Raw genomic sequence first — 57,662 nt, 5'->3', positions numbered from 1 at the left:
GATTTCCCAGTATGTAAGACCCCTTGAAGACGACGAGGTTGATAGGTTCGAGGTGGAAGCGCAGCAATGCGTGGAGCTGACGAATACTAATCGGTCGAGGGCTTATCCTAATAAAAGTTAACCAGCTAATCTTTGCGAATGCATGAATTCATATTCGGTTTTTGAGTTGTTATCTTCAGCTTAGGTTGAAGACATGCCCACTTCGCAGTGGGTTTTTTAATGGCCGTAAGCCTTGCTTGCAAGTTACAGCCATGATTTATTCCCTGATAGCTCAGTTGGTAGAGCACTCGACTGTTAATCGAGTTGTCACAGGTTCGAGTCCTGTTCGGGGAGCCATTATGGAGAGCTGTCCGAGTGGTCGAAGGAGCACGATTGGAAATCGTGTATACGCTAACCGCGTATCGAGGGTTCGAATCCCTCGCTCTCCGCCATATTCGCATCTAAGCGTGAAGCGGCGATTAAGTGGTCATTCCGAATCCAGTTCGGGAGACCGTTGATTATAAAGGCCCGTTGGTCAAGTGGTTAAGACACCTCCCTTTCACGGAGGTAACAGGGGTTCGAGTCCCCTACGGGTCACCAATTTATTCTCTAAATGAAGTACCGCTCTGAAGGTTAATCCGAAGCCATTTCGGGAACCCTGGAGTAAATCATCATGGAGGCTTAGCTCAGCTGGGAGAGCATCTGCCTTACAAGCAGAGGGTCGGCGGTTCGATCCCGTCAGCCTCCACCATCTATATATGAATTAATGACGCGGGGTGGAGCAGCCCGGTAGCTCGTCGGGCTCATAACCCGAAGGCCGCAGGTTCAAATCCTGCCCCCGCAACCAAATTTTCTCGGCGTCTTACCGAGAACGAATTGCATAGCTGGTTTTTTAATGACGCGGGGTGGAGCAGCCCGGTAGCTCGTCGGGCTCATAACCCGAAGGCCGCAGGTTCAAATCCTGCCCCCGCAACCAATTTTCTCGGCATTTACCGAGAATGAATAGTGTGGAGCCGTGGTGTAGTGGCCTAACATGCCTGCCTGTCACGCAGGAGACCGCGGGTTCGAATCCCGTCGGCTCCGCCATTAATTTACTTGCTCAAGCGGCTTGCCAGTTTAGTCTGCAGAGCAATCATTTTTGTTGGGGATTAGCCAAGCGGTAAGGCAACGGACTTTGACTCCGTCATTCCCTAGGTTCGAATCCTAGATCCCCAGCCATTTTGTTCGAGCCATTAGCTCAGTTGGTAGAGCACCTGACTTTTAATCAGGGTGTCGTAGGTTCGAGTCCTACATGGCTCACTTTTCATTATTCTTATGCGGTCATGGCGGAATTGGCAGACGCGCTAGATTCAGGTTCTAGTGTCAGCAATGACGTGGAGGTTCGAGTCCTCTTGACCGCACCATAAGCCAACCATCCTTCTCACGCGACGCGCTGCATGCGCACGCCGGAGAAGGTTTTTTTTGTTTATATCGGAATCGGTGATAAGTTACGTATCTGGTAGATGATGGAAAAGGCCGTCCTTGAAGCTGCTCGTATCAGCTTCAAGGACGGCCTTATTGTTTGTTGCGGGGTTTTTGCAGAAGGCGTTATTCTTACGTCAGCGTCGGCAGGTTAGGACTTGCTGTCCGTAACTTCTTCCTTGTTGTCGGAGACAAGCTCTTTGGCCGAAGCTTTGAACTCATGCAGCGTACGACCGACTGCGCGGCCAAGCTCTGGCAGCTTGGAAGGACCGAAAATAATAAGCACGACGACCATAATCATCATCAGACCGGGAAAGCCAATGTTTTGCAACATACGATCATCTCCATTCGATTGGGTGTGGATCGGCATTTGGCCGTGGCCGCCCTAAGGGCGGCAGTGTTTGGCGTGCGTGAAGGACATTAATCTTGATCGTGATTGCTCGGATAGGCGGCAACGGCTTCGATTTCGATCAACCAGTCGGCGCTGACGAGGCCGGAGACACCGACGGTGGAACGGGCAGTCTTAGTCGGGTTATCTTTCGTATTGAAGTATTTCGCATACGCTTTGAACCAGCCATCGAAGTCGAACTTGCCGCCCTTCTCGGCATCGGGAGCAACGTAAACGCGCAGGTACGTGACGTCTTTCAAGGACAGGCCTTGTTCTTTAAGCTGTTTCTCTATGTTTTTCAAAACGCTAAGCCCTTGTGTTTCTGTATCGCCGTAGCGTTCGTAAACGGTTTTGCCGTCTTTGTTGATGACGGACGGCGTCGTGCCGCTCGTCTCGAACGTGGCGATGTTGCCCGGCATGGCGACGGCGCTGGCAATGGAGGAAGAGGGACTTCCGTAAAACTCCGCCTCGTGAATCGGGGCGAGCGGATATTTGTTTGGCGTAATTGCGGCGTAGACGCTCGCGGTGGCTGCCAGGCTGGAAACAACGACGACGCCAAGGGCGATTTTTAATTTACGATTCAGATGCATAGTTCTTCCCCTCCTGAATGGTCTGTTCACGTTCGGCAGGCGCTTGGAGGCGCGGCCGTGAAAAATATGGCGCAAACGCGGGCGAATACCGCCGAATGCTGCTGCTTGCGGGTGGATTTCGGCGATTGCCGACAAATGTCGGCAATTGCCAAGACTTAAGGCTGATTAGCGTAAGATAAGAGCTCGTTGCCGGCGGTTGCCGTCGAATCATATTCCCTGCGAAAAACTAGGACTTCATGACGCGCTCGTGAATGTCGGTGACGACGGACCGTGCGGATTCGATGGCTCCCGCCATCCAAGCGGTAATGTAGCTGATATGCTCGCCGGCGAGGTAGACGCGGCGGTCGGGACGGCACAGCACCGGATAGTTGGTCTTACGGTCTTCTCCGGAGTAGGACACCCAGCTGCCCATGTTGTATTTGATGTTTTTCCAGTTGACGGAGAACGAGGACTCGAACTCGCGGTAATATTGCGGATGAATCTTGGCGCCTTGGGCCAGAGCCATCGCTTCGCGTTCCTGGAAGGAGAGTGCGCCTAATTTATCCGCTTTGGCGCCGAATGCATAGTAGCCGAGCAGCACGCCTTTCTTGGCGAAGTAGTTCGTCGGCGGGTAGTAGATGGAGGAGATGTCCATGTTCGTCAGCGTGTTCCCGCCGAAGATGAGATCGTCTTCCTCCCAGAAGCGGCGTTTGAACTGCAGGCCGATCTTCCCGGCATTCGCGTAATTGGTATTATTGATCGCGGTGGTCATCTCCGGCGATAGATCATGTTTGATCGTCTTCAGCACGGACAGCGGGATCGTACAGATGCAGAAGTCGCCTTCGATTTGCTTGGCTTCGCCGCTGAGCAGGTCTTTGTACGAGACCTGCACCTTCTCGCCGACATGCTTGATCTCCGTAACTTCCATATTGTGCTTGATCCGGTTGCCGAGCCGCTTCTCGAACGCCTTCGGAATGGCGTCGATACCGCCGACGGGGTGGAACATCATCATTTGCTGATCGTATTCGTACTCGCTGCTGATGTAGTTCGCAAAGCCGGAATTGATGATGGCTTTCATATCGAAAGGGTCGCGGATAACGCCGGCATCGAGCCTTGAGCCGGGTTCGTCTTTGTAGCCGCCGCGCGATGATCCCTTATAGAACAAGTCGGCATCGAGGTTGCCTTCGGAGCGAAGGTAGGCGACGACCTTGGCTTTCTCCTCCGGCGTAATCGGCAGGTCAAGCCCTGGCTGATTGACGGCTTTGGCCAGAAGTTCGTTAATATAGCCCTTGGCATCGGCCTTAGCGGCACGTTTTCGTACGGGGGTGTCGGACAGGGCGCCGCCGACATTCTCGTTGTAGTAGTACGCGCTCTCGTTCACGTTGTTGAACGGTTCCATCTGGATGCCGAATTCCCGGCAGTATTCCATGGTCACGTGGAATTGCGGGATGCGCATGCAGCCGGCGTTCAAATAGTGGCCGTCATCGAAACGGGCGACTTGCTTCTGGCCCCCGACCTCCGTCACGGTCGTGCCGCGGCGGACCGACCAGTTACGGCCGCCAGAGCGGGCACGGGCTTCGAGGATGGTGCAGTCGTACCCGGCTTTGCCGAGCTCGTAGGCGGACGTCAGACCGGCGAGACCCGCACCCAGGATGATGATGCGTTTGCCGGAGCGGTTCGTGCCTTTCAAATCCCAGCTGGAAGGAGGCTCGTACTCGGCCGCCTTCATCGTTTCTGGCGAAAACAAGCCCATCGTGCCCATGACGCTGAATACGGCAGCGGCACCGCCGATCTTTCCGACGGTCGTCAGAAATTGTCTGCGCGACCATTCGTTTGGCGTTTCTTTTGTTTCCATGCGCTTCAGCTCCTTTAGTGGATCATCTGTCCGACTCTGGAGCAAATGTAGCATGGATATTTTGAATGGGGCCAATATTTTGTTAGTTTATCTGACATAAATGAAATTAATATAGGTGATAAATAAAATGATTCAACTAACGTTCATTAGGGTGAAACCCCTATAAAATAGGCGTTTATCCCAATAATATGATGTGGTACTAAAGCTTTATGGGATAAAGACCGTGCTATCAGGCCCATTGAATAATACAGAAAGTGCTGTTATTATCCATCTCAAGAGATCAATGTTAAGTTTCATCACATCAATTCATTAGAAATCCGAGTGATCGACGACTACACCTACGTAGGGAGGCCGTTAGACGATGAAGGACAAAGTGATGAGCATCGGGATCGTTTGCGACTTGACTGGTTTGACGGAAAGGCAGATCCGGTACTATGAGGAGAGGCAGTTGGTTTTCCCGGTCAGATCGAAAGGCGGCGCACGCAAGTACTCGTTCGAGGATGTGGAGAGGCTGAAAGAAATTAACGACAAGCTGAGGGACGGATTCCATACGTTCGAGCTGAGGAAACCCGGAAGGTTGTGCTGCGAATGAGGGTAAGCGAGGAAACGATGACATTCTTGTCGCATCTGAGCGAGCTGCGAACCCGGATTTGGCGAATCCTTGCCGTCTTCCTCGTGTCGATGGGCGGCGGGCTGTATTTGTCGCCAAAGGTGCTGCGGTATTTAAAAAGCGTTCCGCCGGGATCGGAGATGACATGGAACGTATTCTCGCCTTGGGACGGCATTCGCATGTACATGACGATTGCGGTCGTGATCTCGCTTACCGTATCGCTGCCGTTTATTTTGTATCAATTATGGGGTTTCGTGAAGATGGGACTTCATCCCGACGAACGCTCGGCGGCGCTGCGGTACGTGCCGTACAGCGTCATCTGCTTCCTGACCGGACTCGCATTTGGTTATTTCGTCGTCTTTCCGATGAGCTTCGCTTTTACTTCTAAAATCACGCATAGCATGCATCTGGTCGAGACCTATGGCGTAGCCCAGTATTTCGGCTTCATGTGCAATATCGTCATTCCGCTCGCGGCGGCCTTCGAGCTGCCGGTCGTCGTGATGTTTCTGACCAAGATCGGCGTACTGACCCCGAGGGGTCTGCGCAAGATGCGGCGGTACGCCTACTTGGTGCTCGTCGTTGTCGCAAGCCTTATCTCGCCGCCCGAGCTGATCTCGCATATGATGGTCTTCATCCCGCTCGTGCTGCTGTATGAAATCAGCGTCCTGCTGTCCCGCGCCGTCTACGGGCGGAAAAAGAGCGCCGCGCTGGCCGATGCCTCTGGCGCTTAGGATGACGCTTATATGAAAAGCGTTGAAGAAGAGGTGCTTTATTAGAAGCATTATTATTGAAGGAATAGAACTGCTTCAGGAGCAGGATTGAAAAGAAAAAGCCTGTGAGTTGGCGTGTTCCGCATAGCGCGGACCGACTCACAGGCCTTTTGGTGTGTTTGCCAATATCTTCCTGAAGATGCTAATCGCGGCTTTCCGCGCGCGCTTTGACCGAGCGGGCGTATTCCGAAGGGGACATGCCGGTAGAGCGTTTGAAGTCGCGCGAGAAATAGTGAATGCTCCCATAACCGAGCTTGGCCGCGATTTCCGTAAGGTTGTACTGCTGCTCGCGGATGAGCGATTTGGCTTCCGTGATTTTGAGCTGTTTGAAGTATTCCATCGCTCCCGTTCCGATGCGGGTTTGGAAGATTTCCTTCAGCCGGGTTTTCCCCAGGTGAACGGCACGGCACAATTGGTCAAGCGTGAGGTTGTCCGCCAAATGCGCCTGCATGTAAGCGATGATTCGCTCCTCCGCGAGCATCTCGGCATTGTCTTGATGCATCGAGGTCAGCTTCGGCGATTCGGGAACGGCGACAGGCCCTTCGCCGCGCAGCAGGAAGATGAGCAGCAGCTCCAGATAGGATCGCATGACCTGCTGGCCGGCGTAAGGAGCTTCGGGATGCGGCGATAGCTGGTGAAATCGCGGATCATCGAACGAAGGGCTGAACGTGCGGAACCCTTCTTGAAGAATAAGCGCCAGCAGCTCCCGTTCCCGTTTGCCTAAGGCGATCACTTTGTCTTCGAACCGGACCATGTCCGTCGAGCGGCATTCGAAGGAGATCACGATCAGGTTCGGCGGCTTGTGCTCCTGCGCGACCCGAACGGTGTGAAACTCCCCGGGCTTATGAAATATCATTTCCCCCTGCGAAAGCTTGATCGTCCGATCATCCGCGCGGACTTCGACCTCGCCCTTGTCCACGTATAGAAACTCCCAGAAATCATGCTCCTCGCCCTCGAAGACGAAGCCTTTGGCATATTCGAAATAATGAAAGGAATAGAGCTTCGGTATCGAGATGGATTCGCCTAGCGCAAGCGGCGTGAATTCCATGGCGGCGGTCATCCTTTCGTTCGCATTGGAAGGTGGCAGATACACGATTGTCGTCTGTCCGACACCTTCCATCTTAGCATAGACGCAGTGCAAAAACTCCGGCTGAATTGCTAAATCCCGCTCGCCTTCCGGCTTCTATAATAGAACCATGAACAGGAGGCTGAATGGGATGAAAAAAGGGATCAATATTTGGTCGTTTCCGGAGCAGACGAGCATCGCGGAAGCGATCGCGATTGCCAAGGACGCAGGCTTCGAGGGCATCGAGCTCTCCTTGAACGAAACCGGACCGTTAAGCCTGGAAAGCAGCGCGCGGGAAATCGAGGACATTCGCAAGCAAGCGGAGGACGCTGGCATTGCGCTGACGAGCCTCGCCAGCGGGCTGTACTGGAGCTATTCCATGACCAGCGCGAACGCGGATAACCGTCAGAAGGCGCAGGATATCGTCAAGAAGCAGCTGGAAACCGCAGCTATTCTAGGCGTGGATACGATTCTCGTCATCCCTGGAGCGGTCGGCGTCGATTTCATTCCAGGCAGCGAAGTGGTGCCTTATGACCGCGCATACGATTATGCGTTGGAAGCGATTACGAAGCTAGCCGGAGCGGCAGAGGCCGCGAAGGTCTCCATCGGTATCGAGAATGTATGGAACAAATTCCTGCTGTCTCCGCTTGAGATGCGCCAGTTCATCGATGCAGCGGGTTCCGAATACGTCGGCGCTTATTTCGATGTCGGCAATGTCGTGTATGCGGGCTATCCGGAGCATTGGGTTCGGATCTTGAATACGCGCATCAAGAAGGTCCACTTCAAGGATTACCGCCGCGAGAGCGGAGGCTTGTCCGGGTTCGTCGACCTGTTGGCCGGGGACGTGAACTATCCGGAGGTCGTTAAGGCGCTGGAGGAGATCGGCTACGACGACTTCGTGATCGGGGAAATGATTCCGCCGTATACCCACCATGGCAAACAGATCATCTATAATACATCCGCTTCGATGAGCGCGATTCTAGGGAGGAAGTAAGGCCATGCTGAAAATTGGATTGATCGGACTTGGATTCATGGGCAGGACGCATATGGAAAACTATCTCCGCTTGGAGAAGGAAGGCTTGCCGATTCAATTGGTAGCCGTCTGCGATATCGATCCCGAGAAGCTGGAAGGCCGTGCAGCGGGAGGCAATATCGAGACGACCTCCGAGGATGCCGTCGATTTCGGACGGTTCCGGAAATACGCTTCCGTCGAGGAACTGCTGAAGCAGGAAGAGCTGGACGCCATCGATATCGCGCTGCCGACGTATTTGCACAAAGAAGTAACGGTACGCTGCCTGCAGGCAGGTCTCCACGTGCTGTGCGAGAAGCCGATGGCGATGAACGCGGAAGAATGCGAAGAGATGATCGGCGCGGCCGAAGCGAACGGCAAGCAGCTGTTGATCGGGCAATGCCTCCGTTTCTGGCCGGCCTACGTGTACTTGAAGGAGCTTGTCGAGAAGAAAACTTACGGCGAGGTCACCAGCGCTTCGTTCTTCCGCGGCGGCGGAACGCCTACTTGGGGTCCATGGCTGCTGGATGGCAAGAAGAGCGGCGGCGCCCTCTTGGATATGCACGTGCATGACACCGACGTCATCAACTGGCTGTTCGGAAAACCGCAGGCGGTTTCCTGCCAAGCGAGCATCCTTCTTCCCGGCTCGGGCTACGACGTCGTATCGACGAACTTCCGATATGCGGACGGCAAAGTCGTCAATGCGCAGGTCGACTGGACGCTGCAGGGCGACTTCGGCTTCGAGATGACGTACCGCGTGAACTTCGAGCAGGGGAATGTGCTGTTCCGCGGCGGAGACGTGAAGGTGAACCCGAACGGCGCGGCTGGATTTGCGCCCGAGCTTTCGCCGGAACAAGGCTATTATTTGGAAATCAAATATTTCGTGGAAACGCTGCTGGCTAATGAGCCGCTTACGGCCGCAACGCCAAGAAGCACGCAGGAAACGATTCGAATCATCGAGGCTGAGATCGCATCTGCTGGACTCGCAGGAGACTGGGTAGCGGTGAACGGCTAAATCCGGAGCAGGAGCGGCGCGCATCGCTCCCGGTCGCTGCGGATGCGCGGTGCGCGAATCCGCGACCTTCTCCTCGGCACGTTTCAAAATCGGTCAGGGCACCAGGTGCCCTGACTTTGCGATTTCTAATCGTCATCATCCATAGCTAAGGGAGGAACATGAAATCATGGGGAATGAGCAAGTGAAGCTCGAGCTGCGATGCATCAGCTCGCTGGCGAAAGTATTCGCAGACGAAGAACTAACCGAGAGACCTTACCGCCAGGCGAGCGCGCTGGCGAACGAGACGGTCTCCTTCCAGGTGGCGTACCGTTCGAACCGGTTAATGAAAGGATTGCGGGTCAGCGGCGACTCCGATATCGATGCGGCGATTACGCTGCGCTCGGTGGGACTTGTGCCTTCCGAGATGCCGGTGTACGCCGATCATGACGAGCATGTTCTGCGTACGTCGCCGGGACTGTATCCGGATCCGCTCTTGGAGCCTTCCGCCGTGGAAGGATGGACGGCGCTTCCGGGGCAATGGCGCTCCGTCTGGGTGACGGTGGAGCCGGGAGAGGCCGTCAAAGCGGGGCGATTCGAGATTCGGATCCGTTTCGAGACGGCGACCGGCGAGGATCTGGGGGAAGAAAGCTTCGAGCTCGACCTTCTTCCGTTGTCGCTGCCGGAGCAGCAGCTGATTCATACGGAATGGTTCCATACGGATTGCTTGGCGACGCATTACAAGGTCGACGTGTTCAGCGAAGCGCATTGGAGCCTCATCGAGAGCTACGCTCGGACGGCTGCCAAGCACGGCATCAACATGCTGCTGACGCCGCTCTTCACGCCGCCGCTGGATACGCAGGTCGGCGGGGAACGCCCGACCGTCCAGCTGGTGGACGTGCATCGCATCGGCGACGGCACGTACCGGTTCGGTTTCGAGCGGCTGCACAGATGGGTGACGCTCTGTCAGCGGCAGGGAATCGCATACTTCGAATTCTCGCATCTCTTTACCCAATGGGGCGCGAAGCACGCACCCAAAATCGTGGCCATGGATGAAGATGGCGAGACAAGGCGGATCTTCGGCTGGGAGACGGATGCAGGCGGCGAGGAATACCGCGCGTTCATCGGCCAGTTCCTGCCTGCGCTGACGGATTGGATCAAGGCAAACGGCTTGGAACGAAGCAGTTACTTCCATGTCTCCGACGAGCCCTCGATCGATCATTTGGACTCCTACTCCAGCGCAAGCAAGATGGTGGAAGAATTGCTGGAAGGTTTCCCGATCATCGACGCGCTCTCGGATTTTGCCTTCTACGAGAAGGGGCTCGTCAAGAATCCGATTCCGGGAAGCGACCATATCGAGCCGTTTCTGGCGCATGGCGTCGAGCCGCTGTGGACCTATTATTGCTGCGGCCAATACAAGCAGGTCGCCAACCGATTCTTCAGCATGCCTTCGGCGCGCAACAGGATCCTGGGCATCCAATTGTACAAGTTCAATCTGACCGGCTTCCTGCACTGGGGCTTTAACTTCTGGTACTCCCAGTATTCCCGCAGCGAAATCGACCCTTATCGGGTGACGGACGCGGTGCATGCCTTTCCTTCCGGCGATGCCTTCCTCGTCTACCCGGGGGAAGACGGCAAGCCCGTCGAGTCGATCCGGCTGGAGGTGTTCCGCGAAGCGCTGCAGGATTTGCGGGCGCTCCGATTGTTGGAGCAACGGTACGGCAGGGACTACGTGCTCGCAGGTTTGGAGGAAGGGCTGGATCAGCCGATCAGCATGAGCGTCTATCCGCGGGACGCGGAATGGCTGCTGGCCAAGCGCGAATGGGTGAACGCGAAGCTGCTGGAGCAGGGTTAGCACGCGGAAGAAGCGGAGGCGCGAATTGCGCTTCCGCTTCTTCGTTTATCCCATTGCAGGGAGCGAATCTGCGGGACCGGCTGTCGTGCGGCGGTTGTTTGCCGGACGACGGCATTCAGCAGCGGGTCGTGACAATCTTTTACAGGTTTAACCATTACTTTCGGCGAAGAGATATGGTATCTTTTGGGGAAGGCACATCTACTGCGGGGGGTCCCAATGGTTACCAAGCACCTCAGATTCCAAAGCGGCTATGCGAAAGTCTATGCATCGATCGCCGTCGTCATCATATCGATCGGTCTCATCCTATCCACTGCGCTTTATTTCAACTTCAACAGCACGGCCTCCAGAATCATTCAATCCTATACCAAAGACCAGCTCTCCCTGATCAAATACAGCACCAATCTCATGTTCGATAACGCCCGGTTCGTGCTGATGCAGTACAACACGAATCCCGCGGCCCTTAAGCTGATGAATTACGACAACATGGATCAGATCGAGATCAGCGAGCTGCAGCGCCAGCTGCAATCGGTCAACATCAATATGCCGTACGAGAACAATATCTACATCTATAATCGTAAAGCGAATGCGTTCTACTACAATAGACTCCTATACCGGCCGGAGGATTTTCCCGATCAGGATATCGTCGAGCGTCTGAAAGGCAAGGTCAGCAAGCTTGCTCCGATCCCTAGAAGCATTCCGAGTTACTATAACTTCCAGAAAGACTCCGCGCAGTTGGACGACGTGTATACGTTCGTCTTCTACGAGGGCAATCCGGACGTCATCCCGAACGCCATTATCCTGAACCTGTCGAACACGTGGCTGGAGGATACGATCCAATCGATGGATTCCGCCATCAGCAAAGAAATCATCGTCACGGACGCGAAGGGGGAGGTCATCCTCGGGAACGGGAAGTATCGGTATACGGATCGAATCGACAGCAACCCGGCCTTCGGCGCCATCTTTAGTATCCAAGACCATGCAAGCGGTTACCGGATCGGCAAGTTGGACGGCCAGAAGGTGCTGATCTCCTATGCGACATCGGACATCCTGGATTGGAAGTATATCCGGATTACGCCATACGATCAGATCACGGACAAAATCAAGAGCGACCTGCTGGCTACCTCGCTGATCGTCATCGGCGTCACCTTGCTCTTCCTGCTGATCGCTTATCTGATCGCGAACAACCTGTTCGGCGCGTTCCGAAAATACGTGGTCGAGCTGGAGAGACGGTTCACGACCGACAAGAACAAGAAATACGAGGGCAAGCAAGCCTTTCTGCGCAGGTTGACCGAATCGGGCGGACGCGGCGGGCCGCAGCAGGCGCAGTTCGACGGGCACGGGATCCCTTTCCGAATGGAGGACAGCTTCGAGCTGGTGTTATTCCATATCGACCGGTTCAGAGCGGATGGAACGGATTATTCATCGAGGGACAAGGAGCTGTTCGTATACGGCCTCATTAACTTGATGAACGAGCTTGCTTCGGACACCAGGTTCAAGGCGGAAGCGTTCGCGCTTGGGGATCGGCATGTCGCCATGCTCCTGAACGGGGAGTTCAACGACTTCGAATTGTCCTCGACCGCCGCGGCCGAGCTGATCAAGAATATCGTGGATCGCGCGGATCAGGTGCTGCAGCTGAAGCTGTCGGCTGCCGCGGGCGATATCCTCGAAGAAGTGTCGGAAATTCCTTACAGCTTGGCCGAATGCTACGATGCCATGAATTACATGATCTTCGGCGGACCTGGATCCGTCATGTATATCTCGAGGCTGCGGGAGCTGAACAAAGAGACCTTCAAAGTGCCGGAGGCCGAGGTCGATCATCTGACCAGCCTGCTGCTGCTGGGCAAGCGGGACGAAGCGGTGCAGCGAATTCGAGAGCTGCTGGACGAAGCGCGCTTGTACCCGTTCGCTTACCTGCAACTGACGATTCTGCAAATCGCGATATCCCTGAAAGCTGCGCTGGATCGAAAGAACGGCAATTCGTCGCTCGTCAAGATCGATCATTTCTTCGACATTGCCCAGCATCTATCGCGCTTCGAGAGCCTGGACACGCTGGCGGACGAAATCATCGGGCTGGGCGACGCGCTCATGGCGGAGATCCATCTCATGCAGGACAAGAAAAGCGACCGGACGAGCCAGCGCTTGAACGAGATCATCGCGCTCGTGGAGCAGGAGTATGCCAAGCCGGGCCTCAATCCGGATGACATCGCGCAGCGCTTCGATATCAGCGCGGAATATTTGCGCAAGCTGTTCAAGAGCGCGACGGGCGAATCGCTCAGCGAGCACATCAATAAGATCCGGCTGGACAAGGCCAAGGAATTGCTGGCGAATACGGATGAATCGATCCAGGAAATCGCGCTCAAGACGGGATTCAGCAACACGAATTATTTCTATAGCTTGTTCAAGAAGCACAGCGGCATCACGCCTAGCGAATACCGCAATTTGAATAAATGATCGGGTCATCGTCTGCGCATAGCAATCCTATAGACTTCAAAATCGGGATATCGGCCAACGATAGCCCGATTTTTCGTTATTTGCTTGGAATTGGAGAGCTTTTGCAGGATTTCGAAGTTTCCGCGGCAGGATCCGGACGATACACTTGCTGTGAGCGTCATGATGCCAAGGGGGATTTGCGATGGAGGACAACTTGAAATGGCCGGACAGCGTATGGTCGCGTCCGGAAGTGCAGGCCGATCCGGAGATGGATGCCGGAACGGTGAAGGGGATTTTCTATGCAGGCTTGGAGGATCGTAACCGTCCAACGAAAGTATTCGCCTATTTGGGTTATCCGGAGGGAGCGGCGCCGGATCGGAAGGTGCCGGCGGTCATCCTGCTCCACGGCGGCGGGGGAACGGCCTTCTCCGATTGGGTGAAGGTCTGGAACGACAGAGGGTATGCGGCCATTGCGATGGATTTGGAAGGGAATCGCCCGGTCTCGCCCGGAGCGGACGCCTCGGCCCATCATCCGGACGGCGGCACGCCGCGCATGGGCTTCTTCGATGATATCGGCGAGCCCGTGCCCGATCAATGGATTTATCAAGCGTTGGGCAACGCCATGCTGGCGCATTCCCTGCTTCGGGAAGATCCGCTGGTGGATGCCTCGCGCATCGGCGTGACCGGCATATCGTGGGGAGGCTTTCTATCGAGTATTCTGATCGGTATCGATAATCGGTTGGCCTTCGCGATTCCCGTGTACGGAAGCGGGTACATGGAGGGCAGGAAGAGCTGCCTGAGCCAGGAGTTCGATCGCAAGCCGGCCGCTTTGCGATGGGAGCCTTCCCAGTGGAGTGCCCGAGCGGATCTGCCGCTCCTGTGGCTGAACGGAGATGCCGATCCTTTCTTCTGCGCGGTCTCTACATCCGATTCATTCGCGAACAGCCGCGATGCGAGCCTTTCGCTCGTGCACGGGTACGTGCATGGCCACGCAGAGGGCTGGTCCCGCGAGGAAGTCTTTGCGTTCGCGGACAGCCGGACGGGGTGGGGGGCGCCGTTGGTCCGCTTGATTTCCACTGATGAGGATGGCTGCTGGAAGAACATGCGAGTCATTGTTCCGGACGGCGTGACCGTGAAGCAAGTCGACCTCTACTATTCCGTGCAGGGGATTACTTATACGGAAGACGGTACGGCATGCATCACGGAGTGGGTTCGCGAACCGCTTGAGCTGACGAACGATCTCGTTCGGGTCGAGGTTCCGGCTGCCGCATCGGTCTACTATACGGCCATTACCGATTCCAGGGGCTTGATCGTGAGCTCGCCATGCGTGGAAGTCGGCTAAACGCCGGCAAGCAGCATCGTTCCGCATTATACCGCGTCATGCCATGCGGGAATTCCGCACCTTGCTGTACTATACTGAACAATGCTGTTCTATGCCGCACCGTTCCGCACCGTTCCGCACCATATCGCGCCTTCGCTGCGCACTTCAAAATCGGGATATCGCACTTTGATATCCCGATTTTTCCGTTTATTTCGGCGATATTGGAGTGGTTTTGCGGGAAATTGAAGTATACGGCCCGGCTTGAACGGGACTATGCTTGCGTTGTGGCTCGGGGGGAACGACGACCGGCGCCATGAGCTCATAGAAACGAGGGATTACGCAATGGCATCCAGAAGCGGGAGATTAAAACACCTGAAACAAAACAGCGAGATGCTGCTGATGACACTTCCGGCTTTGCTGAAAATTTTTATTTTCTCTTATATTCCGATTATCGGCGTCATCCTTGCGTTCAAGCGCTTCGTGCCGTCGAAGGGGATATGGCACAGCCCGTGGAACGGATTGGAAAACTTCGAATTCTTCTTTAAATCCCAGACGGCATGGCTCGTCCTGCGCAATACGATCGGATTGAACCTGCTGATGATCCTTGTCGGCACGGTCGTCAACGTGGCGCTCGCTTTTCTGCTCTATGAAGTCGTCAGCCGGACGAGGCTGAAGCTGTATCAGACGGTCCTGTTCATCCCCTACTTCTTCTCCTGGGTATTGGTAGGTTTGATGCTGACCTCGCTGTTCAGTCCGACTTCGGGACTGCTGACCGACCTGTTCGACCGCGTCCTCGGCATCAATATGAACTTCTACGCGACTCCTAACGCCTGGATATGGATACTGACGATCGTATCGATATGGAAGGGCGCCGGCTTCGGCAGCTTGATCTTCTATTCGGTGCTCATGAACATCGACAAGGAATTGTTCGAGGCGGCCGAGATCGACGGCGCAAGCCGGCTGCAGACGATATGGCGGATCATGCTGCCGTTTCTCATCCCGATGATATCCGTGCTGACCATTCTGTCGCTCGGCAATATCATCCGCGCGGACTTCGGACTCTTCTATTTCGTCCCGCAAAATCAAAGCCAGCTCTATCCCGTCACCGACGTCATCGATACGTACGTCTACCGGGCACTGGCGAAGAACGGCGATTTCTCGATGAGCGCGGCCATCGGCCTCTTCCAATCCGTCGTCGGCCTGATTCTGATTCTGTGCACGAACAAAGTCGCCAAGAGCGTCAACAAAGACTACAGCTTGTTCTAAGCAAGCCGCATCAGAGAGGAGCGTTCGCATGACCACGAACAAATCGTACAACTTTATCATCAATGCCATCTTGATCATCATTTGTTTTTTCTCGCTCTTCCCGCTCGTGATGACGATCATGATTTCCATTACGGACAGCCGGGCCCTTGCAACCTTCGGATATTCCTTGATTCCTCACCGGTTTTCCTTGGATGCTTACGTCTACTTGTTCAAGGTGCCGAAGGACATCATTAACGGCTATCGGAATTCCTTGCTCATCACGATCATCGGTACAGTGGCCAACTTGTTCATCACGGCGCTCGTCGCTTTTCCGCTGTCGCGAAGGGATTTTCGCTACAGGGGCATCGTATCCGGCTTTATCTTCCTGACGATGATCTTCAACGGCGGCCTGGTTCCGCTCTACATTCTGATCGTCAAATATCTGGAATGGAAGAACACGCTGACGGCGATCATCGTGCCTGCGCTTGCGATGCCGTTCAATATCTTCCTCCTGCGGGTGCTGTTCCAGGATATCCCGCCGGCACTTACCGAGGCGGCCAAGATCGACGGTTCGTCGGATTGGGGAACGTTCTTCCGGATCATTCTCCCTCTGTCCAAGCCGGCCATGGCGACGCTGGCGCTAATCTCGGCGCTCGGTTATTGGAATGAGGCATTCAGCCCGATTCTCTTTATCGACGATACGAACAAGTATCCCATCCAACTGGTGCTGAACAACATCGTCTCCGCGGTTAATTTCATCAAGAGCGGCAACGTGATGCCGGGAAGCGCGCAGACGATCGATCCTGCTTCCGTGCCTTCGGATTCCATCATGTTCGCGATGATGGTCATCGCAACGCTTCCGATGGTGTTCCTGTTCACTTATTTGCAGAAATACTTCATCAAAGGACTGACCGTCGGCGCCGTCAAAGGCTAAGTAATCCCCAAGTCAGGCCGCAAGCCATGGTATAATGGAGCGATTTAGCGATGAGCTGGGCTCCTTATATATATAGCGTACACACTTATAAAAAGGGAGAGTTCAAGCAATGAAAAACGCAAAACGGGTGGTACTGCCGGTTCTTCTGGCAGCGATGTCATCGATGCTTCTCAGCGCATGCGGCAACAACGGCAACACGAACAACGAAGGCACGAACAATGCCGCAGCAGGCAATGCAGGCACCGGTACGAACAATACGCAAGCCGCAACCAACAATGCGGGTGAAGCGAATGCCGACGCTGCCGCGGATCTGGAGCCTGTCACGCTGAAGTATTATTTCCCTGGCTCCCCTCAGCCGGATCTTCAAGTCGTGCAGGACGCGATGAACAAGATTCTGAAAGAGAAGATCAACACGGAGATCCAACTCTACCCGATCTCCTTCGATAATTACGAGCAAAAGCTGAAAGTGATGATCAATACGCAAGAGGAGTTCGATCTTGTCTTCACGGCTCCATGGATGTTGAACTACGTCGCCAACGCGACGAACGGCGCGTATGCCGATCTGACGGAATTGCTGCCGAAATTCGCTCCGAACCTGTATGCTTCCATGAAGCCGGAGATTTGGGATGCCGCGAAAGTCGGAGGCAAGCTGTACGCATCGATCAACCAGCAAATTTTCGCCAGACAGTCCGGCTTCTGGTACAACAAGGAATTCACGGACAAATACAACACGGATATCACGCAAATCAATTCGTTCAAGGATTTCGCCGAATACCTGAAGAAAGTCAAAGCCGAAGAGCCGAAGGACCGGACGGATCGCATGACCTGGAAAGCGGACTGGATCTCGCCGCTTAAGGAAATGAAGGGCTGGGAGAGCGTAGGCGGTTCGGACATCCCGGGCTCGATCGTATCCACGGACGCCAATCCGAAAGTATTCAACGAATTCGATACGCCGGAATACAAAGAAGTCGTCGATTTGGGCAAAGACCTGCAGCAAGCCGGCGTCATCCCGAAAGACGTGCTGACCGCATCGAATTGGGATCGCACGAGAATGTACGGCGCCGTGGCGAACATCGCGCCGGGCGGCGAACAAGCGGAAGCGCAAGCGGACAATCTCAAGGAAGTCGTGATGCACGGCGTAGGCAACCCGCTGCTGACGACCAATAACGTGACGGCGACATTGACGGCCGTATCCGCGACATCCAAAAATCCCGAGCGGGCGGTTATGTTCCTCGAGCTGATCAACACGGACAAAGAGCTGTACAACCTGATCAGCCACGGTATCGAAGGCACGCACTACAAGAAGATCGGCGACAACAAATACGAAGCGGTAGCAGATTCCAAATACATGCCTAATTCGGACTGGATGTTCGGCAATCAGTTCAACGGCTTGATTCCGGCCGCAAGCGCCGACGATGTATGGGAGCAAACGAAACAGCTTAACGACAGCGCGACGACTTCCGTTCTCATGGGCTTCGTGTACGACGATTCCAAGATCAAGACCGAAGCGGCGAACTGCGCAGCCGTCATCGCGCAATACAAAGACGTCTTCGCGGCAGGTCTGTACGGCGCCGACACGGACAAGAAGTACACGCAATTCCTGGCGGACCTGAAGAAAGCCGGCTTGGACAAAATCATCGCCGACAAGCAAGCGCAAGTCGATGCTTTTATCGCGAGCAAAGCGTAAGCAAGAGCATGAGGCAAGAACGTAAGGCAAGAAAGTAAGGCAAGAAAGTAAGGCAAGAAAGTAAGGCAAGAGCACAAGCGTAACACAAGAGCACAAGCGTAAGGCAAGGGCTTAAGAAAGTGGGCTTAGGGCAAGAGGCAGGCGTTCCCGGAGGGGGAAAGTAGCCTGCCTTTTCCTATGTCCGCATCCATAGGGGAGAGATGAAGATGAGGTACGCTGCGCCGATCATGCTGCTGCTCGATACGGATGCGGTGCTGGATCACGGGAGAATCCGCAGGTCCGTCGCCGACATTCATGATAAGGGCTTCGATACGGTTTGCATTGAGTTCAGAAACTGTTTATACGATGCGTTCGATCCACGTGGCTATGCGGCATTCGAAGCGGCCGCGCGGGAGGCGGATGCGCTTGGGATGAAGGTCGTCCAGATCGTCCCGGGTCCGGGACAGCAGCTGGCGAAGCAGCATCCGGCGGACCGCCAGCGCTGGCTTGTCGAGCATGGCGCAATCGTGTCCGGCGGCCGCTTCGAGGCGGCGATCGAGGAGCCGGCGTTCGGCGGCGGGACAACGAGACCGAGATTGATCGGTATACGCAGCGCGTTTCGGATCGAGCGGAGCGGCGCGGACGGAAGGCTCGTCCGTTATGCAGATGTTACCAGCGAGCTGAGCTATCGGCTCGAGATGGATGCCGTTCCCCGCGTCGTCGGCGAATGCGGGCCGGGCCGGGAGGACGGAGAAGAAATGGAAATGCTGCTCTACGCCGAGTACAGCGTGGACGTCCTAGATTTCGCCGCGCCTGGTACGTTCGCGGACGTGGACAAGCATGCGGAAATCTTCGCGGAGCTGCCGATCTCCGGACTCGCGATCGACGAGTTCGGCACGGGAACGCGGATGAAGGATGTCTACCATGCGGGGCCGTATTTTCTCGCTGCCTTTCGCGAGCGGTACGGCTATGAGCTGCTGGACAAGCTGCCCTTGCTCAACCACGAGGACGAGCGGGGCGGCGCTGGCAAAGTCAGATTCGATTATTACAACTTAACGATGGAACAGACGTATGCGCTGCAGAAGCATGCCCGGACAGCGTTCGAGCGTCTGCACGGCGCCGGCCTCTTCGCCGGTTTCCACCATACGTGGTGGGGCGAGGGCAATTCGGGCGATTTGTGGGCGGGCAACCTCGACTATTTCCGTCTGGCGGACAATCTAAGCGGCGGCTTCGTCGACGCCCAGTACGACGCGGAGCGCACGATGACGTCCATGACGCTGCTCGCCGAATCGATCGCCAAATACTCGGCGACGGGCATTCCGTACAATATGTGCTGGGACCGCTATCCGACGCCGGAGAAAATGGATGCTTACCATCGTCTGCTCGCCGTTCGCGGCGTCCGCTGGATCGCGCATGCGTACGGGAGAACCGGCGAGTTCGGCCCAGGCTACCCCGAGCATCGGACTTGGCCGCAGACGGCGGCATGCACCCGGCTGGAGAAGGAATTCCAACGTTTCATCGGCGGCGCGGTCAGCAGGCCGAAGGTCGCCATGCTGTATCTGTGGGAATCCGTTGCGGGCATGAACGACGAGAACATGCATTATCATCGGATGAGCATGAAGGCGCTGCTCGACAAGCTGCTGTTGCGGCATATCGAAGTCGATGTAATTCCTTCGTTCGAGACGGCCTATGGCAAGTACGAAACGCTGCTCGTCCCTTGGCCGGTCATGCTGCCGGAAGCGGCATGGAACGCGCTGCAGTCCTATGCCGCCGAGGGAGGCAAGGTGATCTTCATGGGGCCGCCGGCGAATTGCACGACGGAGGGCCGGGATATCCGCGAAGAATTCGAGCAATTGACGGGGGCGCGGGCTGTTCCGTACACAGCCGACATTCATTACGAGGGCGAGCATGAATACGTGGCTTGGGATATGTGGTTTACGGACAAGCGGATCCCGATGCGCTGCTACCCGCTAACGCTGCAAGGCGGCGAGCCGGTCGTGGACGTCGGCGGGCAAGTATTGGGCGTTCGGAAGGGGAATGTCGAATATTTCGCATTCGAGCTGCCGTTGACTGCTGCATTCGATGAAGTGCTGGACCGCTTGGCCGTATATCGAGAGCTGGATTTGCCGGGAGGGATTTACTGCAAGACGGCATATGAAGGGGAAGAGACAGCGGTCGTGACGCTGGCGGGGCGATGGGATGCGAAGATCAACGCGGCGTTTCGGTTTCGGGGGAATGAGATCGACATTCGGGATGGGATCATCGCGGGCATCAAGTTTCGCGGGGACCGAGTCATCGAGATGATTGGCGAAATGGGCAGGCCTGTGTATGTGAATGGCCGGCCGTTCGAGGGCGAGACGGACTGATTTTGGCGAGTCGGCGGTAGCGTGCTTGGGGGCAGAATGTTCATATGCGGACGGCATGCCGTTTCGGATGCGATAAGTTAGGCGGGGGCGGCCGGCGGCTTGCGTGCTCCGGTCCCCTGCTCTATAATGTGCTTACACAAATTGCACATGATGAGGTGATCGGACATGAGCACGGCAAATCGCGGCGTGAACATCGGTCCGCCCCGTTTCAAAATCGCGGTCCACTCCCTCGTATGGCTGGCCAAGAGCGAAGGCATTCTATCGAGCGCCATGATCGCGAGCCAAGTCGATTCGCATGCCACGTTCATGCGCAGGGTCATGCAGGCTTTGGCGGCAGCGGGGATCGTCGAGTCGAAGGGCGGGCGGGAAGGCGGATACAGCCTGTGCAGATCGGCTTGCGAAGTGACGCTGGGCGAGATCTATGCGGCCGTTAATACGGTCACGACAGATACCGAGGTTGACGTGGATTGCGGGGAAGCGGGTGACCTGCTGGACGCGGAGCTGGAGGGCATACTGCTGGAGGCCGAACGGCGGACGATCGAATATTTAACGCGGTTTACGATCGCGGACGTGATGAACCGGATCGAGTTTTTCAAGGTGTAGCCAGGCTTATGGATAACTGACTCCTATTGGGGCTGGTCAAAAGCCTGCTTTGCCAGTATAATGTGCTTATTGAAGTTGCAGTTAACGCTGCGCTTTTCTTTTGCTCTATACTGTGCTTTTAATAAGCACAGTATAGGCGACATAGGTATGAATACAAAGCTGTAAAGGAGCGGGTCGAGGATGAACGTGCTATCGATTATTTTGCAATCCTTGCTGGCGTTAATGTTTCTGATGGCCGCGGTCGGCAAGTTGTCGGGTTCGAAAATGCATGTGGAAGGGTTCAAGCATTATCGGCTGCCGCAATGGTTCCGGGTTGTGACCGGCCTGGTCGAAGCCATCGGCGTCGCGGCGCTGATCGTCGGCTATTGGGACGATTCTTGGACGGCGGCCGGCGCGCTGCTGCTCGCGGTCACGTCCATCGGCGGCATTTTGACGCATGTCCGGATCAGGGACCCCTTCAAGCAAACGTTCATGATCGTTCTGCTGGCAATCATCGGCATCGTCTTGTTTCTGCTGCACGCATCGGACTTGGCGGACTTTCCGGGGTTTAAAGGGTAATGCCTCACTTCTAACCACATGAAGCATCAGGATCTTTGCAAGGGCTGCCGGACTCCGGCGGCCTTTTTTGCCGCCCGATCATTTAACGCACGAAGGATTTACCCATGCTGAAGTCGAATTCATACGGGGGGCTGGCAAGTATTCCGCCCGGAGTTATAATGTAGACACGGACGCAATGACAATACAGCAAGGATGTGACGCAAGCAATGCTGAACGAGAAAATACGCAACCGGGAGACCGGTATTATAACTTACGGCATGACGCCGCCGAAGGAATCCCATCCGCCCGAGAAGATGGCCGAGATCGCGCAGCGGCAATGCGAGCGGCTGGAAGGACTGCCGATCGACGGCTTGATATTGTACGACGTGCAGGAGGAAAGCGAGCGCGTCGATCAGGACAGGCCCTTCCCTTACCTCCGGACGGTCGAGCCGATGGCTTACAGCAACGAATATTTAAGCCGATTAAACGTGCCGAAGATTATCTACCGCTGCGTGGGCAACCGTTCGGAGACGGAACTGTCGGAGTGGCTGCAGGCAGACTCCGGGCAGGATCGTTTCTCCGTCTTCGTCGGGGCTTCTTCCAGCAAGCAGGCGGTCAGCCTCGATCTGCCGTCGGCCTATGAGCTGAGCAGCCGCATCAATCCGAAGCTGGCCTTCGGCGGCGTGGTCATTCCCGAGCGGCATGCGAAGAAGCATGACGAGCATATCCGCATCGCGGACAAAATCAGGCGCGGCTGCCGGTTCTTCATCTCGCAGGCGGCGTACAACGTCGAGGCGGCGAAGGATTTTCTGTCCGACTACTATTATTACTGCCGGGATCACGAGATCGACATGGTGCCGATCTTGATCAATCTTGCGCCCTGCGGCTCCGCGAAGACGCTCGACTTCATGAAGTGGCTTGGCATCAGCATTCCGAAGTGGCTGGAGAACGATCTGAAGTATTCCAACGACGTATTGGACAAGTCCATTACGCTGTCGCACAAGATTTTCGAGGAAATCTTCGAGTTCGGGCTGGAGAAGGGCATTCCGCTTGGCTGCAGCGTGGAGAGCGTATCGACGCGGAAGGTCGAAATCGAAGCATCCGTCCAGCTCGTGCGCGACATCAAGTCGACGATCGAGAAACGGATGCGGCCGGCAATCGTGATTTAACCAATTTCGACTTTTAATTGATCACCGACTCGCTGTATCTCGATCTGGCGCTGGTTACCGGCTGCTCGCTGATGATCTTCCTCGCTGTTGCGTTCATTAAGAGACGAACCGCAGCGGCCCGACAAAAAAAGGAGGCATGACGGATGAAACGAATGCCCTTCAAGCGTCCCACGGAGCATTACGACGAGCGGATCTACCCGATCGACGAGCGGATTTGCGCACTGTTGGGGCAGCGAAAGGATATCGCGCACGATGATCCGGGCTATCCGCCGTTCGCTTACATCGCGAAATGGGCCGAAGAGCGCGGCCTCTACGAGGATTATCTGAAAGCGGTATTCGGCGTGCTCGGAACGGAGCAGCATTTCAAGCCGCAGGTGGTGCCGACGGGCTTCCGCAAGCATATTTCCGTCCTTCGTTCGGCTGAGCATGGCGGTTCGTTCTATACCGTCAATGCCGTCCGGCAGTATGCCAATGCCAGCGTCGTGACGCTTCATATCGAATGGGACGGGCTCGAAGAGAGCCTGCCTTCGCCCGAACGGCTGCGTCACTTCGAACTCCACGTCGGCGAGGGCTACGACTGCCGTTTCGATAGCGGAGGAAGCCGCGCCGGGAGTTCCTCGTCCAGCTTCGTGGTGTCGCCGCCATTTCCGGACGACTTGACGGGCATCGTCTTCGCATTTCGCGAACGTGCCGGAGCGTACAGACCCGAGCCGCATGGCGCGGAGATCGTCATCCGCATGGCGGAGTAGCAAGTGCCGGCTCGGCGGTTTGACGAGAAATCCCGCGAAACGCTGGGGGAGTCCGTAAGAGTCCAGAAGATTTACTGAACGTTTGCAGAAGGCTGCCGGCCATGAAATCCGGCGGCCTTTTTTGCGTTGTCCACCCGGCGGCATCGCTGCCGTAGAACGGTTGAAACCCCCTTCTCATGGAAATGATGGTAAAAAGTAAACGTACGGGGTGGTAGCCTTGCAGCAGACCGATGAGACACAGGCTACACGCGAGTTGAAAGCCGAGCTTGAGGATACGCTGCGCATCGTGAGGTCCAAGCTGGGCAACAGCTCGGATCTCGTCATTCGCAGCTTCACGATTATAACGAATCGGCAGCCGCATCCCGCCGCCATTATCTATATCGACGGATTGGCCAACGCGAAGGATTTGCTGGAATCGCTGCTTGCCGACAGCGGCGAAACGCAGGCATTGCTCGAGCTCGCCGACGAAAGGGAGCCCTTGCAGCTAATCTGGTCGTACATGCTCAAGATCGGCGACCTCAAGCGAGTGCTTGATTTCGAATCGCTTTGCCATGCCATCTTATCCGGCGATACCGCGGTTTTGCTGGATGGCTGTCAAGAAGCCATCGCGGCCAGCACGGGCGATTGGAAGGACAGGGGCGTTACGGAGCCGACGTCCCAATCGGTCGTAAGGGGGCCAAGGGAAGGGTTTTCCGAAGCCCTGCGCACGAATACCGCCTTGATTCGGCGCAAAATCAAGGATCCCCGCCTATGGCTGGAAACGAGACAGATCGGTTCCGTCACGCGTACGGACGTAGCCATCATGTACATCGACGGGATCGTGGACGACAAGGTCGTGGACGAAGTCCGCCTCCGTCTGGATCGGATCGACATTGATGCGATTCTGGAGAGCGGCTATATCGAGGAATTGATCCAAGACGAGACATATACGCCATTCCCGACGGTCTACAATACGGAGCGTCCCGATACGGTCGCCGGCGGTCTCTTGGAGGGGCGCGTGGCCATTATCGTGGACGGGACGCCTTTCGTGCTGCTCGTGCCGGCCTTATTTACGCACTTCCTGCAAACGGCGGAGGATTATTATCAACGCGCGGACATCGGAACGCTGCTGCGGATGCTTCGTTACGTCTGCACGTTCATCGCCCTGTTCGGTCCTGCCGCGTACATCGCGATTACGACGTTTCACCAGGAGATGATTCCCACCTCCCTCCTGATCAACATCGTAGCGCAGCGGGAGGGAATTCCGTTCCCCGCGTTCATCGAAGCCGTGCTGATGGAGATCACGTTCGAAATTCTCAGGGAAGCCGGGGTTCGCATGCCGCGGACGGTCGGGCAGGCGGTCTCGATCGTCGGGGCGCTCGTCATCGGGCAAGCGGCAGTCGATGCCGGGCTGGTCGGACCGGCGATGGTCATCGTCGTTTCCATTACGGCGATCTCCAATTTCGTCATTCCTTCGTACAACATGGGCATATCCATTCGCATGATTCGCTTCCTGTTCATGATGCTTGCCGCTACCTTCGGGCTTTACGGCATTCTGGTCGGCACGATCATCCTGGTGCTGCATCTATGCAGCCTGCGATCGTTCGGCGTTCCGTATATGGCGCCGTTCGCGCCGTTCATCCTGCAGGATCAGAAGGACAATATATTCCGCTTGCCCCTCTGGACGTTCAGGACGCGCCAGCATATGATCAGTCCGAATGACCGGATACGGCAAAAGAAGCGCTCTCCGCGCAAGCCCGCACCATAGAAGTCGTTCACAGATTCGGAAAGGCGATGATCCTGTCATGCTGCTGCGCAGAATGCTGCTGTCGGCGCTTCTGATCCTGACGGCAGCGGCGTTGACCGGCTGTTGGAACCGGAAGGAGCTTAACGAGCTCTCCATTGCGACGGCCTTCGGCTTTGATAAGAATAACGAGCAGTACAACATATCGGCCCAGTTGATCAACGCGACGGAGATTTCCGCTGCGAACGGCGGCGGCGGACGGGTTCCCGTCGTTACGGTTCAGATGTCGAAAGGGCGCACGATATTCGAATCGATTCGGGCCATGACCACCACGACGCCGCGAAAGATTTACTCGTCCCATTTGCGCATCCTCGTCATCGGAGAGGATCTGGCCCGGGAAGGCATCGGGAAGCTGCTGGATTCCCTCTCGCGCGACCATGAATTGCGAGCGGACTTCTACATCATCGTGGCCAAGGGCGGCACCGCAAGCGACGTACTGAAGATCCTGACGCCGCTCGAGAAACTCCCGGCGGACAAAATGTTCTCCTCGCTCGTGGCTTCCCAGCGAAGCTGGGGCGTGACGTCCAAAGTCGACCTGCACCAGCTGATTTATGATTTGGTCGACCAAGGCAAGGATCCCGTGCTCGCAGGCATTCGCATCATCGGAGACGTCAAACAGGGAGAGACCAGGGGCAATTTGAACAGCGTGAGTCCGCAGACGGTGCTGAGATACGAGAATCTCGCGGTGTTCCGCAAAGATAAGCTCGTCGGATGGCTGAGCGCCAGACAAAGCAAAGGCTACAACTATATCCGGGGGAATATCCACAGCACGATCATCCGCCTTCCGTGTCCGAAGGGCGATAACTTGGCCATTGAATTAATTCATGCGAGCCATAAGATGAAGGGGAAGATCGTGAACGGAAAGCCGGAAATTCAGGTGACCGTCAGAGCGGAAGGGAATGTCGGGGAGGTGGAGTGCGCCATGGATTTGGGCACGAACGAGGCGATGGCGCAGCTGGAGAAAGAGATGAGCGACGAAATCAAGTCGACCATGGAGTCGGCCGTAACGCGGGCCAAGTTTTACAAAGCGGATATTTTCGGATTCGGAGACGCGATTCATCGGGCCGACGTCAAGACGTGGCATCGATTGGAGGACCACTGGAGGGACGAGTTCGTCCGGCTTCCCGTGCATATTACCGTAAAAGCCAAAATCCGCCGCACCGGTTCGGTCGTCCAGTCCTTCCTGGATCGAATGGAAGAGGAGGAATAAGGTGGCATGGATCGTGATGCTTATCTCCGCCGGCGCCGTCGTGTACGAATATCCGCGGCTCAGACGGGCCAAGCAGTTCAGAGAGCTATGGCTGTTCATGGTTCTGCTGGCAATCGGCACCCTGCTTAGCGTTGCCGAAGAGCTGCACATGCCGATCCCAAACCCTTTGGACTGGCTTACCGCGCTGTATAAGCCGATGAGCAGAATCATCCTGTCCGCCCTTGAATAACCCCGTGAAAGAAGGACCTGTCGACTATGTTCGAGATCGAGAAAGTCAAAATCAACCCGCGGCAATTTTCGATCCTGACGCTGCTGTTCAGTTTGGGGAGCACGATCTTGATCGTGCCGTCCGCGCTGACTTCCGTCGCCAAGCAGGACGGCTGGATCGCCGCCATTGCCGGGGTTGCCGGCGGCATGCTGCTCCTGCTTCTCTATCATGCGCTCGGCTCGAGATACCCGGATCAATCGTTGATCCAGTATTCGGAAACCATCCTCGGACGCTGGCTGGGCAAGCTCGCGGCCATGCTCTTCTTGCTGTATTTCTTTCTGTTATCGGCATTGGTGCTGCGGAACGTGGGCGACTTCATTACGACGATCGTCATGCCGGAGACGCCGATCCAAGTCGTTCATACCTTGTTCCTGCTCGCTATCGTCATGGGCGTGAGTCTGGGTTTGGAAGTCATCGCGCGTTCGTCGGAGATTTTCCTGCCGTGGGTCGTGCTGCTGATCGTCCTGTTGATTTTGTTCCTGATTCCGCAGATTCAATTCGATCGCATCCAGCCCCTGTTCGAAACCGGCGCCAGAGGCATTATCCATGGCAGCCTGTCGGTACTCAGCATTCCTTACTTGGAGCTCGTCGTCTTCCTCATGGTCTTCCCGTGCGTTAATCGCCCGAAGAAAATTCGTTCGGCCTTCATGAAGGGCGCTCTTCTCGCCGGACTGGTCATCATCGTCGTGACGATGTTCTGCGTGTTTGTCCTCGGATGGGATTTCACGGCCCGTCATACGTTTCCCAGCTACACGCTGGCCAAAAAGATTCAAGTCGGCGAGTTTCTGCAGCGTATCGAGGTTTTCGTGGCGGTCATTTGGTTTCTGACGATTTTCTACAAGCTGGCCATCTGCTTCTACGCCTCGATGCTGGGCATGGCGCAGCTGTTCCGCTTGCGCACGTACCGGCCGTTTCTCGTGCCGTGCGGCATCATACTCGGCGTGCTCTCGATCGTGGTCTATCCCAATATCGTGTACTTCAGGGTGTTCGCGGCCGAGATTTGGCCGTTCTACGCACTGACGATGGGGTTGCTTCTGCCCGGTCTGCTGCTGACGGTGTCCGTGTTGAAGTCGGCATTCAAGTCGTGAGGCAAGACCGATCAATCGCTGTCGATTAAGGCCGAGTCAGAACCATCAAGACGAATGCATAAGACCTGTTACCGAGATGCGACAACCATTAACCCCAATAAAAATCAGCCATGCTAAGTGCCGGCCGTCCAATGACTTGGACGGTTTTTTTGGCGTTTTGCCTTGTTCGTGGCGGTTGGCATGGAAGAGAAAAGGAAAAGCAGGGAGCGCGGACCTGCATTTACAAATCCTCCAAGCCAAGCTGACACTCCGTTGAAGATGCCTGTTTATAGTGGACTTATAAATGAGCAGAAACAAACAATACCGCGCAAGCGAATGTTCATTTGAACTCAACTACGAACGAGGGTGCGGCAATGTCCACTAAGAAAATCAGCGCGGAGGGATTCATCGTCGATTTGGACGGTACGGTTTATCGCGGAAGCGAGGCCATCCCCGGCGCCGCGGATGCGATCGCGCATTTGCGCGCGACAGGCAAACGAATCGTATTTCTGAGCAACCGCGGCAACATCTCCCGGGAAACGTGCCGGCTTAAGTTGGCGGGGATGGGCGTAGTGGCGGAGATGAACGAGATCGTGCTGACATCCGCCGTTGCCGCTTCCTATCTGAAGCGCCATCATGAATTCGCGGCGGTATGGACGCTTGGCGACGAAGGGCTTCGCGACGAGCTCCGGCTTGCGGACGTCAGGCTCGCCCTTGCCCCGGAAGAAGCCGATTGGCTACTGATTACGCTGTGCGAAACGTTAACCTATAAGGATTTGAACGATGCTTTCCGGGCGGTGCGCCACGGCGCCAGAATCATGGCGACGAACGCGGACAAGACATGCCCGGGCGAGGAGGGGCTGTCCATCGATGTCGCGGGCATGATCGGCGCGATCGCGGCGGCAACCGGCCAATCGCCGGAGATCGTGCTCGGCAAGCCTTCGGCCTCGATGGCCGAAGCGGCACTGGAAGCGCTGGGGCTGCCGGCGGAGCGGTGCATGATCATCGGCGACAGCCTGGAATCGGATATTCGTCTCGGCCAACGGGCGGGCATGGCGACCGCCCTTGTGTTAAGCGGCTCGGTAAGCAGGGAAGAGGCGGAGGTCAGCCTGCTCGAACCGGATTGGATCTGGCAATCGCTCGCCGACTTGAGCGAGCATTGCCCAGCATAGCGACTGGAAAGGAAGAACAACAACATGACGGAACCTTTATCCCGAATCGGCGAAGCCGCCGCACGCAGCATGCGGTCCGAGGCTTCGGAAAGCTTGAATCTGACCTCCGTCTCCATCGCGTCGGGCGCGCTGCAGGAAGCAGTGCTCTATATTGAACAGATGTCCTATCGCAGCGTCATCGTCGCGGCGGACGACAACACGTACCGCGCGGCCGGCGGCCGGCTCTGCCGGACCTTGTCCGCCGCAGGCGTCGAAGTTGACGTGACGCTCTTCAAGCCGAGCGCTTCCGGCGACGTGCTCGCCGACGAAGCGGCGCTGGTCCAGCTGCTGCTGGATATTCAACGCACCGGCGCGGCAGCCGTCCTGGCCGTCGGCGGGGGAACGATCCATGACATCGTGCGCTATTGCGCGTTCACGGCGGGCATCCCGTTCCTCTCCGTGCCGACCGCGCCTTCGGTGGACGGCTTCAATTCGCGAGGAGCGCCGATTATTACGCGCGGCGTCAAGACAACCGTGCCTGCGATCGGTCCGGCCGCCGTATTCGCCGACTTGGACGTGCTCATGCAGGCGCCGCCCCGGCTCGCGGCCGCGGGCTTCGGCGACATGATCGGCAAATACACGTCGCTGTTCGATTGGAAGTTCGGCGCATGGACGGCCGGAGAACCTTATTCGCAAGCGGTAGCGGACATGACGAGCGATGCGCTGCGCAGGTGCGTGGAGCATGCGGAATCCGTCGCTCAAGGGCGCGAGGAAGGCATCCATGCGCTGATGTCCGCCTTGACGGAGTCCGGGCTTGCGATGCTGCGATTCGGGCGGTCGCATCCGGCCTCCGGGGCCGAGCATCATCTCTCCCATTACTGGGAGATGGCGCATATTCGTCACGGAAGCCGGCAGCTGCTGCACGGCGCGAAGGTCGGCGTCGCCACGATCGAGATCGGAAGGCTGTACGGCCGTATCGCCGAAGAGGGCGCGGAGCCATGGGCGGCCGATTCGAGCATTGCCCGGCATTGGCCGGCGGTTGCCCGCGCGATTGCCGAGATTCCAAGCGAAGCCGCCCTGACCGAGCTGCTCCGGGAAGCCGGCGCGCCGGTCACGGCTGCGGAGCTTGGACTGGACGCGGAATTGCTGAAACGAAGCTTGGCCGAGGCGCATAACGTCCGCCTCGAACGCCATACGCTGCTGCGCGCCTACAACGAACGCGCGCATGCCACGCCGGACGTTACATGATCTTCATGCCGCGTTAATCTTCGGTTGAAGATCGGACGTTACGATCGAAGCAAGCATAAACGCGCAAACGAACAAGCGGAATTGCACATAAACGTACAAATGGGGGAACGATCGTTGCTGGCCGCGGAGAGAAAACGAAGGATCATACACTATGTCAGGCAGCATAATACGGCGTCCGTAGGCACGCTGGCGAAGGAATTCAACGTGCACGAAGCGACGATTCGCCGGGACTTGGTGGAAATCGAGCAGGAAGGCGCCTTGAAGCGCACGCACGGCGGCGTCATCGTCGAGCAGTGGACGCAGGACGAGCCGCCCGTCAGCGAGCGCTCGACGCAGAATCTCGATCAGAAGATGCGCATCGGCAAAATGGCCGCAAGCCTCGTCGAGGACGGCGACCATATCATTATCGATTCCGGCACGACGACGCTTCATATCGCGCGGAATCTCGTGCACCGTTCCGATATCACGGTCGTCACCAACGACATGAACGTGGCGGCCGAGCTGAAGGACGCGCCTCGAATCAAAGTCATTCTGACCGGCGGCGAGCTGTATCCGCACAGTTATATGCTGAACGGCATGTTCACCGAGCATGTCCTGCGCTCGCTGCATACCATCAAGGCGTTCATCGGCACGCCGGCGCTTCATCCGCAGCATGGCTTGATGCATCCCGAAGCGCGGCTCGTGCCTGCGAAGCAAGGCATGATCGCCGCCGCCAGGGAGATCATCGTCGTCACCGACGACAGCAAAATCGGCAAGCTGTCGCTTCACACCGTTGCGCCGAATCATGCCATCCATGCGCTCGTTACCGGAACCGAAGCATCCGAAGAAACGCTGAAACCGTTCAGGGACGGCGGCATGACCATCTATACCGTCTGATACCCGGAGAAGGAGGCAGTGCCCAATGGCATCCATCATCATCGACAATCTCACGAAAGCGTTCGGGAAAAACAAAGTCATCGACGGGTTGCATCTCGCCATCGCGGACGGATCGTTCACCGTGCTTGTCGGCCCTTCCGGCTGCGGCAAGACGACGCTGCTGCGCATGATCGCCGGCATCGAGCAGCAGACATCCGGTTCCGTGCTCATCGGCGGAAGGGACGTCTCGCGCGTCGCGCCAGGCCAGCGCGGCGTGGCGATGGTATTCCAGAACTACGCGTTGTATCCGACGATGACGGTGCGCGAGAACATCACTTTCGGCTTGAAGAACAACAAGATCGCCAAGGCCGAGCGGAACGAGCTCGTGGCGTCGATCAGCGAAACGGTCGGCCTGGCCCCGTACTTGGACCGCAAGCCTTCGACGCTGTCGGGAGGCCAGCGGCAGCGCGTCGCGCTGGCACGGGCGATGGTCAAGAAGCCGTCCGTCTTCCTGATGGACGAGCCGCTTTCCAATCTCGACGCCAAGCTGCGCGCGCAGATGCGGCTCGAGCTCATCGAGCTGCACAAGAAGCTCGGCACGACCTTCGTTTACGTGACCCATGACCAGGTGGAAGCCATGTCCATGGCCGACACGGTGGTGTTGATGAATCAAGGCGCCATTCAGCAGGAAGCGGCCCCGGACGTGATCTATCGCCAGCCGGACAATCTCTTCACGGCCCAGTTTATCGGCATGCCGCCGATGAACGTCCAGGAGCTCGGCGCGGATGGCATCCGATTCGGCTTTCGGCCGGAGAACGCGCAGCTTGGCACCGAACCGTCCGATTCGCATTTCGCGTTCGCCGGCACGATCGTGACGCGGGAGATGCTGGGCTCCGAGACGCTGTACCAAGTACGGCGAGGAGACCAATCGTACATGGTCAAGAGCGCCGATGACGGATTCGCCGTGGACCAAGACGTGCATTTGGGCGTCGGGGCGGAACGGGTCTACCTGTTCGACGCGGACGGCAGCCGAATCCGCGACAGCCACCCGCGCTACCGGGATTATCTCGGCGCGCTCGGAGGAAGCCGGTATGCCCATGTCTAACGCGACGATTTGGGAGCGGATCCGTCCGTACGCGCTGATTCTGCCGGCCATGACCGGGATTACGCTCTTCGTGCTCTATCCCGTGTACCGCTTGATGCATTTGAGCCTCTACAAATACAACCTGATGAACAAAGCGAAGAGCAAGTTCATTGGCCTCGATAATTACAAAGGACTGCTGGCGCGGGACGACTTCTACAAAGCGCTTGCCAATACGGCCGTGTATACCGTCGGCATCGTCGTCGCGACAATCGTGCTCGCCCTGCTGGCCGCTTTGTGGCTGCATCGCAAGAGCAAGTGGAATGCCATCGTGCAGGCGGGCATGTTCACGCCGCACATCGTGTCGATCGTCTCGATCTCGCTCGTCTGGATGTGGTTAATGGAACCGCATTTGGGCTTGCTGAATTACGCATTGAAAACGCTAGGCCTGCCGACGTCGGACTGGCTGCAGAGCTCCAAGACGGCGATGATGTCCGTCATGCTCGTCGCGGTATGGCAGGGTCTCGGCTACTACACGCTGATCCTCTCGGCTGCGCTTCAAAGCATTCCGCCGAGCATATATGAGGCGGCCGCGCTGGACAACGCCGGCCGAGCCAAAACGTTTTTCAAAATTACGCTGCCGATGATATCGCCGCAATTGTTTTTTATCCTCGTCATCATGACGATCGGTTCCTTCAAGGTGTTCGACGCGGTGCAGATCATGACGGGCGGCGGCCCGAACGGCGCGACGACGACCGTGGTCTATTATATCTACGATTACCGGACGACGAATATCGGCTATGCCTCGGCGACGGGCGTCGTGCTCATGGCCATCATCGGCTTGCTGACTTTCGCCTACTTCCGCATCCTGTCCAACAAGGTTCATTACCAGTAGCTCTCGGAAAGGAGATGTCCGCTTGCAAACCATGGAAAGCACGGCGACGCGGCGCGCCCTGAACGCGGCGGCGAAAGCGCTGGCCCTTCTTGTCTTCATCGTTCCCTTCCTGTGGATGATCTCCACGTCGCTGCAAACCTTCAAGGAGACGATGTCGTTCCCGCCGGTGTGGCTGCCGGCTTCGCCGCAGTGGGAGAACTTTCGAACCGCGATGACGGCCGGACCTTTCTGGACGTACGCGCGCAATTCGATCGTCGTGACGGCGGCGATCCTGGCCATTCAGTTCGCGGTCATGATCCCGGCTGCCTATTCATTCGCCAAGTACCGCTTCAAGGGAAACTCGTTCTTCTTCGGACTCGTGCTGCTGGCCTTCATGATTCCGACGCAGGTGACGTTCATTCCCGTTTACCTGATGCTGGCCGATTGGGGAATCGTGCGGACGCTCTGGCCGCAGATCCTTCCGTTCATGTCCAACGCGTTCGGCATCTTCCTGCTGCGCCAATATTTCATGCAGATTCCGCAAGAGCTGATCGAATCGGCCAGGCTGGATAATGCCAGCGAGTTCACGATCATAAGGAAACTCATGGCGCCGATGTCGAAGCCCGCGTTGGCCACCATCGCGTTGTTCAGCTTCGTGAGCCACTGGAACGACTATTTCTGGCCGCTCGTCATGACGGATACGACGAACGTCCGGCCGCTCACGCTCGGCATCGCGACGCTGCGCGAGACCGAAGGCATCAGCAACTGGCATATTATTATGGCCGGCAACGTGGTGCTCGTCGTCCCCATCTTGATCGTCTATCTGTTCTGCTCCAGGCAGATCGTGAACGCGTTCGTATATTCAGGGATTAAATGACGATTTGGTCCCTTTCAAATAGAAGAGGTCAAGTGGATCGGGTACGTAGAGTGGGCAAGTAGAAGCAGGAGTAGAGGTCAGGCAAATTCCAAATTCAAATCCGGTACAAGCGCAAGTACAAGCCGCAAGATGAAATCATAGCTATTATGGAGGGGTATCCACGTGAAAAAGAAATCCGCCCTTATGCTCACGACAGCACTGCTGACAGGCATCATCTCGGGCTGTTCATCGTCCGGAAACGACAATAACAATAGCGCCTCGGCAGCCGGTAATGCGAATGCCAATGCTCCGCAGAACAACGCGGCGCAGCCGGCCAACGAACCGGCCAAGACGGAGAAGACGACCATCGATTTCTGGCACTCGCTCAGCGGCAAGAACGCCGAGTACATGGATGCGCTGATCAAACGCTTCAACGATTCGCATGACGACGTCGAAGTCGTGGGCACCTTCCAAGGCAGCTATGACGAGACCGTCACGAAGCTGCAGCAGTCGATCGCGGCAGGCACCGGTCCGGACGTCACCATGCTGGAGCGCGCGTACGTCGAGATGTTCGCGGACGCCGATGCGCTGGAGGACCTTCGTCCGATGATGGACGCGTCCAATTTGAACGAGAGCGAGTTTCTGCCCGGCTTGATGGGCCATTCGACGTTCAACGATAAGCTCGTTTCCCTGCCGCTCAACCGTTCCACGCCGATCCTTCACATCAATAAAACGCTGTTGGACGCCAAGGGCCTGTCGGTTCCGAAAACATGGGATGAGCTTCAGAAGACGGCGAACGCGCTCGTCGTCAAGGACGGCAAGGAAGTGACGCAATACGGCTTGACCATGCCGTACGATACCTGGTATCCGATCGCGATGATTTCGCAGGCGGGCGGCACGTTCTTCTCGGATGACAAGAAGAGCCTCGGCTTCTATGACAACGGCGTCGGCGAGAAGGTGTTCTCGTTCCTGAAAGGCATGCAGAACTCGGGCGCCCTGTACTATCCGCCGGCCAAGGATTCGGGCACGATCGTCAACGGGATGTTCACGAGCGGCAAAGTCGCCATGATGTATCAATCCACGGGAAGCATCGGCGGCATCGCCAGCGCCGTGAATTTCGATTACGAGACGGCCTTCCTGCCGGAGGATACCAAGTACGCAACGCCGACGGGGGGCGCCAACGTCGCGATGCTGGCCTCTTCGAAGAAGAAGGAAGCGGCATGGGAATTCGTCAACTGGATGGAGACGGATCCGCAGGGCGCGCTGCCGTTCATTCTGCAATCGGGCTACCTGCCGTTTACGAAGTCGATGGCGGAATCCAAGGAGCTTCAGGACTTGTGGGCCAAGGAGCCGTACCGCAAAGTGGCGTACGACCAATTGCAGTATGCGGTCGATACGAACAAATCCGTCGCTTGGCCGGAAGTCATGAGCGAATTCAACGCGCTGATCGAAGCGACGATGTATGATAATAAAGACATCAAGACCTCGCTCGATACGTTCAAGACGCATGCCGAGGGCATATTGGCGGCGCAATAAATCGCTCTGACAGGAGGATTACGCACATGGGGATTACGATTTCCGAAGCGGCAAATAGAATGATCGTTGCGGGGCACCGCGGCTTCAAGGCGGCGTATCCCGAGAATACGCTGCTGGCTTTCAGCGAAGCGCTGGGGCTCGGCGTTCACATGCTGGAGTTCGACCTTCGCATGACGAAGGACGGCGAGATCGTCGTCCTGCACGATGGAACGGTAGACCGCACGACGGACGGCCAAGGCCCGGTCGCTGATTATACGTTCGAAGAGCTCGGGCGCTTGGATGCCGGCGGCTGGTTCGGACCGGCGTTCCGGGGGCTGCGGATTCCGAGCTTGGAGCAGCTTTGCGAGCTGCTGGCAGCCTACCCGGACGTGCTGCTGAACGTGGAGATCAAGTCGGATCCCCGCGCCAGAGAGACGGCGGACCGCGCGATTGCCATGCTGGATCGGTTCGGCTATCTTCCCCGCTGCGTATTCACTTGTTTCGACGCCGAGATCGTGGCTTACCTCCATGACGCGCACGGGGCGAAGACGCAGGGCTTCGAGGGGAAGGCGATGACGCATTTCGATCCGGACGAGTCGCAGGGCACCTATTCTAAAATGTGGGCCGTCGCTTTCCCGATGGCTAACTTGAGCGCGGACAAGGTGCGCGAGTTTCAGGCCAAGGGCCTGCAAGTCTGGTGTTATTGCCCGGACACCACGGAACAAGTCGCTTACGCGGCGGCGAGCGGGGCCACGCTGATGACCTGCGACGACCCGCGCGCGGCGCTGGATTGGGTGAACCGATAGTCGGAAGCGGCAGGGCAGTACCGCTTGGGGAGGCCTTGCTTCTTAATAGATAGAGCATTCAGGATAGATCTGAATCTCTTTCTATTTTTTCACCCCATTAACGTCACGATAATGAAGAGAGTTGGATAAGCCGCGACTCGGCCGTCAATAATAAATCGGTCAAAAGGAGATGATTCGATGATCGCAATGGAAAAGAAATTGTACACGGCGAATGTGAATGTTGTAGGCGGAAGAGAAGGCAAAGCAGTATCGAGCGACGGGAATCTCGACATTGACTTGAGATATCCGAAGGAGCTGGGCGGCCCGGGTACCGGAGTCAATCCGGAGCAGCTGTTCGCTGCTGGGTTCGCAGCATGCTTCGAAGGCGCAATGGGAACCGTGATTAGGAAAAAAGGAATTAAAACGGAAGGCATTTCGATCGATTCCAGCGTTTCGCTCGGCAAGGATGCGAACGACGGCTTCGTGCTTGCCGTTCAATTCGACATTACGGTCAAAGGCGTGGATATCGGCGTGGCTCAGGAAATCGTCGACGAGGCCCATGAAGTTTGTCCGTATGCGAGAGCAACGAAAGGCAATATCGAAGTCATATCGAACGTAATCGGCTAACGTTCGTTTCTAGAGAACCCCGCTCTCCGAGTGTCATCGAGAGCGGGGTTTTCTATTCGTTAGGGGTACCGCGCCGCCATTCATTGCTTTTCTAGGCCTGATCTACTATGATCTGTATATCTATTAATGGATTTAATCAATATATTCAGATCGGCAGGAATAGTCCGTGGAAGCAGCGACGAGCAAGAAAGGCAAGAATTTGGAAGACGTCATGGAAATGAACCGCTCGCTGATCATCCGCCTTATGAGAAAGCGGGAGGTTTGTTCGCGAGCGGAATTGACGCGGGAATCCGGGCTGAACCAATCGACGATTACGAATATCGTCAGCGAGCTTATACAGTGGGGCATTGTCGAGGAGACGGGCATCATCGACGGCAAGAAGGGCAGACGCTCCATCGGCATCAAGCTGAACTGCGAGCCGTATAAGGTCGTGGGCATCCGACTGGCGCGCAGGTTTATTACGGTGGCTCTCTATGATCTGAGCGGCAAAGCGTATGCCAGCAAGCAAATTCCGATCCGAAATCGAGAGGGCTCGGAAGCGGCCTTCGCGAAGATGAAAGAATTGATCGCGGAGACGATCCAGCCGTACGAGGGGACCGTGAAGGCGATCGGCATCGCGACGCCTGGCCCGCTCTTCCGCAGCGAAGGCCGGATCGCACTGATGACGGAGTTCCCCGGCTGGGAGAAGATCAATCTGCAGGACGAGCTGGCGCGGCAATTCAACCTGCCCATCTATATCGAGCATGATGCGAAAGCAGGGGCGTTGGCGCATTGGTGGTTCAGCGAGCCCCATCGGGACCACGGCGTGACGGTGTACGTGGCCGCGGGGCAGGGGGTAGGCGCAGGTATCGTCGCGGATGGCAAGCTATTTCGCGGTGCACTCGGCATGGCGGGCGAAATCGGGCATATGAGCATCGATTACAACGGGCCGCTCTGCGAGTGCGGGCATCGCGGCTGCCTCGAGCTGTACTGCTCGACGACGGCGCTGCTGAAGAAGCTGGACAAGGATCCGTCCGCGCTGGAGACCGTCTGGCAGGAGCTGCGCAAGCATGATCCCGTGACGGAAGAAGCGGTACGCCGGGCATCCTGGTTCCTTGGCTTCGGGCTCGTTAATATCGTGAATACATTCGATCCGGACCGGATTATCATTGGCGACGAATTCGCATCCGCGGGAGGACTGCTACTGGATACGGTCACATCCGTCATTCGCGAGCATGTGCTGCCCGTTGTATCCAGCCGCTTGACGATTGAACTGGCATCCTTGGCAAACGATGATATACTTGTCGGAGCCGCGACGATCGCGATCGATCAACTGCTTGAAAGGCCGTCCATCCTTCTGCGTTAATGCAGCAGGAGGAGACGGGCTTTTTTTTTGCGTTAATACTTGATTGAATCAATTAATGCATTTATAGTAGTGATGCATATAGGAAATGTTTGACTCGGGAGATGAGAGGAGCTGTCCGAATGGCGGTACTCATGGGAATCGATATCGGTACCTCGAGCATTAAGACGATGCTGATGGACGAAGCAGGACGCATGCTCGGATTCTCGCAGCTGGATTATGAGATCAGCATCCCGCACCCCGGCTATGCGGAACAAGATCCGGATACTTGGTGGGAGCTCGTCTGCCGAACGTCCGTGAATGCGATCCGCGAAGCGGGAATCGATCCCGACGACATAGCCGGCGTCGGCTTCTCGGGTCAGATGCACGGGCTCGTCGCGTTGGATGCGAACGGCCGGCCGGTCAGGCCGGCGATTATTTGGTGCGACCAGCGCTCCATCGCGCAGAAGCGGGCATTGGAGGAAGTCCTTACGCCGCAAGAACTGGGCAGCCTGATTCAAAACCCGGCCGCAACCGGCTTTCAGCTGCTGTCGCTCATGTGGCTCAGAGACCATGAGCCGGATACGTATCGCAAGATCGGCACCGTCGTGCTGCCGAAGGATTATGTTCGTTACCGGATGACGGGGCAGCTCGGCGTCGACACGACCGATGCGTCAAGCACCTCTGCCTACAGCGTGGAAGACAAGGCTTGGTCCTCTGCGCTGCTGGAGAAAATCGGCATCGATTCCGGGCTATTCCCGGCTGCCGGCGAGCCATGGCAATTATGCGGCGCCGTTACGCTCGAGGCCGGACTGAGGACGGGCTTGAAGCCGGGCACTCCGGTCGTCTTCGGCGGGGCCGACCAAGCGATGCAGGCCGTCGGGAATGGGATCGTCGACGAAGGAACCGTTTCCTGCACGATCGGAACCGGAGGCCAACTCTTCACGCCGGTGAATCGTCCCGTGTACGACGAGCGGCTGCGAACCCATACGTACGTCCATGCGGTGCCGGATAAATGGTATTTGCTCGGCGCCTCGATGAGCGCGGGACTGTCGCTGAAATGGCTTGCTGCGCAAGTGCTGAACCGAACCGATTATGCCGCGCTCGACGAGCTTGCGGCGCGCGTTCCGGCCGGAAGCGGCAGCCTGCTCTTCCTGCCTTACTTGGCCGGGGATCGGACGCCGCATATGGACCCGCATGCCAAGGGGATGTTCTTCGGCTTGACGCTGCAGCATGGAACCGGCCATCTCGTCCGCGCCATCCTGGAGGGTGTCGGCTTCTCGATGCGAGATAGCCTGGAGATATTCAAATCGCTGGGCGTCCGCGCGGATAAGCTGATTCTGTCCGGCGGGGGAGCGAAGAGCGGACTGTGGAAGCAGATCCTCGCCGACGTGCTGGAAGCCGACGTATACACGAGCACGATGAAGGAACAAGCCTGCGTCGGAGCCGCTATCATGGCAGGGGTCGGGATTGGTATGTACGCCGATGTAGACGAAGCCTGTCAGGCTGTTGTCCGTATTCAGAAAACGCCGGTGAAGCCGATTCCGGAGAACCGCGCGATCTATGCGGAGCTTTATGCCGTCTATAAGCAGCTTTATGTGCGCAACCGGGATCTGTTCCCGCTGCTGGACCAACTATCGAAGAAGAACGGAGTGTCGCAGGCATGAGCCAACAATCGCAAACTAGCCAATCATCGCAAATGAGCCGACAATCGCAAACGACGCCAGCGTTTATCATCGGGAAAGGCGAATCGGCCGTGAAGCTGGACTGGGGGCGGGAGCGGCAATTCTCGGTCGCGCTCGAAATCGCCGGTGCGCCGGAAGGCGATCTGGTCGTCATCTCATCGTCGGCGATTGCTCCCGGCGTACGTATTTACGTCGGACCCGCAGCTCCTATGAAAGCGCTGTCCCTGACGGCGGAGATCTATACGGACGCCAGGGAACGACCGCTCTTGCTATCCATTCCGTGGTCGCGCCTCGGTGACGGCGAGCATCGGGTGTTGCTGCAATATGCGGGCTATGCGGTGCGTTTATACGTGGACGGCATCCTCGTCGACGAGGATTGGCCGATGGGTGCGGTCGATATGGAGGGAGCTTCCGTGCATGTTCACGGAGCCGCCGGCGTCGCCCTCTGGAAGGAAGCGGTCGAGCCGGAAGAAGGCAGGGCGGAACTGCTGGACCGATACCTGGGCGAAGAACCGGCTACCGTACAATATTGGCGGCCGCGCGGCTTCAATACGGGCGTCGGCGACTGCATGCCGTACTTCGACGGAACGACGTTCCGGCTCTATTATCTCTACGACCGCCGCGGGCATGCCAGCAAATGGGGGCTTGGGGCGCATCAATGGGCGCAGATCGCGACGAAGGATTTCCAAACATGGGAGCATCATCCCATCGCGGTCGGCATTACGGATGCGGGAGAAGGCTCGATCTGCACCGGCTCCGTCTTCCTGAAGGACGGCATCTATTACGCATTCTACGCCGTACGTGCGGTCGACGGTTCTCCGGCCCGCCTCACCTATGCGGTGAGCGAAGACGGCATTCGGTTCGAGAAGACCGAAGCCGACATTAAGCTGCCGGATCGCTATACGCTCGCATCCGTTCGGGATCCGCATGTTTTTCAAGATTCTCAGGGCAGCTACCACATGCTCGTCACGACGAGCCTCGCGGATCCCGTGAAGCCGAAGGGCTGCCTCGTGCACCTCGTATCGGTTAACCTGACCGATTGGGAGGAGGCGGGGCCGTTCATCGTTCCCGGCTATCACGACGAGCCGGAATGTTCGGATTGCTTCGAATGGAACGGCTGGTATTATCTCCTGTTCAGCAATGACGGGCTGGCTCGTTACCGCTATGCCCGCACGATGGAAGGACCTTGGCTGCGGCCGGAGATGGACGTAATCGACTGCGTGCAGTGGCGCGTGCCGAAGACGGCGCCGTTTCCGGAGGGCAGACGGATCGCGGCGGGCTTTCTGTCGTCGCCTGACGTATACGCCGGGGAACTCGTATTCCGCGAGCTGGTGCAGCATGCGGACGGAACGCTCGGGCTTGCGTTCGTGCCGGAGCTGAGAGAAGCGTCCGGTCCGGCCCGATCGATCGATGCCGTGACGCTGGACGATTTTAACGGCTTCGTCTCGCGCGGCGTCGGTGAGTTCGGCCCCGATTACGTGCTGACCTTCGACGTTACGCCGCATTATCCGAATATGTTCGTCGGCTTCTCCGTCTCGGGCTCGGACAGCTTCGCGGAAGGCTATGATATCCGGTTCGAGCCGTCGGCCCGCAAGGCCGGCATCCATCGCATGCACGCGCGCTCGCTGCAGGAGGACGAATCGTCGTCCATTTATCAGGTGTCGGGTTTGACGGAGACCTTTTCTGTCGAGGCGGTCGTCAAGAACGGCTGGATCGACCTATGCGTGGGAGGCAATCGGACGCTCATCTCCAGAATTGAAGGGGAGAGCGGCCACCTGCGATTGTTCGCCCAGTTCGGATCGGCGACGTTCGCTAATCTTGTCGTTCGGAAACCATTGGTAACGTTTACGTAAATTTTACGTCCTATAATTGGATATAACTGGGAAACTCAGGTGGACTTGCCTCCTAAAGTGGCGTACACTATCCCCGTCGTCACTTCATTTGCTTAGGAGGCTGAGAGTATGGGAAATATTGCGATTTTCGGATTCGGACGCATCGGCAGGCAGCTGCTGCGCGTCGCTTTGCAGGAGGAGCTGTTCGTACCTTATTCCATTTCGGACATTAAGGACGAGGGCACATTGGCCGCATTGTTCGAAGTGGATACCAACTATAAGCGCTGGCATGAGGACGTTGCTTCGCGGGAAGGCGCGATGGTGATCGGCGGACGCGAGATTCGCTACATCAACTCGTCGAATGAAGTACCGGACTGGGGAGCGCTCGGCGTAGAGCTCGTCATCGATTGCACGGGCAGAGCGGTTACCCGCGCCGTCGCTCAGGTTCATCTCGACAAGGGCGCCAAACGCGTGCTGGTCAGCGGACCGAGCAAGTCGCTGGACGATTGCGATGCCGTGCTGTTGAAAGGCATTAACCTGGACAGCTTCGACCCCGAGAAACACCGGATTATCAGCATGGCAAGCTGCACCACCAATGCGCTGGCGCCGGTCGTCAAGCTGGTCAGGGAGAATTTCGGCATCCAGTACGGCCTGTTCTCCACGATCCATTCGTATACCAACACGCAGTCGCTGACGGACCAACCGATGAGAGACCGTCGAGATTCGTGGGCAGCCGCGGAGAATATTATTCCTTCCTCGTCGGGCGCGGCGAAGGCGCTGAAGTTTATCTGGAACGACCTGCAGATTACGGGCAGAGCGTACCGCATCCCGACGCGCACCGGCAGCATCGCCGAGCTGAATCTCATTACGGAGAAGCCGACCTCGGTGCAGGAGATTAATGATATGTTCCGTGCGGCCGCCAAGGAAGGCGAACTGAAGGGCGTGCTGGATGTCCTCGAAGGCGAGTGGGCTTCTTCCCGAATCGTCGGCGATTCGCACTCCTCCATCATCGACCTGCCGCTTACCCAAGTGCAGGGCGGACTTCTGTCCATCGCGGCGTGGTATGACAACGAATGGGGTTATGCTTCGCGATTGGCGGAGGTTGCGGCATATTTGGCTAAGGCTTAAGCAGGGAGCGGGTGGATGTCTGCGGCTATATGGCTCCAGCTAAATGGTTAATCGCCTGCCAGTCACATGCCAGTTGACGTACTGCCGCTCAACATGGTTTGAATAGAATAGAAAAAAGGCTTCCGAGCAAATAAGCTCGGAAGCCTTTTTTGCGATTCCGGTCCTCTTTCGATTCATGGCGTTAATCGACCCTAAATCGCAGCATGGTTGCCGTACGCTCCTACTCTTCCGTAAACCGCAGCCCGCCAAACGACAGCGGCTTATGGAATTGAAGCTCGCCGGGCGGCGACCAAGCGGAGAACTCGATCGAGCCGTCGCGCGGCCGGTCGATGCGGTACAGATTGACCCGCCATTCGTCCCCTGGGAGAGGCGGGCAGTGCTGCGCGGTGACGAACTCGGTGAACGGGATAGCCATCTCCGCCGTCCAGCCTGGGCGTTCCGAATCGTGACGCACGGCCGTAACGAGATTCATTTCCGTTCTGGCGTACGTCAGGATTCGGCCATCGAGCGTATTGTGAACCGAATAGTGGAGGCACGCGTTCAGCGGATTCAGCTCGATCTCGATATAGGTGCGGAGATCGCCGTCATCGTCGATGAAGATCTCGACGACCTCTTCCTCGTACAGTTTATCGTTGAAGCCCTGCATCGTCGCGTGAATGTAGTCGTCCTGACATTCGAAGGCCACATAGAGATAGCGCTCGTTCCAAAGCAGCCTCGCTCCGGTGCTTTGAATCGGGGATTTCCCCGTCGCGGCATCCGCCAGCTGCACCTGCTCGGCCAGCTGCCATTCCGGTTTGTTTAGATTTCCGTCGATTTGCAGATCGGTGTTGATTTTACGGCATGAATAATGGGGCATGCTTGCAGCTCCTCTCGAATGCATAACCGGTAATCGTCAAAATCGATTTGAGCATATCGCTCGTCGATTACGACGTCAAGGGTTGTTTTATGCGCACTTTCGAATGCGGCCATGCCGTTCGGAAGTTGTGGACGGGAATCCCCCCGTATCGGACAGCTTTCTCTCCCTTTCGGCGAAATGGCCGCCGTATAATGGGGAGGGGCTTGGACGACGACGGATCGACGGCCCCATTCCAATATCAATATACCGATGTACCTATAGGGAGGATCCCGATGATGAATCCAACGCACGATAACATACGGCTGATCACGAGAGCCGACGATGCCGGCAGCGCCCGGACCGCGGACCGCGCCATTCTGGAAACGATCGAGCATGGCATTGTCCGCAATGTCTCGCTGATGGCCGTCGGGCCGAGTATCGCGCACGCGGCGGAATTGCTGGCCGGGAGGAAAGACGTCTGCTTCGGCATCCATGCGACCTTGAACGCGGAATGGAGCGACGTCCGCTGGGGGCCACTATCCCTGGCGAGTACCGCTCCTTCGCTTGTGGTACCGGGCAGCGGCTTCTTCAAGCCGACGCCGCAGGCGTTCCTGCACCACCCGCCTTCTGTAGAGGAAGTGCTGACAGAGCTGCAGGCGCAGCTGGATCGGGTCAGAAGCCTGGGCTTCGAGATCGGCTACGCGGACACGCATATGGCGTTCGAATGGGCAATGCCGCAGATCGAGGAGCCGTTCGACCGCTGGTGCGAGCGCGAAGGGATTCGCAATTACAAACGGTACAGCCAGCCGCTGCCCCAACCGGCAGAAGTGGACAGTGAATCGCTGCAGCTGCGCGATCCTGTGGCAGCGCTCATCTTGCAGCTCGAAAATGCCAAGCCCGGCCAATATCTGATCCTCGGCCATCCGGGCTATGACGATGCGGAGATGCGGCGGCTGGGCTCGCCGGACTATCCGTCCGATCGGGTCGTGGCGGACCGGATCCACGAGCGCCTGCTCTTTACGCACTCGGACGTGCTCGCCTGCTGCGAGAAGCTCGGCATCCTGCCGATTCGGTACGACGAAGCTTTGCCTCTCTGAATCGGAACAGATACGCCAAGAAAGAAGTGAACGCGAATGTCGAACCTAGATAACCATCCTAATCCAAAGATGTTGCATGCGAAGGACTGGAAGCGTTCGTCCGACTACCGGGTCTATGCCGGCGGCAACGAAACGCTCGTTCATAGCAGCGAGGGAACCAGCTTCGCGATTATCGTCTGCCCGGCAGGCAGCGCGGAGCTGAGCATCGAAGTGGAAGCGGCCGCCTCGTTCAACAGCGCGGTCGTTCGTCCGCTGAGTGCGGCCATCGCGCCTGTATCGTCCGGCGGTAAGCTCCGGTTCGACGTCCGTGCCGGCCAAAGGCTGAGCGTAGAGTTGGACGGCAATACGAAGCGGCCGCTGATGCTCTTCGTGCAGACCGAGGAATCGGACAAGCCGGACGCGAACGACCCGCTCGTTCGATATTTTGCCGGCGGGCACGTGCATGATGCCGGTGAAATCGTCCTTCGCTCGAACGAGTCCGTGTACATCGAGGAGGGCGCGGTCGTCCGAGGTACGATCGCTGCCGAAGGCGCATCCGGCATTACGGTTCGCGGAAGAGGCATTCTTGACGGCTCCGGATGGAGAGGCACAAGAACCTCGGAGGATGCTCGGCGCAACATGATTAAGCTCATTGCCTGCCAGCATGTTACGCTGGAGGGCATTACAATACTGGATGGCGACAGCTGGCATGTGATTCCGATCGCCTGCCGGGACGTATCGATTAACGGCCTTAACATCATTACGTTCGAGGGCACCGGCGACGGCATCGACATCGTCGGCAGCGAGGATGTGACGATCGACGGCTGCTTCATCCGGGCTAACGATGACTGCATTGCGGTCAAGGCCGTCGATTATCAGCATCCGGCTGGCTGCAAGGACGTGCGGAACGTACGGGTATCGGGCTGCGTCTTGTGGAACGCCGCATGGGGCAACGCCATCGAGATCGGCTACGAAACCCGGTGCGAGACGATCGAGAATATCGTCTTCGAGGACTGCGACATCATCCGCAGCGAATTCGAAGGCTGGCAGTCCGGCGGCACGTTCACGATCCATAACGGAGACCGGGCCATCGTCCGGAACGTGCGGTACGACAATATTCGGATCGAAGATTCGCAAGAGAAGCTGGTCGATATCAAGGTGCTGCATTCCAAGTATTCCAGGGATGCCGAGCGGGGCTTCGTCCGCGATATCCGATTCAGCAACATTCATATCGTAGACGGACCTTTCCCGGTCTCGATCATCCGCGGCTTCGACGAGGCCCATCTCATCGAGGATGTTTCATTCGCGAACCTGACCGCCTTCGGGCAGCGGCTTCGCAGCGCGAACGAGGCGCGAATGGTCGTCGAGCTCGCGAAGCGGATCACATTCGAATAACTTGGATTGACAAAATCCGCCTAGGAATGGAATATGAAGAGGGCTCCCGGAACGGTCCGGGGGCCCAAATTCATTTTAACGGGGCTAACGATGCGCAAAATTAAACTTTCACTGAACGACATGCTCCTGCTGCTCGTCGTCTTTGGCGGGTTCCTGGTCTTCGGCTTCTCCGAAAATATCAAAGGGCCGGCCATCCCGCGCATGCAGGCGGACTTCCATCTGGACGAGGGGCAGCTCGGCCTGCTGCTGGCGCTTAATTCACTCGGATACCTCGTCGCCTGCTCGTTCACGTCCGCTCTGTCCAGACGAATCGGCATTAAGTGGACGGGAATCGCGGCGTTCGGGTCGATGGCGATCTCGGGTGTTCTGATGCATGTCGCTTCCGGTTACGGAGCGCTGTCGGCCTCTTATTTTCTGATGTACATCGGCAACGGCATGCTGGAGATCGGGCTTGCCATCATGGCCGCGCGCATCTTCACCCGCAACACGGGGACGATGATGAACGTGGCGCATTTCTTCTATGGACTCAGCTCCATCGTCGCGCCGCTCATCGCCGCCTCCATGATGGGATGGCATGCACCGGGCGGAGGCGAATTGGGCTGGCGCGGCATGTACCTGATCATGCTGTCGCTCGCCGTGCTGCCGATTCTGCCTTCGCTGTGGGGCAAGTTTCCGGAGGAGGAGCTGCAGGCGTCGGAGGCACAGGCTTCGTACCGCACGCTGCTGCGCGATCCGATCGCCTGGCTGATCGTCGCGATCTTGTCGTTCGGCGTCATCTCGGAGCTTGCGGTGGGCAGCTGGCTGGTCAATTTTCTGGAAAAAGCGTACGGCTGGAGCATGGGCGATGCGTCCGGCATGCTGTCCGTCTTCTTCCTCTTCTTCACCTTGGCGCGGCTGTTCCTCGGCCCCGTGACGGACCGGATCGGGTACACGCTGTCGGTCATGATCTTCGCCGCTTTCTCGGGGCTGTGCAGCCTGGCGGCGGTGCTGATCGGCGAGTCGGGCGCGATCCTGTTCGCGATAGCCGGCGCCGGCATCGCGCCGATCTATCCGACCGTCATGGCGATGGTCGCGAAGCGCTACCCGCGCGGGACGGATACCGCCATCACGTTCACCGTGACGCTGATGGGCATCGCCAGCGTGCTGGGCAATCTCTTCATCGGATATATCATCGAATTCGTCCGCGGCATGTTCGACGAGAGCGAAGGTGGCTCTGCGCCAGGGCAGCTCATCGGCCTGCAGGCCGGGTACGTCTTCATCGCCAGCATGGCGTTGCTCTGCTCGGTCTGCTGCGCGGTGCTGTACGCGGTGCTTCGCAGACGGGGAGAAGCAGTATGACGAAGGCGCAACGTTAGGGCGGAGCGGGATACGCCGCTGCGTGGAACAGGATGGATTAGGCTGCCGATTGAATCGGCGGCCTGTTTTGTCATGCAGGGGTTTGCGTACAAAGTTTGCGTACACTGACCAGGCGCAAACTCGGCGGCGATGTCGCAAACGTCGCCGGTAGCGGTTGCAGCGGCAAGGGGCTTGCATTGGCGTTCGCGCTGGACGATTCGGTTCGATAAACGGTGGCAGCAGAAAATAAATGCAAATACGCATTTAATTTATGCCATTACCCCTTCAATCAATAAATAACTGCAAAAATGCACTTATTTAGGTTGGCAAAGCCATATTGGAGTGAAATTGCCCGTAATAGCTGCACATTTGCAGTTATTTACTCGTAGGGCCCGTTGTCCTCGCATAATAAGTGCAGATTTGCAGTTATTTGATCGGCCTCCTTGCGCTAACGCGAGCAGGTGCCTGGGTGCACAACTGCAACTTGCAACTATTTCCATAACCGATGCGTCATAACAATGGCTGACAAGCAGCATCATCCCATTTCCATCACGGAACAAAGGAGCGACCCTAAAATGAGAAAACGTATCTATTCACTTGTTATGGCGATCTGTTTCCTCGCATCAACCGTCATCGTAACCGGACAACCTGCCGCGGCGGCATCGGCGTCGAAGATCGCGGATTTCGACTCCGCTTCGCTCATTCGCACGGACGGCACGTATTGGGTGTGGGGGGACAACCGCCCGGTGCCGACGCAGATTCAGGAATTATCCGACGTGCAGGCTTCCTTCGGGAGTCATCTGGTCATGAAAAAGGATGGAAGCGTGTGGAGTTGGCTCCCGATTTCCACCGGGTTTCGCGTTGATCAAGTGCAGCGGGTCCAGGAGCTGTCGTCCGTTTATGATGAAGGGCAGTATGTGATTGCTGTTCAAGAGAGCGGCGATGTGGCGGTCATCCCTCGGGATACGGGCTTCACGCTGCCGGATCGAACGACCGTCGTTGACGGCATTGCTAACGTGAAGAAGGTTAGCGGATTTTACGAGAAACCGCAGTATAAGCGATATTTGTTGTTTCTGAAGAAGGACGGCCTCCTATGGGGCAGCGCGCCGACAACGGATAACGTGCTGTTGGGCCAACAGGCCATCGTGGGCATGGATCACGTCGTCGATATCGCGGGCAATCTCGCCTTGAAGGACGACGGCTCGGTATGGGAGCTGTCGGCACCCGAGTCTTCGGGAACGTCCACGGCGAGCGCTTCGCCGAGGTTGATCGCGACGAAGGTACGGCAGCTTGCCGATATCGTCCGAATCGTAACGAACGAAAAGTCCAATCTGGCGATCGATAAGCTGGGACGCATATGGTTCTGGGGAGAAACTCGGACGGGCGTTAGCGACGGCACCATCGTTTACGAGCAATCGTCCCCAGTTGCCTTAACGACGATGAAGAACGTGCAGGACGCCTCCTTCGTCGAGCGTTCGCTTATCGTCTTGACCAAGGACGGCACGGTATCCGAGACGTCGATCAATCGGGAGGCTATGCCATCCGGTCCGGTATTCCGAAAGCTAGCTGCCCGAATGGTTCGCTTGGAACCCGGCGTGCGGCATCTGATCATGCAAAAGTCCGATGGCTCCTTATGGGGCTGGGGCGTCAACAAGCAGGCGGAGCTGGGGTATGGGGATTACGAGTTCTCGCACGAAGCGCCGGTGCCTGTCCAGAAAGCCATCGCCGTAACCGTGAACGGCGAGCGCGTTGCCTTGATGAACGGCGCCATTATCCGCAGCGATCAAGCGTTTATTCCGCTGCGTTCCGTATTCGAGAAGCTTGGCGCGGCGGTGACCTGGGACATGAATTTGAAAATCGCGACGATCAAGCGACCCGCGGGCAAGCCTGCCGGCAGCCCCGCGACGACGATTACGATGAACTTCCAATCCGGCGTGCTTCTGCTGAACAATGCGAAGGTTACGCTGAAGCAGATGCCTTTCATCGAGAACGGCACGACGTATCTGCCGCTGCGGTTCATCAGCGAGTCGCTGGGCGCGCAGGTAGCGTGGGACGAGAGCGCGGATCTGATTACGATCAAGGGATAGCACCTTTCAGACAACGACCCGATCGTTCTCCCGCAAACAAAAGGCTCCCCTCCGGGCAGCCAGGCGAATTCCGACGCCTGCTGCTCCGAGGGGAGCCTTTTTATATCGGGCATGAGGGCCACAGCCGTCACGCCGTCGCACCGCGCGCAGGAGCTGCTAGTGGCGGCGAAAGCACGGTGCATAACGACTCGGTTCAAGCCCCAATTTAACCCTGCGCTACTTCGACTGCTTGAATTCGTTCGGCGTCACGCCGGTCTCCTGCTTGAACACCTTCGCGAAATACGAATAGTTGGCGTAGCCGACCTTCTTGGCGACGGAGAAGACCGACAGGTCCGTCGTGCGGAGCTGCTGCTTGGCGGCGGCGATCCGCGCCTGAATGATGTAGGTGCCGAGCGAGACGCCGGTCTCCTTCTTGAACAAGCGGGCCAAGTAGTCCGGATGAAGGTAGACGACGTCGGCGAGACTGTTGCGCGTCAGATCTTCTCCGCAGTGAGCATGGATGTACTGCTTGATTTCGTCCGCGACGGATTTGGGCTGCTCCGCGAACATGCGGTATTCCATGGCGGTGTTCACCAAGCTCCGCAGATAGGCCTCCATATCTTCGACGGAATGCAGCGAATGGGCCAGCAGCTGTTCGTTCGCTCTGCCGGTATAGAGCTGATGCGCCTGTATGCCCTTCGACTTGAGGAAGGCATAGACGAGCTGCATCATGTCGAGCCGGAACAAGCTGAGGACGGAGGTCGTAAATTCCGGTCGCTGCGAACGATCGGCCAGATACCGCGTCGTCTCCTCCAGAAACTCGGCCGACCGGCCTTGATCCAGCAGCTCTTCAAGGCGGGCAAGGTCCGGCGGTGCGTAGTGATCCTCGGAAGGACGGCGATACTGCTCCGCGAAGAAAATCCCGCCGCGGCGCTTGACCAGCTCTTCGTTCAGCTGCAGCAGCTGCCGGATGTGGAGGCTAACCCCTTCGAGCTTGCCGGAGAGGGCGACGATGCAGCAGGCATCGCTCTTGAGCGAGCGGCTCGCCTGGTCGATGAACGACGCGCACAGTTCCGCCAGCGTCCCGGCATCGGGCGGCCGGTTCCATTTCAGCACGGCGATCCACTGATGCATCCGATACTCCAAGACCGTCTCGACGGTAAACGCATCGTCGCGGAACAGCTCGTATAAGACGTTCAACAGCGCGAAATCGAACAGGTTCTTCTCGTCCCGTCCCATGCTGCCGTCATGGGGAAAGAGGCTGAACAGCACGGGCTGCACGGTGTCGCCCAAGGCGTAGCCGAGATGCTGCTCATCGACGGCATGGACGATCTCCGCGGGCCTGATCGGGCAGGAAGCGCTGCCGCTGATGAGCTTTCGCCAGAAATGCTCCAGAATCTTCGCTTGATTTCGCTGCCAGTAGCGACCTTCCTGGATCGCGCGGTCGTTCTGCTGCTGCTCCTTCGCGCGCTCGACGGCTTTGCGGATAATCAGCATCAGCTTATCGAACTGGATCGGCTTGAGGAAATACTCGAAGCTCCTTAGCTCGATCGCCTTCTGCGCATAATTAAAGTCGGCATAGTTGGTCAGGAAGATGGCCTGCACGTTGTATTGCTCCTCCCGAATCCACGCCAGCAGCTCAAGGCCGCTGCCCTGCGGCATTTCGATATCGGAAATGAGAATCTGAATATCATGGTTCTTCAGTATCTCGCGCGCTTGAGCGACATTATTGGCGGTATGGACCGCCGCGATGTCCAGCGAGACCCAGTCGATCTTCTTCTCCAGTGCGGTCACGACGAAATAATCGTCATCCACGAGCAGTACGTTCATCGGTCGCTACACTCCTTTCCTGGTCTGGTCCGCCGGCGGTTCCGGCAAATACAGGATGACGCAGGCACCGCCGCTCTCCCCGTTGGCGAAACGAACGGCCGCTTGTTCGCCGTACAGATAGTCTAGCCGCTGCACGGTGTTCATGATGCCGATCTGAGTCCCGCCGGCCTGATCGAGCGGCTGCTCCTGCTGCAGCTTCGCAAGGACGTCAGGCGCGAAGCCGGGCCCGGTGTCGGCGATGCGGATCGCGGTTACTTCCACATCTTCCCGCAGCTCGCGGGTGACGTCGATCGCGATCAGCACCTCGTTCTCGCGCGACACCGCGTATTTAATGGCGTTCTCGACGAATGTCTGCAGCACGAGCGGCGGAATCGGCGCGCCCAGCGTCCGCTCATCCTGCGAGATCCGGAAGACGAAGGAGTTCCGGTAGCGGTTCTTCTGGATTTCGAGATAGATCCGCACATGCTCGAGCTCATCCTCGAGGCGCACGAAGTTCTTACCATGCTGGAAGATGTACCGGAAATAAGCCGACGTGGACAACGCCATCTGCTGGATTTCCTCGTCCATGCCCATTTGCGCCATGCTGTGAATGGTCGTCAGGCAGTTCAGGAAGAAATGCGGCTTGATCTGCAGCTTCATATAATCCAGCTGAATCCGCTGCTTCTCGATCTCCCGTTCGTAAATATCGATCTTGTAGGCTTTGATTTGCCTCGCGAGGGTACGGAATTGCTTGTTCGCCTTCTCCAGCTCGACGATCTTGCTGCTTTGGATGTCGATGGGTTCGCCGTCCGCGGTCCACAGGTTCAGATTGTAGGAGAAGCTCTTGATCGGCTGCAGCACGTTGTTCTTAAAGTACAACAGAAGGAAGCACAGGCTGGAGGCGATGATGACGGCCAGCAGCACGATGAGCAGCTGGGCGATCATGATTTTCTCGAAGGCGCCGAATTGGATGACGAGCTGCACGTTGAAGGACGCGTTCGTGAAGTCGCCCGTTACCGTCGTTTTGGCCTGGAGCAGGTTCGGCAGCATCGGGTGCTTCGGACTGAGATCCAGCAGCTTGCCTTTGTTCGAAATCGGATTGGTGATGCGCTCGCCTTCCTCGCTCGTGAGGGACGCATACCCCTTCTCGCCCAGATTGGTCTGGCGCAGCGGCCGGATCAGATCGTCCGCCGAGATCAAGCAGATCAGATAGCTGTCATGGTAAGGCACGATGTTCATGATGTAATATTTTCCCGCCAGCTGGACGGTCGACCACCAAGAGTAGAGCTTCTCGTAATAAACCTTGTCCTTGATGTAGAGGCCGACCTGCTCCTGCAGCGCCTGGTATTCGATGTACGTCATGCCCATAGGCGCGCAGTTCTGCAAGTAGCTCTTCTTATCGAAGTAGAGAAAGAAATTGAATTGCTCGCCGTGCCCCTTCTGCAGCTCGACGAAACGCCGGTACAGCGTTCGGTTCGCTTTCAGAAACTCTTCCTCGTTCGGTGTATGCGCATTCATAATTGTCACGTTCTCGTCGTTGGCCAGCGTCCAGCCCATGAAGTGATTGATGTACGAGAAGTCGCTGTTGATCCGATTGATATAGAGATAAGCCGTATCCCGCAAGTCCCGGGCCGATTGCTGCTTGACGATCGTAATCGACGCGAAGCTGAGGATAAAATCCAAGATCAGCGCGGAGAACGAGATGATCAGGATGATTCTGACATAGTGCTGGATCGGTTGCAGCTTGTTCTCCGTTGGTCGTGCCATGTTGCCCCGAGCGTCCCCTCTCAGCCGGCCTAGAGCCGCCGATTTCCATTAGCTTCGTCTGACTATTATAATGCCGATGTCCGAAAATACAAGCCGGAAACGGGCGCCAAATCCCGAATGTCCGGAATGTGCGGGCAAAAAGTCTGGATTTGAACGCAGCCGCCCGCGTATCCGCCCTCGGAGGTCCGGATTATGCCGAGGCGCCAGCGAAAAGTCCGTTTTGCAGCTGGTTGAAGTCCAACGGGCATCTGGGCCCTCCGCGTATACTGAGGACATTGGAACGAAGCGTCATGCTCGTTCATAGAGCAAAGGGGGCTTCAAGCATTGATCAACACGCAACCAAGCGGTAATCTGCAGCGGACGTTCGCGCGGATCGGCCGGAACTGGGGGTTATACGTCCTGCTGCTGCCGGCCGTCGTGCTGCTGCTGTGTTTCACGTATAAGCCGATGTACGGCGTCGTCATCGCGTTCAAGGATTTCAATCCCGTGGCGGGCATCATGGGCAGTCCGTGGGCGGGCTTCAAGTATTTCGAGAAATATTTTCACTCCTACCAATTCTCCGTGACGATCAAGAACACGTTGATCATCAGCTTGTACAGCTTCGCGACGTTTCCGATTCCGATTCTGTTCGCGCTCCTGGTGAACCAGCTGCGGGCAGGCAAGTTCAAACGGGTCTTCCAGACGGTGACGTACATGCCGCATTTCATCTCCACGGTGGTCGTCGTCGGCTTGATGATGATGCTGCTCTCGCCCGGCAACGGGCTCATCGGCAGCATTTACCGCCTGTTCGGCGCCGAGGCGCCGAACCTGATGGGGTCGGCGGGGCTGTTCAGCAGCGTCTATGTCTGGTCGGACGTGTGGCAGCACATGGGCTGGGACAGCATCATCTATATCGCGGCGCTGTCGTCGGTCGATCCGAGCTTGTACGAGGCGGCAACGGTGGACGGGGCGGGACGTTGGCACAAGGTTCGGTACATCGACATTCCGATGCTGATCCCGACGGCGATTACGCTGCTTATCCTGCGGGTAGGCGGGCTGCTCGGCGTCGGCTTCGAGAAAGTCTATCTCATGCAAAACAACCTGAACATCTCCGGCAGCGAGGTGATCTCGACGTACGTGTACAAGATCGGGCTCATCAGCTCGCAGTACAGCTTCTCGGCGGCGATCAATCTGTTCAATACGGTCATTAATTTCGCGCTGCTGATACTGGTCAATTGGGTGTCTAGAAAATATTCCGAGCACAGTCTCTGGTAAACGGGAGGGGGGCACGAACGAGATGGACGCATCAACGAAACTGACCGTGCGGCAGTCCGGAAAACCGGGTTCCAGCGACAAGGTGCTGGAGACGCTGCTGTACATTTGGGCCGCCTTCGTGCTATTGATTGTGGTATACCCGCTTTATTTTATCGTCATCGCATCCTTCAGCGATCCGTCCGCGGTCGGCAACGGCAAGGTGTGGCTGATTCCGAGCGGATTCACGTTCGACGGCTACAAGGAACTGCTGAAGCATAGCAATATTTGGGTCGGCTACCGCAATACGATCCTGTACACGGTGGTCGGCACCGCCATTGGACTGGCCGTCAACATCTCGGCCGGTTACGCGCTGTCGCGGCGGGATCTCGTCGGCCGCAAGGCGCTGTCGCTGTTCTTTATCTTCACGATGTTCTTCAACGGCGGGCTGATTCCGACGTTTCTGACGATCCGCGATTTTCATCTGTACGACACGTTCCTGGTCATGGTGCTGCCGTTCTCGGTCGCGGTGTTCGACATCATCGTGGCCCGCACCTTCTTCCGAACGAGCATCCCGGCGGAATTATGGGAGGCGGCGCAAATCGACGGCTGCGGCAATCTGCGCTTCTACGTGCAGGTGGTCCTGCCGCTATCGAAGGCGGTCATCTCCGTGCTGGCGCTGTGGTTCGCGGTGGGGCAGTGGAATGCGTATTTCAACGCGCTGATCTACCTACAAGATAAGAATTTGTTCCCGCTGCAGCTCATCCTCCGGGATATTCTGATCACGAACCAGATGCAGAACGCGCTGGGGACCGGGGAAGCGGCGCAGATCGCGCTGCGGCTGGCCAATTTGCTTCGCTATTCCGTCATCATCGTCTCCACGCTGCCGATCATCTGCTTCTACCCCTTCGTGCAGAAGTATTTCAACAAGGGGGTGATGATCGGCGCGGTGAAGGAATAATGTCCTGCGCGGTGGTCAAGGAATGATGGCAAGGGAACGCAATGCATCCAATTCATTCATAGGGGGATTCAAAGAATGGCAAACGCATCGAAACGCAGCACGTTCCGCATGCTGTCCAGTCTGGCTCTGGTGTCCGTGCTGGGCACGACCGTATTGGCAGGCTGCGGCAACAATAACGATACCAGCAATGCAGGTGGCAATTCGGGCTCGGCAAAAGGCGGCAGCAAGACAGAGGACAGCAACTTCAACCAAGAAGGCCTGCCGATCGTCAAAGAACCGATCACGCTTAACGTGCTGACGATCCGCTGGGGCAGCATGGGCGATACCTTTACGAAGAATGCGTGGCTGCAGGAGCTCGAGAAACAGACGAACGTCAAGATCAACTGGCAGGTCGTATCCTCCAACGATTGGGGCGATCAGAAATCCGTCATGTTGGCGAGCGGCAAGCTGCCGGATGTTATCATCGGCGACATCGCCTTCACGAATTCCGATATCGTGAACAACCTGGGCATCTTCCGTCCGCTGGACGACTACATCGAGAAGGATATGCCGAACCTGAAGGCCGCCATGGCGGAGTCGCCGGAGCTAAAGAAGCTGAGCACGTTCCCGGATGGCAAAATCTACTCCATGCCGGCACGCCTCCCGTCGCGTCCGGTGTCCTCGGTTCAGCCGGTCATCAACAAGCAGTGGCTGGATAAGCTGGGACTGAAGGAGCCGACGACGATCGACGAGCTGTACAACGTGCTCAAGGCGTTCAAGGAACAGGATCCGAACGGCAACGGCAAGGCGGACGAAATTCCGTACAGCGATTCGGGCGATCTGGACATGAACTTCCTCGCGCCGTTCGGCATTACGGATCTCCGCGCGAACCATATGGTCGTCAAAGACGGCAAGACCGAGTACTTCCCGACATCCGACGCGTACAAGGCCGGCCTCGAGTGGGCGCATAAGCTGTATGCCGAAGGTTTGATAGACAAAGAAACGTTCACGCAGGACAATACGATGCTGACGGCCAAACGCCAAAATCCGGACGCGTCGCTGATCGGCTTCACGTACCAATGGACGCCGGACGCCGTGTTCGGTCCATGGAGCAAGGAGTACGAAGCCATCGCGCCGATCGCCGGCCCGGACGGCAACAAGTATCAGCTCGGCGAGCCGAACGGCATGAGCTACCGCCGCAACGAGGTGCTGATCACGACGACGAACAAATATCCGGACGAGACGGCCCGCTGGGCGGACCAGTTCTACACCGGCGAAGCGAGCATCCAGAACTTCTGGGGCGCGATCGGCACGACGATCAAGAAAGAAAGCGACGGCACGTATACGCTGATGGATCCGCCGGATGGCACGAGCGCGGACGCTTGGTACTGGGACGGTTCGCTGCGCGACTTCGGACCGAAATACGCCAGCCCCGAGTTCGAGAAGAACATCAAGCTGGACAAGGCGAGCGGCGACGGCCTGAAGCTGCAGCTCGACAACCTGGGCAAGGAGTTCGTGACGGAGCCGTTCCCGGACGTCATGTACACGTCCGAGGAATACGCGGACCTGCCGACGCTCACCACGGACATCGACAGCTACATCTCCAGCACCCGCGCCAAGTGGATCACCAAAGGCGGCATCGCCGAAGAGTGGGACGGCTACGTCAAGAAGCTGAACGAAATGGGTCTCGAGAAGCTGGTCAAAATCTATAACGACGCGTTCACGCGTTACCAAGAGTTGAAATAAAGCTTCGCCTGCTGCCCCGCAGACTTTCTGCGGGGCAGATTTATGGGATGAAGCGGTGGGCGAGGTATGGAGCCTGGAACAGGCAGGAACACATAGCATCATCAGGGACGGGGAGGACCATGGTTATGAATGAGACGACGAGTATGAATAGCCAAAGTGCTGCAACGGCATTGCGGGTGACCGTGTGGAACGAGAACCGCCACGAGAAGCAAAATCCGAAGGTGCGCGACGTTTATCCAGACGGGATCCACGCCGCGATTGCGGGCTTCCTGACCGAAGCGGGCATGCTTGCCGCGACCGCGACGCTGGATGAGCCGGAGCACGGACTGACGGATGACGTGCTGGACAGGACGGACGTGCTGATCTGGTGGGGACACTTGGCGCATGGCGAAGTGCGGGACGATATCGTGGCGAAGGTGCAGCGCCGCGTCTTGGACGGCATGGGGCTGATCGTGCTTCACTCGGGGCATTACTCGAAAATATTCCGGTCCCTCATGGGTACGAGCTGCGCCTTGAAGTGGCGCGAGGCCGACGAGAAGGAACGCCTGTGGGTGGTCGCTCCGGCGCATCCGATCGCGGCGGGCATCGGGGAGTTCATCGAGCT

General features: G+C 57.2%; 47 protein-coding genes, 10 tRNA genes and 1 rRNA gene (1 of these 58 only partly in view). 51 read left to right on the top strand and 7 right to left on the bottom strand.

The genetic code is table 11. The annotated features are described in order from the left end of the window. The 11 genes from AC0YNU_RS29975 to AC0YNU_RS29925 form a co-directional block, all read left to right on the top strand. A 23S ribosomal RNA gene (locus tag AC0YNU_RS29975) occupies positions 1-110 on the top strand; the annotation flags it as partial. A 150-nt stretch (positions 111-260) separates the two neighbouring features. After that, positions 261-336 (top strand) — tRNA-Asn (locus AC0YNU_RS29970). A 4-nt stretch (positions 337-340) separates the two neighbouring features. After that, positions 341-431 (top strand) — tRNA-Ser (locus AC0YNU_RS29965). A 73-nt stretch (positions 432-504) separates the two neighbouring features. Further along, positions 505-579 (top strand) — tRNA-Glu (locus tag AC0YNU_RS29960). Between the two features lie 75 nt (positions 580-654). Then, a tRNA-Val gene (locus AC0YNU_RS29955) sits at positions 655-730 on the top strand. Positions 731-749: 19 nt separating this feature from the next. Beyond that, positions 750-826, top strand: a tRNA-Met gene (locus AC0YNU_RS29950). 52 nt (positions 827-878) lie between these two features. Beyond that, positions 879-955: transfer RNA gene (locus tag AC0YNU_RS29945), tRNA-Met, on the top strand. 33 nt (positions 956-988) lie between these two features. After that, a tRNA-Asp gene (locus AC0YNU_RS29940) sits at positions 989-1,065 on the top strand. Positions 1,066-1,121: 56 nt separating this feature from the next. Further along, positions 1,122-1,197, top strand: a tRNA-Gln gene (locus tag AC0YNU_RS29935). Positions 1,198-1,205: 8 nt separating this feature from the next. Then, positions 1,206-1,278: transfer RNA gene (locus AC0YNU_RS29930), tRNA-Lys, on the top strand. A gap of 17 nt (positions 1,279-1,295) precedes the next feature. Then, positions 1,296-1,382 (top strand) — tRNA-Leu (locus AC0YNU_RS29925). 209 nt (positions 1,383-1,591) lie between these two features. Here AC0YNU_RS29925 and AC0YNU_RS29920 read toward each other — a convergent pair. The 3 genes from AC0YNU_RS29920 to AC0YNU_RS29910 form a co-directional block, all read right to left on the bottom strand. Further along, positions 1,592-1,774: a twin-arginine translocase TatA/TatE family subunit gene (locus tag AC0YNU_RS29920; RefSeq protein ID WP_161703776.1), complete on the bottom strand. Its 183-nt coding sequence runs from the start codon at positions 1,772-1,774 to the stop codon at positions 1,592-1,594. 86 nt (positions 1,775-1,860) lie between these two features. Then, positions 1,861-2,418, bottom strand: a complete 558-nt coding sequence (locus AC0YNU_RS29915; RefSeq protein ID WP_475763197.1) for a RidA family protein — start codon at positions 2,416-2,418, stop codon at positions 1,861-1,863. A gap of 226 nt (positions 2,419-2,644) precedes the next feature. Continuing rightward, positions 2,645-4,252 (bottom strand): flavin monoamine oxidase family protein, encoded by a 1,608-nt coding sequence (locus AC0YNU_RS29910; RefSeq protein WP_475763195.1) that lies wholly within the window; start codon positions 4,250-4,252, stop codon positions 2,645-2,647. A gap of 361 nt (positions 4,253-4,613) precedes the next feature. Between AC0YNU_RS29910 and AC0YNU_RS29905 the strand changes: the two genes are divergently transcribed. Together AC0YNU_RS29905 and tatC are read left to right on the top strand one after the other, a co-directional pair. Further along, positions 4,614-4,844, top strand: coding sequence for a MerR family transcriptional regulator (locus AC0YNU_RS29905; RefSeq protein ID WP_475763193.1), 231 nt, complete (start codon positions 4,614-4,616; stop codon positions 4,842-4,844). Continuing rightward, positions 4,841-5,593 (top strand): twin-arginine translocase subunit TatC, encoded by a 753-nt coding sequence (tatC, locus tag AC0YNU_RS29900; protein WP_475763191.1) that lies wholly within the window; start codon positions 4,841-4,843, stop codon positions 5,591-5,593. The genes AC0YNU_RS29905 and tatC overlap by 4 nt, the downstream gene beginning before the upstream one ends. 181 nt (positions 5,594-5,774) lie before the next feature. Here the strand turns inward: tatC and AC0YNU_RS29895 are convergent, their stop codons facing one another. Further along, positions 5,775-6,680: an AraC family transcriptional regulator gene (locus AC0YNU_RS29895; RefSeq protein ID WP_475763189.1), complete on the bottom strand. Its 906-nt coding sequence runs from the start codon at positions 6,678-6,680 to the stop codon at positions 5,775-5,777. Positions 6,681-6,849: 169 nt separating this feature from the next. Here AC0YNU_RS29895 and AC0YNU_RS29890 point away from each other — a divergent pair, with 169 nt between their 5' ends. From AC0YNU_RS29890 to AC0YNU_RS29745, 30 genes are all read left to right on the top strand, one after another. Then, entirely contained in the window at positions 6,850-7,692 is an 843-nt protein-coding gene (locus AC0YNU_RS29890) for a sugar phosphate isomerase/epimerase family protein (RefSeq protein ID WP_475763187.1), read from the top strand. A gap of 4 nt (positions 7,693-7,696) precedes the next feature. Further along, the gene (locus AC0YNU_RS29885) at positions 7,697-8,722 is read left to right on the top strand and encodes a Gfo/Idh/MocA family protein (protein WP_475763185.1); all 1,026 of its coding nucleotides are present in this window, start codon (positions 7,697-7,699) and stop codon (positions 8,720-8,722) included. Between the two features lie 166 nt (positions 8,723-8,888). Then, the gene (locus AC0YNU_RS29880) at positions 8,889-10,553 is read left to right on the top strand and encodes a DUF4091 domain-containing protein (protein WP_475763183.1); all 1,665 of its coding nucleotides are present in this window, start codon (positions 8,889-8,891) and stop codon (positions 10,551-10,553) included. A 216-nt stretch (positions 10,554-10,769) separates the two neighbouring features. Next, positions 10,770-13,004, top strand: a complete 2,235-nt coding sequence (locus AC0YNU_RS29875; protein WP_475763181.1) for a helix-turn-helix domain-containing protein — start codon at positions 10,770-10,772, stop codon at positions 13,002-13,004. A 181-nt stretch (positions 13,005-13,185) separates the two neighbouring features. Then, entirely contained in the window at positions 13,186-14,325 is a 1,140-nt protein-coding gene (locus AC0YNU_RS29870; RefSeq protein ID WP_475763179.1) for an alpha/beta hydrolase family protein, read from the top strand. Between the two features lie 321 nt (positions 14,326-14,646). After that, positions 14,647-15,570, top strand: a complete 924-nt coding sequence (locus AC0YNU_RS29865; protein ID WP_475763177.1) for an ABC transporter permease — start codon at positions 14,647-14,649, stop codon at positions 15,568-15,570. 28 nt (positions 15,571-15,598) lie between these two features. Continuing rightward, entirely contained in the window at positions 15,599-16,483 is an 885-nt protein-coding gene (locus AC0YNU_RS29860; RefSeq protein WP_475763175.1) for a carbohydrate ABC transporter permease, read from the top strand. A 109-nt stretch (positions 16,484-16,592) separates the two neighbouring features. Further along, positions 16,593-18,170, top strand: a complete 1,578-nt coding sequence (locus tag AC0YNU_RS29855) for an ABC transporter substrate-binding protein (RefSeq protein WP_475763173.1) — start codon at positions 16,593-16,595, stop codon at positions 18,168-18,170. A gap of 206 nt (positions 18,171-18,376) precedes the next feature. Continuing rightward, on the top strand, positions 18,377-20,515 hold the full coding sequence (locus tag AC0YNU_RS29850; protein WP_475763171.1) for a beta-galactosidase trimerization domain-containing protein: 2,139 nt from the start codon (positions 18,377-18,379) through the stop codon (positions 20,513-20,515). Positions 20,516-20,680: 165 nt separating this feature from the next. Next, on the top strand, positions 20,681-21,118 hold the full coding sequence (locus AC0YNU_RS29845; RefSeq protein ID WP_475763169.1) for an RrF2 family transcriptional regulator: 438 nt from the start codon (positions 20,681-20,683) through the stop codon (positions 21,116-21,118). 180 nt (positions 21,119-21,298) lie between these two features. Then, positions 21,299-21,676 carry a DoxX family protein gene (locus tag AC0YNU_RS29840; RefSeq protein WP_475763167.1) on the top strand — a complete coding sequence of 126 codons (378 nt, stop codon included), beginning with the start codon at positions 21,299-21,301 and terminating at the stop codon, positions 21,674-21,676. Positions 21,677-21,882: 206 nt separating this feature from the next. After that, a complete protein-coding gene (locus AC0YNU_RS29835) occupies positions 21,883-22,824 on the top strand; it encodes a methylenetetrahydrofolate reductase (protein ID WP_475763165.1) in 942 nt (313 codons plus the stop codon). 143 nt (positions 22,825-22,967) lie between these two features. After that, entirely contained in the window at positions 22,968-23,573 is a 606-nt protein-coding gene (locus tag AC0YNU_RS29830; protein WP_475763163.1) for a hypothetical protein, read from the top strand. 208 nt (positions 23,574-23,781) lie between these two features. Then, positions 23,782-25,320 (top strand): spore germination protein, encoded by a 1,539-nt coding sequence (locus AC0YNU_RS29825; RefSeq protein WP_475763161.1) that lies wholly within the window; start codon positions 23,782-23,784, stop codon positions 25,318-25,320. Positions 25,321-25,357: 37 nt separating this feature from the next. Next, on the top strand, positions 25,358-26,566 hold the full coding sequence (locus tag AC0YNU_RS29820) for a Ger(x)C family spore germination protein (RefSeq protein WP_475763159.1): 1,209 nt from the start codon (positions 25,358-25,360) through the stop codon (positions 26,564-26,566). 1 nt (position 26,567) lies between these two features. Then, positions 26,568-26,795: a hypothetical protein gene (locus tag AC0YNU_RS29815; protein ID WP_475763157.1), complete on the top strand. Its 228-nt coding sequence runs from the start codon at positions 26,568-26,570 to the stop codon at positions 26,793-26,795. Between the two features lie 26 nt (positions 26,796-26,821). After that, positions 26,822-27,922, top strand: a complete 1,101-nt coding sequence (locus AC0YNU_RS29810; protein WP_475763155.1) for a GerAB/ArcD/ProY family transporter — start codon at positions 26,822-26,824, stop codon at positions 27,920-27,922. 353 nt (positions 27,923-28,275) lie between these two features. Further along, a complete protein-coding gene (locus tag AC0YNU_RS29805; RefSeq protein ID WP_475763154.1) occupies positions 28,276-29,073 on the top strand; it encodes an HAD-IIA family hydrolase in 798 nt (265 codons plus the stop codon). A 24-nt stretch (positions 29,074-29,097) separates the two neighbouring features. Beyond that, positions 29,098-30,300, top strand: coding sequence for a sn-glycerol-1-phosphate dehydrogenase (locus tag AC0YNU_RS29800; protein ID WP_475763152.1), 1,203 nt, complete (start codon positions 29,098-29,100; stop codon positions 30,298-30,300). A gap of 114 nt (positions 30,301-30,414) precedes the next feature. After that, on the top strand, positions 30,415-31,176 hold the full coding sequence (locus AC0YNU_RS29795; protein ID WP_475763151.1) for a DeoR/GlpR family DNA-binding transcription regulator: 762 nt from the start codon (positions 30,415-30,417) through the stop codon (positions 31,174-31,176). A 25-nt stretch (positions 31,177-31,201) separates the two neighbouring features. Continuing rightward, positions 31,202-32,260, top strand: a complete 1,059-nt coding sequence (locus AC0YNU_RS29790; RefSeq protein WP_475763149.1) for an ABC transporter ATP-binding protein — start codon at positions 31,202-31,204, stop codon at positions 32,258-32,260. Continuing rightward, positions 32,253-33,131, top strand: a complete 879-nt coding sequence (locus AC0YNU_RS29785; RefSeq protein ID WP_475763147.1) for a carbohydrate ABC transporter permease — start codon at positions 32,253-32,255, stop codon at positions 33,129-33,131. Before AC0YNU_RS29790 ends, AC0YNU_RS29785 begins: the two co-directional genes overlap by 8 nt. 31 nt (positions 33,132-33,162) lie before the next feature. Then, positions 33,163-33,987 carry a carbohydrate ABC transporter permease gene (locus AC0YNU_RS29780; protein WP_475763200.1) on the top strand — a complete coding sequence of 275 codons (825 nt, stop codon included), beginning with the start codon at positions 33,163-33,165 and terminating at the stop codon, positions 33,985-33,987. Positions 33,988-34,170: 183 nt separating this feature from the next. Then, complete coding sequence (locus tag AC0YNU_RS29775) at positions 34,171-35,502, top strand: ABC transporter substrate-binding protein (protein WP_475763199.1); 1,332 nt, start codon at positions 34,171-34,173, stop codon at positions 35,500-35,502. A 26-nt stretch (positions 35,503-35,528) separates the two neighbouring features. Then, positions 35,529-36,287: a glycerophosphodiester phosphodiesterase family protein gene (locus AC0YNU_RS29770; RefSeq protein WP_475763145.1), complete on the top strand. Its 759-nt coding sequence runs from the start codon at positions 35,529-35,531 to the stop codon at positions 36,285-36,287. A gap of 177 nt (positions 36,288-36,464) precedes the next feature. Beyond that, complete coding sequence (locus AC0YNU_RS29765; RefSeq protein WP_475763143.1) at positions 36,465-36,893, top strand: organic hydroperoxide resistance protein; 429 nt, start codon at positions 36,465-36,467, stop codon at positions 36,891-36,893. A gap of 166 nt (positions 36,894-37,059) precedes the next feature. Beyond that, positions 37,060-38,238, top strand: coding sequence for an ROK family protein (locus tag AC0YNU_RS29760; RefSeq protein ID WP_475763141.1), 1,179 nt, complete (start codon positions 37,060-37,062; stop codon positions 38,236-38,238). A gap of 119 nt (positions 38,239-38,357) precedes the next feature. Continuing rightward, positions 38,358-39,881, top strand: a complete 1,524-nt coding sequence (xylB, locus tag AC0YNU_RS29755; protein ID WP_475763139.1) for a xylulokinase — start codon at positions 38,358-38,360, stop codon at positions 39,879-39,881. Continuing rightward, on the top strand, positions 39,878-41,752 hold the full coding sequence (locus AC0YNU_RS29750; protein WP_475763137.1) for a glycosyl hydrolase: 1,875 nt from the start codon (positions 39,878-39,880) through the stop codon (positions 41,750-41,752). The genes xylB and AC0YNU_RS29750 overlap by 4 nt, the downstream gene beginning before the upstream one ends. Positions 41,753-41,860: 108 nt before the next feature. After that, on the top strand, positions 41,861-42,859 hold the full coding sequence (locus tag AC0YNU_RS29745) for a type I glyceraldehyde-3-phosphate dehydrogenase (RefSeq protein WP_475763135.1): 999 nt from the start codon (positions 41,861-41,863) through the stop codon (positions 42,857-42,859). Positions 42,860-43,079: 220 nt separating this feature from the next. On the opposite strand, the gene AC0YNU_RS29740 is transcribed toward AC0YNU_RS29745, so the two are convergent. After that, positions 43,080-43,715 carry a carbohydrate-binding family 9-like protein gene (locus AC0YNU_RS29740; protein ID WP_475763133.1) on the bottom strand — a complete coding sequence of 212 codons (636 nt, stop codon included), beginning with the start codon at positions 43,713-43,715 and terminating at the stop codon, positions 43,080-43,082. A gap of 272 nt (positions 43,716-43,987) precedes the next feature. On the opposite strand from AC0YNU_RS29740, the gene AC0YNU_RS29735 reads away from it, so the two are divergent. From AC0YNU_RS29735 to AC0YNU_RS29720, 4 genes are all read left to right on the top strand, one after another. Then, positions 43,988-44,791 carry a ChbG/HpnK family deacetylase gene (locus AC0YNU_RS29735; RefSeq protein ID WP_475763131.1) on the top strand — a complete coding sequence of 268 codons (804 nt, stop codon included), beginning with the start codon at positions 43,988-43,990 and terminating at the stop codon, positions 44,789-44,791. A gap of 36 nt (positions 44,792-44,827) precedes the next feature. Beyond that, positions 44,828-46,165, top strand: a complete 1,338-nt coding sequence (locus AC0YNU_RS29730; RefSeq protein ID WP_475763129.1) for a glycosyl hydrolase family 28 protein — start codon at positions 44,828-44,830, stop codon at positions 46,163-46,165. A 90-nt stretch (positions 46,166-46,255) separates the two neighbouring features. Further along, positions 46,256-47,503, top strand: a complete 1,248-nt coding sequence (locus tag AC0YNU_RS29725) for an MFS transporter (protein WP_475763127.1) — start codon at positions 46,256-46,258, stop codon at positions 47,501-47,503. Positions 47,504-48,075: 572 nt separating this feature from the next. Then, positions 48,076-49,587 carry a stalk domain-containing protein gene (locus AC0YNU_RS29720; RefSeq protein ID WP_475763125.1) on the top strand — a complete coding sequence of 504 codons (1,512 nt, stop codon included), beginning with the start codon at positions 48,076-48,078 and terminating at the stop codon, positions 49,585-49,587. Between the two features lie 216 nt (positions 49,588-49,803). Here the strand turns inward: AC0YNU_RS29720 and AC0YNU_RS29715 are convergent, their stop codons facing one another. Then, on the bottom strand, positions 49,804-51,396 hold the full coding sequence (locus AC0YNU_RS29715; protein WP_475763123.1) for a response regulator: 1,593 nt from the start codon (positions 51,394-51,396) through the stop codon (positions 49,804-49,806). A 6-nt stretch (positions 51,397-51,402) separates the two neighbouring features. Further along, a complete protein-coding gene (locus AC0YNU_RS29710) occupies positions 51,403-53,142 on the bottom strand; it encodes a sensor histidine kinase (RefSeq protein ID WP_475763121.1) in 1,740 nt (579 codons plus the stop codon). 324 nt (positions 53,143-53,466) lie between these two features. Here AC0YNU_RS29710 and AC0YNU_RS29705 point away from each other — a divergent pair, with 324 nt between their 5' ends. The 4 genes from AC0YNU_RS29705 to AC0YNU_RS29690 form a co-directional block, all read left to right on the top strand. Then, a complete protein-coding gene (locus AC0YNU_RS29705) occupies positions 53,467-54,396 on the top strand; it encodes an ABC transporter permease (RefSeq protein ID WP_475763119.1) in 930 nt (309 codons plus the stop codon). 22 nt (positions 54,397-54,418) lie between these two features. Next, the gene (locus AC0YNU_RS29700) at positions 54,419-55,333 is read left to right on the top strand and encodes a carbohydrate ABC transporter permease (protein WP_475763117.1); all 915 of its coding nucleotides are present in this window, start codon (positions 54,419-54,421) and stop codon (positions 55,331-55,333) included. A 75-nt stretch (positions 55,334-55,408) separates the two neighbouring features. Next, on the top strand, positions 55,409-57,058 hold the full coding sequence (locus AC0YNU_RS29695) for an extracellular solute-binding protein (RefSeq protein WP_475763115.1): 1,650 nt from the start codon (positions 55,409-55,411) through the stop codon (positions 57,056-57,058). 125 nt (positions 57,059-57,183) lie between these two features. Then, a protein-coding gene (locus AC0YNU_RS29690) for a ThuA domain-containing protein (protein WP_475763113.1) crosses the window boundary here: on the top strand, positions 57,184-57,662 show its 5' portion. It continues 286 nt past the right edge of the window; 479 of the gene's 765 nt are visible here — the first part of the coding sequence; the start codon lies at positions 57,184-57,186; its stop codon lies off the right edge, out of view.

The sequence above is a fragment of the Paenibacillus sp. J31P316 genome (assembly GCF_056269105.1).
The sequence above is the reverse complement of the archived record's forward strand: the minus strand, read 5'-3'. Positions and strand labels throughout refer to the sequence as shown.

Bases quoted from the DNA above. Each gene is read 5' to 3' on its own strand.
- AC0YNU_RS29765 (WP_475763143.1), top strand. From the start codon at position 36,465: ATGATCGCAATGGAAAAGAAATTGTACACGGCGAATGTGAATGTTGTA.
- AC0YNU_RS29840 (WP_475763167.1), top strand. From the start codon at position 21,299: ATGAACGTGCTATCGATTATTTTGCAATCCTTGCTGGCGTTAATGTTT.
- AC0YNU_RS29835 (WP_475763165.1), top strand. From the start codon at position 21,883: ATGCTGAACGAGAAAATACGCAACCGGGAGACCGGTATTATAACTTAC.
- AC0YNU_RS29885 (WP_475763185.1), top strand. From the start codon at position 7,697: ATGCTGAAAATTGGATTGATCGGACTTGGATTCATGGGCAGGACGCAT.
- AC0YNU_RS29865 (WP_475763177.1), top strand. From the start codon at position 14,647: ATGGCATCCAGAAGCGGGAGATTAAAACACCTGAAACAAAACAGCGAG.
- tatC (WP_475763191.1), top strand. From the start codon at position 4,841: ATGAGGGTAAGCGAGGAAACGATGACATTCTTGTCGCATCTGAGCGAG.
- AC0YNU_RS29770 (WP_475763145.1), top strand. From the start codon at position 35,529: ATGGGGATTACGATTTCCGAAGCGGCAAATAGAATGATCGTTGCGGGG.
- AC0YNU_RS29820 (WP_475763159.1), top strand. From the start codon at position 25,358: ATGCTGCTGCGCAGAATGCTGCTGTCGGCGCTTCTGATCCTGACGGCA.
- AC0YNU_RS29870 (WP_475763179.1), top strand. From the start codon at position 13,186: ATGGAGGACAACTTGAAATGGCCGGACAGCGTATGGTCGCGTCCGGAA.
- AC0YNU_RS29775 (WP_475763199.1), top strand. From the start codon at position 34,171: ATGCTCACGACAGCACTGCTGACAGGCATCATCTCGGGCTGTTCATCG.
- AC0YNU_RS29730 (WP_475763129.1), top strand. From the start codon at position 44,828: ATGTCGAACCTAGATAACCATCCTAATCCAAAGATGTTGCATGCGAAG.
- AC0YNU_RS29700 (WP_475763117.1), top strand. From the start codon at position 54,419: ATGGACGCATCAACGAAACTGACCGTGCGGCAGTCCGGAAAACCGGGT.
- AC0YNU_RS29805 (WP_475763154.1), top strand. From the start codon at position 28,276: ATGTCCACTAAGAAAATCAGCGCGGAGGGATTCATCGTCGATTTGGAC.
- AC0YNU_RS29745 (WP_475763135.1), top strand. From the start codon at position 41,861: ATGGGAAATATTGCGATTTTCGGATTCGGACGCATCGGCAGGCAGCTG.
- AC0YNU_RS29875 (WP_475763181.1), top strand. From the start codon at position 10,770: ATGGTTACCAAGCACCTCAGATTCCAAAGCGGCTATGCGAAAGTCTAT.
- AC0YNU_RS29750 (WP_475763137.1), top strand. From the start codon at position 39,878: ATGAGCCAACAATCGCAAACTAGCCAATCATCGCAAATGAGCCGACAA.
- AC0YNU_RS29800 (WP_475763152.1), top strand. From the start codon at position 29,098: ATGACGGAACCTTTATCCCGAATCGGCGAAGCCGCCGCACGCAGCATG.
- xylB (WP_475763139.1), top strand. From the start codon at position 38,358: ATGGCGGTACTCATGGGAATCGATATCGGTACCTCGAGCATTAAGACG.
- AC0YNU_RS29860 (WP_475763175.1), top strand. From the start codon at position 15,599: ATGACCACGAACAAATCGTACAACTTTATCATCAATGCCATCTTGATC.
- AC0YNU_RS29725 (WP_475763127.1), top strand. From the start codon at position 46,256: ATGCGCAAAATTAAACTTTCACTGAACGACATGCTCCTGCTGCTCGTC.
- AC0YNU_RS29915 (WP_475763197.1), bottom strand. From the start codon at position 2,418: ATGCATCTGAATCGTAAATTAAAAATCGCCCTTGGCGTCGTCGTTGTT.
- AC0YNU_RS29715 (WP_475763123.1), bottom strand. From the start codon at position 51,396: ATGAACGTACTGCTCGTGGATGACGATTATTTCGTCGTGACCGCACTG.
- AC0YNU_RS29850 (WP_475763171.1), top strand. From the start codon at position 18,377: ATGAGGTACGCTGCGCCGATCATGCTGCTGCTCGATACGGATGCGGTG.
- AC0YNU_RS29880 (WP_475763183.1), top strand. From the start codon at position 8,889: ATGGGGAATGAGCAAGTGAAGCTCGAGCTGCGATGCATCAGCTCGCTG.
- AC0YNU_RS29895 (WP_475763189.1), bottom strand. From the start codon at position 6,680: ATGGAATTCACGCCGCTTGCGCTAGGCGAATCCATCTCGATACCGAAG.
- AC0YNU_RS29740 (WP_475763133.1), bottom strand. From the start codon at position 43,715: ATGCCCCATTATTCATGCCGTAAAATCAACACCGATCTGCAAATCGAC.
- AC0YNU_RS29905 (WP_475763193.1), top strand. From the start codon at position 4,614: ATGAAGGACAAAGTGATGAGCATCGGGATCGTTTGCGACTTGACTGGT.
- AC0YNU_RS29845 (WP_475763169.1), top strand. From the start codon at position 20,681: ATGAGCACGGCAAATCGCGGCGTGAACATCGGTCCGCCCCGTTTCAAA.
- AC0YNU_RS29735 (WP_475763131.1), top strand. From the start codon at position 43,988: ATGATGAATCCAACGCACGATAACATACGGCTGATCACGAGAGCCGAC.
- AC0YNU_RS29790 (WP_475763149.1), top strand. From the start codon at position 31,202: ATGGCATCCATCATCATCGACAATCTCACGAAAGCGTTCGGGAAAAAC.
- AC0YNU_RS29780 (WP_475763200.1), top strand. From the start codon at position 33,163: ATGGAAAGCACGGCGACGCGGCGCGCCCTGAACGCGGCGGCGAAAGCG.
- AC0YNU_RS29695 (WP_475763115.1), top strand. From the start codon at position 55,409: ATGGCAAACGCATCGAAACGCAGCACGTTCCGCATGCTGTCCAGTCTG.
- AC0YNU_RS29810 (WP_475763155.1), top strand. From the start codon at position 26,822: ATGTTCGAGATCGAGAAAGTCAAAATCAACCCGCGGCAATTTTCGATC.
- AC0YNU_RS29910 (WP_475763195.1), bottom strand. From the start codon at position 4,252: ATGGAAACAAAAGAAACGCCAAACGAATGGTCGCGCAGACAATTTCTG.
- AC0YNU_RS29710 (WP_475763121.1), bottom strand. From the start codon at position 53,142: ATGGCACGACCAACGGAGAACAAGCTGCAACCGATCCAGCACTATGTC.
- AC0YNU_RS29720 (WP_475763125.1), top strand. From the start codon at position 48,076: ATGAGAAAACGTATCTATTCACTTGTTATGGCGATCTGTTTCCTCGCA.
- AC0YNU_RS29855 (WP_475763173.1), top strand. From the start codon at position 16,593: ATGAAAAACGCAAAACGGGTGGTACTGCCGGTTCTTCTGGCAGCGATG.
- AC0YNU_RS29785 (WP_475763147.1), top strand. From the start codon at position 32,253: ATGTCTAACGCGACGATTTGGGAGCGGATCCGTCCGTACGCGCTGATT.
- AC0YNU_RS29920 (WP_161703776.1), bottom strand. From the start codon at position 1,774: ATGTTGCAAAACATTGGCTTTCCCGGTCTGATGATGATTATGGTCGTC.
- AC0YNU_RS29890 (WP_475763187.1), top strand. From the start codon at position 6,850: ATGAAAAAAGGGATCAATATTTGGTCGTTTCCGGAGCAGACGAGCATC.
- AC0YNU_RS29830 (WP_475763163.1), top strand. From the start codon at position 22,968: ATGAAACGAATGCCCTTCAAGCGTCCCACGGAGCATTACGACGAGCGG.